At 69.8% G+C, this 55953-nt stretch carries 54 protein-coding genes and 1 pseudogene (1 of these 55 running past the window's edge); 26 read left to right on the top strand and 29 right to left on the bottom strand.

What is annotated here, in order from left to right; translation table 11 throughout:
- The 5 genes from ACZ4WS_RS02825 to ACZ4WS_RS02805 all read left to right on the top strand — a co-directional run.
- Positions 1–775, top strand: the 3' portion of a protein-coding gene (locus ACZ4WS_RS02825; protein ID WP_467976503.1) for an ABC transporter substrate-binding protein. 569 nt of this gene lie to the left of the window's left edge; 775 of the gene's 1344 nt are visible here — the last part of the coding sequence; its start codon lies beyond the left edge, outside the window; the stop codon is at positions 773–775.
- Positions 776–783: 8 nt separating this feature from the next.
- A complete protein-coding gene (locus tag ACZ4WS_RS02820; protein WP_467976501.1) occupies positions 784–1752 on the top strand; it encodes a carbohydrate ABC transporter permease in 969 nt (322 codons plus the stop codon).
- Positions 1749–2624, top strand: a complete 876-nt coding sequence (locus tag ACZ4WS_RS02815; protein ID WP_467976499.1) for a carbohydrate ABC transporter permease — start codon at positions 1749–1751, stop codon at positions 2622–2624. Before ACZ4WS_RS02820 ends, ACZ4WS_RS02815 begins: the two co-directional genes overlap by 4 nt.
- Positions 2625–2654: 30 nt before the next feature.
- A complete protein-coding gene (locus ACZ4WS_RS02810) occupies positions 2655–4256 on the top strand; it encodes a glycoside hydrolase family 13 protein (RefSeq protein WP_467976497.1) in 1602 nt (533 codons plus the stop codon).
- A gap of 82 nt (positions 4257–4338) precedes the next feature.
- Positions 4339–6489 (top strand): discoidin domain-containing protein, encoded by a 2151-nt coding sequence (locus ACZ4WS_RS02805; RefSeq protein ID WP_467976495.1) that lies wholly within the window; start codon positions 4339–4341, stop codon positions 6487–6489.
- Here ACZ4WS_RS02805 and ACZ4WS_RS02800 read toward each other — a convergent pair.
- Genes ACZ4WS_RS02800 through ACZ4WS_RS02785 form a run of 4 tightly spaced genes read right to left on the bottom strand, consistent with a single transcriptional unit; the run spans position 6458 to position 9817 of the window.
- On the bottom strand, positions 6458–7279 hold the full coding sequence (locus ACZ4WS_RS02800; RefSeq protein WP_467976494.1) for an ABC transporter ATP-binding protein: 822 nt from the start codon (positions 7277–7279) through the stop codon (positions 6458–6460). The two genes, ACZ4WS_RS02805 and ACZ4WS_RS02800, sit on opposite strands and share 32 nt — an antisense overlap.
- A gap of 20 nt (positions 7280–7299) precedes the next feature.
- Positions 7300–8079: an ABC transporter permease gene (locus ACZ4WS_RS02795; protein ID WP_467976492.1), complete on the bottom strand. Its 780-nt coding sequence runs from the start codon at positions 8077–8079 to the stop codon at positions 7300–7302.
- Positions 8076–8849, bottom strand: coding sequence for an ABC transporter permease (locus tag ACZ4WS_RS02790; RefSeq protein ID WP_467976491.1), 774 nt, complete (start codon positions 8847–8849; stop codon positions 8076–8078). Before ACZ4WS_RS02790 ends, ACZ4WS_RS02795 begins: the two co-directional genes overlap by 4 nt.
- A complete protein-coding gene (locus tag ACZ4WS_RS02785; RefSeq protein ID WP_467976490.1) occupies positions 8846–9817 on the bottom strand; it encodes an ABC transporter substrate-binding protein in 972 nt (323 codons plus the stop codon). The genes ACZ4WS_RS02790 and ACZ4WS_RS02785 overlap by 4 nt, the downstream gene beginning before the upstream one ends.
- 195 nt (positions 9818–10012) lie before the next feature.
- Here ACZ4WS_RS02785 and ACZ4WS_RS02780 point away from each other — a divergent pair.
- A pseudogene (locus ACZ4WS_RS02780) lies at positions 10013–10838 on the top strand (IclR family transcriptional regulator domain-containing protein).
- On the opposite strand, the gene ACZ4WS_RS02775 reads toward ACZ4WS_RS02780, so the two are convergent.
- Genes ACZ4WS_RS02775 through ACZ4WS_RS02765 form a run of 3 tightly spaced genes read right to left on the bottom strand, consistent with a single transcriptional unit; the run spans position 10789 to position 12952 of the window.
- Positions 10789–11724, bottom strand: a complete 936-nt coding sequence (locus ACZ4WS_RS02775; protein WP_467976489.1) for a PDR/VanB family oxidoreductase — start codon at positions 11722–11724, stop codon at positions 10789–10791. The pseudogene ACZ4WS_RS02780 and the gene ACZ4WS_RS02775 sit on opposite strands and share 50 nt — an antisense overlap.
- Positions 11721–11891: a hypothetical protein gene (locus ACZ4WS_RS02770; RefSeq protein WP_467976487.1), complete on the bottom strand. Its 171-nt coding sequence runs from the start codon at positions 11889–11891 to the stop codon at positions 11721–11723. Before ACZ4WS_RS02770 ends, ACZ4WS_RS02775 begins: the two co-directional genes overlap by 4 nt.
- Positions 11888–12952 carry an aromatic ring-hydroxylating dioxygenase subunit alpha gene (locus ACZ4WS_RS02765; protein WP_467976486.1) on the bottom strand — a complete coding sequence of 355 codons (1065 nt, stop codon included), beginning with the start codon at positions 12950–12952 and terminating at the stop codon, positions 11888–11890. Before ACZ4WS_RS02765 ends, ACZ4WS_RS02770 begins: the two co-directional genes overlap by 4 nt.
- 304 nt (positions 12953–13256) lie before the next feature.
- On the opposite strand from ACZ4WS_RS02765, the gene ACZ4WS_RS02760 reads away from it, so the two are divergent.
- The 3 genes from ACZ4WS_RS02760 to ACZ4WS_RS02750 all read left to right on the top strand — a co-directional run bounded on the left by ACZ4WS_RS02760 (position 13257) and on the right by ACZ4WS_RS02750 (position 18828).
- Entirely contained in the window at positions 13257–15308 is a 2052-nt protein-coding gene (locus tag ACZ4WS_RS02760; protein WP_467976485.1) for a phosphocholine-specific phospholipase C, read from the top strand.
- 52 nt (positions 15309–15360) lie between these two features.
- Entirely contained in the window at positions 15361–16218 is an 858-nt protein-coding gene (locus ACZ4WS_RS02755) for an LURP-one-related family protein (RefSeq protein ID WP_467976483.1), read from the top strand.
- A gap of 423 nt (positions 16219–16641) precedes the next feature.
- Positions 16642–18828, top strand: a complete 2187-nt coding sequence (locus ACZ4WS_RS02750; RefSeq protein ID WP_467976481.1) for a zinc ribbon domain-containing protein — start codon at positions 16642–16644, stop codon at positions 18826–18828.
- 5 nt (positions 18829–18833) lie between these two features.
- Here ACZ4WS_RS02750 and ACZ4WS_RS02745 read toward each other — a convergent pair whose 3' ends face one another.
- Complete coding sequence (locus tag ACZ4WS_RS02745) at positions 18834–19790, bottom strand: DMT family transporter (RefSeq protein ID WP_467976480.1); 957 nt, start codon at positions 19788–19790, stop codon at positions 18834–18836.
- A complete protein-coding gene (locus ACZ4WS_RS02740; protein WP_467976479.1) occupies positions 19787–20707 on the bottom strand; it encodes a phosphatase PAP2 family protein in 921 nt (306 codons plus the stop codon). The genes ACZ4WS_RS02745 and ACZ4WS_RS02740 overlap by 4 nt, the downstream gene beginning before the upstream one ends.
- Positions 20708–20912: 205 nt before the next feature.
- On the opposite strand from ACZ4WS_RS02740, the gene ACZ4WS_RS02735 reads away from it, so the two are divergent.
- Positions 20913–21527, top strand: coding sequence for a TetR-like C-terminal domain-containing protein (locus tag ACZ4WS_RS02735; protein ID WP_467976477.1), 615 nt, complete (start codon positions 20913–20915; stop codon positions 21525–21527).
- 143 nt (positions 21528–21670) lie between these two features.
- On the opposite strand, the gene ACZ4WS_RS02730 is transcribed toward ACZ4WS_RS02735, so the two are convergent.
- From ACZ4WS_RS02730 to ACZ4WS_RS02720, 3 genes are read right to left on the bottom strand one after another with little or no spacing between them, the layout of a single operon-like run.
- Positions 21671–22690 carry a DUF2510 domain-containing protein gene (locus ACZ4WS_RS02730; protein WP_467976476.1) on the bottom strand — a complete coding sequence of 340 codons (1020 nt, stop codon included), beginning with the start codon at positions 22688–22690 and terminating at the stop codon, positions 21671–21673.
- Between the two features lie 54 nt (positions 22691–22744).
- Positions 22745–23899: an anhydro-N-acetylmuramic acid kinase gene (locus ACZ4WS_RS02725; protein WP_467976474.1), complete on the bottom strand. Its 1155-nt coding sequence runs from the start codon at positions 23897–23899 to the stop codon at positions 22745–22747.
- A 13-nt stretch (positions 23900–23912) separates the two neighbouring features.
- Positions 23913–25199, bottom strand: coding sequence for an MFS transporter (locus ACZ4WS_RS02720; RefSeq protein ID WP_467976473.1), 1287 nt, complete (start codon positions 25197–25199; stop codon positions 23913–23915).
- 257 nt (positions 25200–25456) lie between these two features.
- Between ACZ4WS_RS02720 and ACZ4WS_RS02715 the strand changes: the two genes are divergently transcribed.
- Complete coding sequence (locus ACZ4WS_RS02715; RefSeq protein ID WP_467976472.1) at positions 25457–28126, top strand: ATP-binding protein; 2670 nt, start codon at positions 25457–25459, stop codon at positions 28124–28126.
- Positions 28127–28186: 60 nt separating this feature from the next.
- Here the strand turns inward: ACZ4WS_RS02715 and ACZ4WS_RS02710 are convergent, their stop codons facing one another.
- The 8 genes from ACZ4WS_RS02710 to ACZ4WS_RS02675 form a co-directional block, all read right to left on the bottom strand.
- On the bottom strand, positions 28187–28990 hold the full coding sequence (locus tag ACZ4WS_RS02710) for an SDR family NAD(P)-dependent oxidoreductase (RefSeq protein WP_467976470.1): 804 nt from the start codon (positions 28988–28990) through the stop codon (positions 28187–28189).
- Between the two features lie 99 nt (positions 28991–29089).
- On the bottom strand, positions 29090–30238 hold the full coding sequence (pcaDC, locus tag ACZ4WS_RS02705) for a bifunctional 3-oxoadipate enol-lactonase/4-carboxymuconolactone decarboxylase PcaDC (RefSeq protein ID WP_467976468.1): 1149 nt from the start codon (positions 30236–30238) through the stop codon (positions 29090–29092).
- Positions 30235–31554, bottom strand: a complete 1320-nt coding sequence (gene pcaB / locus ACZ4WS_RS02700; protein WP_467977148.1) for a 3-carboxy-cis,cis-muconate cycloisomerase — start codon at positions 31552–31554, stop codon at positions 30235–30237. The genes pcaDC and pcaB overlap by 4 nt, the downstream gene beginning before the upstream one ends.
- 23 nt (positions 31555–31577) lie before the next feature.
- A complete protein-coding gene (gene pcaG / locus ACZ4WS_RS02695; RefSeq protein ID WP_467976466.1) occupies positions 31578–32141 on the bottom strand; it encodes a protocatechuate 3,4-dioxygenase subunit alpha in 564 nt (187 codons plus the stop codon).
- A 2-nt stretch (positions 32142–32143) separates the two neighbouring features.
- Entirely contained in the window at positions 32144–32914 is a 771-nt protein-coding gene (gene pcaH, locus ACZ4WS_RS02690) for a protocatechuate 3,4-dioxygenase subunit beta (protein ID WP_467976464.1), read from the bottom strand.
- 10 nt (positions 32915–32924) lie between these two features.
- Positions 32925–34133, bottom strand: a complete 1209-nt coding sequence (locus ACZ4WS_RS02685; protein ID WP_467976463.1) for a thiolase family protein — start codon at positions 34131–34133, stop codon at positions 32925–32927.
- Positions 34130–34789 carry a CoA transferase subunit B gene (locus ACZ4WS_RS02680; protein ID WP_467976461.1) on the bottom strand — a complete coding sequence of 220 codons (660 nt, stop codon included), beginning with the start codon at positions 34787–34789 and terminating at the stop codon, positions 34130–34132. The genes ACZ4WS_RS02685 and ACZ4WS_RS02680 overlap by 4 nt, the downstream gene beginning before the upstream one ends.
- A complete protein-coding gene (locus ACZ4WS_RS02675) occupies positions 34789–35544 on the bottom strand; it encodes a CoA transferase subunit A (RefSeq protein ID WP_467976459.1) in 756 nt (251 codons plus the stop codon). Before ACZ4WS_RS02675 ends, ACZ4WS_RS02680 begins: the two co-directional genes overlap by 1 nt.
- 205 nt (positions 35545–35749) lie before the next feature.
- Here ACZ4WS_RS02675 and ACZ4WS_RS02670 point away from each other — a divergent pair, with 205 nt between their 5' ends.
- Positions 35750–36214, top strand: coding sequence for a MarR family winged helix-turn-helix transcriptional regulator (locus ACZ4WS_RS02670; RefSeq protein WP_467976457.1), 465 nt, complete (start codon positions 35750–35752; stop codon positions 36212–36214).
- Between the two features lie 2 nt (positions 36215–36216).
- Here ACZ4WS_RS02670 and ACZ4WS_RS02665 read toward each other — a convergent pair whose 3' ends face one another.
- Positions 36217–37542 carry an MFS transporter gene (locus ACZ4WS_RS02665; RefSeq protein WP_467976456.1) on the bottom strand — a complete coding sequence of 442 codons (1326 nt, stop codon included), beginning with the start codon at positions 37540–37542 and terminating at the stop codon, positions 36217–36219.
- Positions 37543–37771: 229 nt separating this feature from the next.
- Here ACZ4WS_RS02665 and ACZ4WS_RS02660 point away from each other — a divergent pair, with 229 nt between their 5' ends.
- Positions 37772–38530, top strand: coding sequence for an IclR family transcriptional regulator (locus tag ACZ4WS_RS02660; RefSeq protein ID WP_467976454.1), 759 nt, complete (start codon positions 37772–37774; stop codon positions 38528–38530).
- 152 nt (positions 38531–38682) lie between these two features.
- On the top strand, positions 38683–39015 hold the full coding sequence (locus tag ACZ4WS_RS02655) for a hypothetical protein (RefSeq protein WP_467976452.1): 333 nt from the start codon (positions 38683–38685) through the stop codon (positions 39013–39015).
- Between the two features lie 13 nt (positions 39016–39028).
- Here ACZ4WS_RS02655 and ACZ4WS_RS02650 read toward each other — a convergent pair whose 3' ends face one another.
- Both ACZ4WS_RS02650 and ACZ4WS_RS02645 read right to left on the bottom strand, forming a co-directional pair.
- Positions 39029–40033 carry a DUF3048 domain-containing protein gene (locus tag ACZ4WS_RS02650; protein WP_467976450.1) on the bottom strand — a complete coding sequence of 335 codons (1005 nt, stop codon included), beginning with the start codon at positions 40031–40033 and terminating at the stop codon, positions 39029–39031.
- Positions 40034–40206: 173 nt separating this feature from the next.
- Complete coding sequence (locus ACZ4WS_RS02645; protein ID WP_467976448.1) at positions 40207–41277, bottom strand: ATP-dependent DNA ligase; 1071 nt, start codon at positions 41275–41277, stop codon at positions 40207–40209.
- 116 nt (positions 41278–41393) lie between these two features.
- Between ACZ4WS_RS02645 and ACZ4WS_RS02640 the strand changes: the two genes are divergently transcribed.
- Entirely contained in the window at positions 41394–42776 is a 1383-nt protein-coding gene (locus ACZ4WS_RS02640) for a hypothetical protein (RefSeq protein WP_467976446.1), read from the top strand.
- A 188-nt stretch (positions 42777–42964) separates the two neighbouring features.
- Positions 42965–43195: a hypothetical protein gene (locus ACZ4WS_RS02635; RefSeq protein ID WP_467976445.1), complete on the top strand. Its 231-nt coding sequence runs from the start codon at positions 42965–42967 to the stop codon at positions 43193–43195.
- On the opposite strand, the gene ACZ4WS_RS02630 is transcribed toward ACZ4WS_RS02635, so the two are convergent.
- Both ACZ4WS_RS02630 and ACZ4WS_RS02625 read right to left on the bottom strand, forming a co-directional pair.
- Complete coding sequence (locus ACZ4WS_RS02630; RefSeq protein ID WP_467976443.1) at positions 43177–43626, bottom strand: hypothetical protein; 450 nt, start codon at positions 43624–43626, stop codon at positions 43177–43179. The two genes, ACZ4WS_RS02635 and ACZ4WS_RS02630, sit on opposite strands and share 19 nt — an antisense overlap.
- Positions 43627–43727: 101 nt before the next feature.
- Positions 43728–43871 (bottom strand): hypothetical protein, encoded by a 144-nt coding sequence (locus ACZ4WS_RS02625; protein WP_467976441.1) that lies wholly within the window; start codon positions 43869–43871, stop codon positions 43728–43730.
- A gap of 389 nt (positions 43872–44260) precedes the next feature.
- On the opposite strand from ACZ4WS_RS02625, the gene ACZ4WS_RS02620 reads away from it, so the two are divergent.
- Complete coding sequence (locus tag ACZ4WS_RS02620) at positions 44261–44605, top strand: hypothetical protein (RefSeq protein ID WP_467976440.1); 345 nt, start codon at positions 44261–44263, stop codon at positions 44603–44605.
- 57 nt (positions 44606–44662) lie between these two features.
- On the opposite strand, the gene ACZ4WS_RS02615 is transcribed toward ACZ4WS_RS02620, so the two are convergent.
- Entirely contained in the window at positions 44663–44875 is a 213-nt protein-coding gene (locus ACZ4WS_RS02615) for a hypothetical protein (protein WP_467976439.1), read from the bottom strand.
- 250 nt (positions 44876–45125) lie between these two features.
- On the opposite strand from ACZ4WS_RS02615, the gene ACZ4WS_RS02610 reads away from it, so the two are divergent.
- From ACZ4WS_RS02610 to ligD, 8 genes are all read left to right on the top strand, one after another.
- Positions 45126–45401 carry a hypothetical protein gene (locus tag ACZ4WS_RS02610; RefSeq protein ID WP_467976437.1) on the top strand — a complete coding sequence of 92 codons (276 nt, stop codon included), beginning with the start codon at positions 45126–45128 and terminating at the stop codon, positions 45399–45401.
- Between the two features lie 217 nt (positions 45402–45618).
- On the top strand, positions 45619–45855 hold the full coding sequence (locus tag ACZ4WS_RS02605) for a hypothetical protein (protein WP_467976435.1): 237 nt from the start codon (positions 45619–45621) through the stop codon (positions 45853–45855).
- Between the two features lie 5 nt (positions 45856–45860).
- Positions 45861–46397 (top strand): DUF6879 family protein, encoded by a 537-nt coding sequence (locus tag ACZ4WS_RS02600; RefSeq protein ID WP_467976434.1) that lies wholly within the window; start codon positions 45861–45863, stop codon positions 46395–46397.
- Positions 46394–47236 (top strand): helix-turn-helix domain-containing protein, encoded by an 843-nt coding sequence (locus ACZ4WS_RS02595; protein WP_467976432.1) that lies wholly within the window; start codon positions 46394–46396, stop codon positions 47234–47236. The genes ACZ4WS_RS02600 and ACZ4WS_RS02595 overlap by 4 nt, the downstream gene beginning before the upstream one ends.
- 86 nt (positions 47237–47322) lie before the next feature.
- Positions 47323–47787: a hypothetical protein gene (locus tag ACZ4WS_RS02590; protein WP_467976430.1), complete on the top strand. Its 465-nt coding sequence runs from the start codon at positions 47323–47325 to the stop codon at positions 47785–47787.
- Positions 47784–48194: a hypothetical protein gene (locus tag ACZ4WS_RS02585; protein WP_467976428.1), complete on the top strand. Its 411-nt coding sequence runs from the start codon at positions 47784–47786 to the stop codon at positions 48192–48194. The genes ACZ4WS_RS02590 and ACZ4WS_RS02585 overlap by 4 nt, the downstream gene beginning before the upstream one ends.
- 162 nt (positions 48195–48356) lie before the next feature.
- Complete coding sequence (locus ACZ4WS_RS02580) at positions 48357–48500, top strand: hypothetical protein (protein WP_467976427.1); 144 nt, start codon at positions 48357–48359, stop codon at positions 48498–48500.
- 153 nt (positions 48501–48653) lie between these two features.
- Complete coding sequence (gene ligD / locus ACZ4WS_RS02575; RefSeq protein WP_467976425.1) at positions 48654–49670, top strand: non-homologous end-joining DNA ligase; 1017 nt, start codon at positions 48654–48656, stop codon at positions 49668–49670.
- A gap of 131 nt (positions 49671–49801) precedes the next feature.
- On the opposite strand, the gene ACZ4WS_RS02570 is transcribed toward ligD, so the two are convergent.
- Both ACZ4WS_RS02570 and ACZ4WS_RS02565 read right to left on the bottom strand, forming a co-directional pair.
- Positions 49802–52009 (bottom strand): OmpL47-type beta-barrel domain-containing protein, encoded by a 2208-nt coding sequence (locus ACZ4WS_RS02570; protein WP_467976424.1) that lies wholly within the window; start codon positions 52007–52009, stop codon positions 49802–49804.
- Positions 52009–54528 carry a ThuA domain-containing protein gene (locus ACZ4WS_RS02565; protein ID WP_467976422.1) on the bottom strand — a complete coding sequence of 840 codons (2520 nt, stop codon included), beginning with the start codon at positions 54526–54528 and terminating at the stop codon, positions 52009–52011. Before ACZ4WS_RS02565 ends, ACZ4WS_RS02570 begins: the two co-directional genes overlap by 1 nt.
- 186 nt (positions 54529–54714) lie before the next feature.
- Here ACZ4WS_RS02565 and ACZ4WS_RS02560 point away from each other — a divergent pair, with 186 nt between their 5' ends.
- Complete coding sequence (locus tag ACZ4WS_RS02560) at positions 54715–55668, top strand: multicopper oxidase domain-containing protein (protein ID WP_467976421.1); 954 nt, start codon at positions 54715–54717, stop codon at positions 55666–55668.
- On the opposite strand, the gene ACZ4WS_RS02555 is transcribed toward ACZ4WS_RS02560, so the two are convergent.
- On the bottom strand, positions 55665–55877 hold the full coding sequence (locus ACZ4WS_RS02555; RefSeq protein WP_467976420.1) for a hypothetical protein: 213 nt from the start codon (positions 55875–55877) through the stop codon (positions 55665–55667). The two genes, ACZ4WS_RS02560 and ACZ4WS_RS02555, sit on opposite strands and share 4 nt — an antisense overlap.
- Positions 55878–55953: the final 76 nt, after the last annotated feature.

The following is a 55953-nucleotide window of genomic DNA, read 5'->3' as shown; positions in this document are numbered from 1 at the left end:
CGACGGCACCGTCGGCTATGCCGACTACAGCGCCCAGAACCAGGGCGGCTGGCACTTCACGGCCGAGCTCTACTCGCAGGGCGGCAACGTGGTCAGCGAGGACGGCAAGAAGGCCACCGTCGACACCCCCGAGGGCAAGGCCGTCCTGCAGAACCTCAAGGACATGCGGTGGACCGACAACTCGATGGGCAGCAAGCAGCTCCTCGTCATCAACGACGTCCAGCAGATGATGGGCTCCGGGAAGCTCGGCATGTACCTCTCCGCGCCCGACAACATCCCGATCCTCGTCAAGGAGAAGGGCGGCAACTACAAGGACCTCGCCCTCGCGCCCATGCCCGGCGGCAAGGGCACGCTCATCGGCGGCGACGGCTACATGTTCAACAAGAAGGACAGCCCGGAGCAGATCAAGGCCGGCCTGAAGTGGCTCGACCACATGTTCCTGACGCCCGGCAAGGGCTTCCTCGGTGACTACGCCCGCGCCAAGCAGCACGACGCACCCGTGGGTCTGCCCGAGCCGCGCCTGTTCACCGGCGCCGCGGACGCCAAGGACCAGCAGGTCAAGAACGCCAACGCCAATGTGCCCGTGGAGAACTACCAGGCCTTCCTCGACGGCAACCACAGCCTGCAGATGAAGATCGAGCCGCCGCAGGCCCAGCAGATCTACTCGGTCCTCGACAGCGCCGTCTCCGCGGTGCTCACCAAGAAGGACACCGACATCGACAAGCTGCTGGGGGACGCCTCCGGCAAGATCGACTCGATCCTGGCGCGGGCCTGACACCGCGTATGAAGACCGCATCGAAGCCCGCAGCACTCCCTCCGGCCGCCGTCGGCGCGCCGGAGGTGCCGCGGTCGGCCGGGCGCCGGACCGGGGGCCCGTGGCGCCGGCGCCTGGCCGACCAGTCCCGCGCGTACGCCTTCCTGATCGGCGGCCTGCTCTGCTTCGCGCTGTTCTCCTGGTATCCGGCGATCCGCGCGGTCGTGATCGCCTTCCAGAAGTACACGCCCGGCTCCGGCGCCGAGTGGGTCGGCACCGCCAACTTCACCCGCGTCTTCCACGACCCGGAGTTCACCGCCGCCTGGCGCAACACGCTCACCTTCACCATCCTCGCCCTGCTCATCGGCTTCGCGGTGCCCTTCGTGATGGCGCTGGTGCTCAATGAACTCCGGCACGCGAAGGCCTTCTTCAGGGTCGTCGTGTATCTGCCGGTGATGATCCCGCCGGTGGTCAGCGCCCTGCTGTGGAAGTGGTTCTACGATCCCGGAGCGGGCCTCGCCAACGAGGCGCTGCGCTTCCTGCACCTGCCCACCTCGAACTGGTCCAATGGCGCCGACACCGCGCTCATCTCCCTGGTCATCGTGGCGACATGGGCCAACATGGGCGGCACGGTCCTGATCTATCTGGCCGCGCTCCAGGGAATCCCGGGGGAGCTGTACGAGGCCGCCGAGCTGGACGGTGCCAACATCCTCCAGCGGATTCGGCATGTGACGATCCCTCAGACCCGGTTCATCGTCCTGATGCTGATGCTTCTTCAGATCATCGCCACGATGCAGGTCTTCACCGAGCCGTTCGTCATCACCGGCGGCGGCCCCGAGAACGCGACCGTGACCATCCTCTACCTCATCTACAAATACGCCTTCCTCTACAACGACTTCGGCGGAGCGTGCGCGCTGAGCGTCATGCTCCTCGTGCTGCTCGGCGCCTTCTCAGCGGCCTATCTGCGCCTGACCCGCTCGGCAGGGGAGGACTCATGAGCACCCGCACCCTGATCTCACCGCTCGCCCTCGCCCGCCCCCGCGGCAAGGCCCTCTACTGGACCGTCTTCACCGGCGTCGTCCTGCTCTTCGCGCTCGCCTTCCTCTTCCCCGTCTACTGGATGGTGACCGGCGCCATGAAGTCGCCGGACGAGGTGGTGCGCACACCCCCGACGCTCGTGCCCGGCCACTGGAGCGTCAGCGGCTACACGGATGCCTGGGAGCTGATGGACCTGCCCACCCACCTGTGGAACACGTTGGTGCAGGCCACGGGTGCGTGGCTGCTGCAACTCGTGTTCTGCACGGCGGCGGCGTACGCCCTCTCCAAGCTGAGGCCCGCCTTCGGCAAGCTGATCCTCGGCGGCATCCTCGCCACCCTGATGGTCCCCGCGCAGGCGCTGGTGGTACCGAAGTACCTGACGGTCGCCGACCTCCCGCTGATCCACACCAGCCTGCTCAACGACCCGCTCGGCATCTGGCTGCCCGCCGTCGCCAACGCCTTCAACCTCTATCTGCTCAAGCGCTTCTTCGACCAGATCCCGCGCGACGTCATGGAGGCCGCCGAGATCGACGGCGCCGGACGGCTGCGCACCCTGTGGTCGATCGTGCTGCCCATGTCCCGGCCCGTGCTCGGTGTCGTGTCGATCTTCGCCCTGGTCGCCGTCTGGCAGGACTTCCTCTGGCCGTTGATGGTCTTCTCCGACACCGACCAGCAGCCCATCAGCGTGGCACTCGTCCAGCTGTCCCAGAACATCCCGCTGACCGTGCTCATCGCCGCGATGGTCATCGCGAGCATCCCCATGGTCGTGATGTTCCTGGTGTTCCAGCGGCACATCATCGCCGGGATCAGCGCGGGCAGCACGAAGGGCTGACGCCAACCCCGCTACAGAAAGGCAGTCACCGTGGGACAGCTCCGCCCTGCCCGAAACCAGTCCGAGTGGTGGCGCTCCGCCGTCATCTACCAGGTGTACGTCCGCAGCTTCGCGGACGGCGACGGAGACGGCACCGGCGACCTCGCGGGCGTGCGCGCCAAACTCCCGTACCTCGCCGAACTCGGTGTGGACGCCCTGTGGTTCAACCCCTGGTACCTCTCGCCCATGGCCGACGGCGGGTACGACGTCGCCGACTACCGTGCCATCGACCCGGCCTTCGGGACGCTCGCCGAGGCGGAGAAACTCATCGCCGAGGCAAGGGAGCTGGGCATCCGCACGCTCGTCGACATCGTGCCGAACCATGTGTCCGACCGGCACGCGTGGTTCCGGGCCGCCCTGGCCGGAGGCCCCGAGCGCGAGCTGTTCCACTTCCGCCCGGGGCGCGGCGAGCACGGCGAACTCCCGCCCAACGACTGGCCGTCCCAGTTCGCGGGCTCCGCTGAGCCCGTCTGGACCCGGCTGCCCGACGGCGACTGGTACCTCCACCTGTTCACCCCCGAGCAGCCCGACCTCAACTGGGCCCACCCGGCCGTCCGCCAGGAGCACGAGGACGTCCTGCGCTTCTGGTTCGAGCGGGGTGTGGCGGGCGTCCGCATCGATTCGGCCGCGCTGCTCGTCAAGGACCCGGACCTGCCGGACTTCGTCGAGGGCCGCGACCCGCACCCGTACGTCGACCGCGACGAACTGCATGACATCTACCGCTCCTGGCGCGCGGTCGCCGACGCCTACGACGGCATCTTCGTCGGCGAGGTCTGGCTCCCCGATACCGAGCGTTTCGCCCGCTATCTGCGCCCCGACGAACTGCACACCGCCTTCAACTTCTCCTTCCTGTCCTGCCCTTGGGACGCCACGCGGCTGCGTACGTCCATCGACGAGACCCTCGCCGAGCACGCCCCGGTCGGCGCGCCCGCCACCTGGGTGCTCTGCAACCACGACGTGACCCGGACGGTCACCCGCTACGGCCGGACGGACACCGGCTTCGACTTCGCCACGAAGGCCTTCGGTATCCCCACCGACCTCGCCCTGGGCACCCGCCGGGCGGGCGCCGCCGCCCTGCTCTCGCTCGCCCTGCCCGGCTCGGTCTACCTCTACCAGGGGGAGGAACTCGGCCTGCCCGAGGTGGAGTTGCCGCAAGCGAGCATCCAGGACCCGATGCACTTCCGCTCCGGCGGCACGGACCCGGGCCGCGACGGCTGCCGTGTCCCGCTGCCGTGGGCGGCCGAGGCGCCGTACGCGGGATTCGGCGGCGAGCCATGGCTGCCCCAGCCCGCCGACTGGCCCGCCTACGCCGCCGACCGCCAGGCCGAGGACCCCGGCTCCATCCTCAGCCTCTACCGTGCGGCGCTCCGCATCCGCCGCACCGAACCGGGCTTCGGCGACGGACCGCTCAGCTGGCTGCCCGCACCCGACGGCGTCCTCGCCTTCGCCCGTACGGACGGGCTGCTCTGCGCCGTCAATCTCGCCGCACACGCCGTCGAGCTCCCGGAACACACCCGACTTCTGCTCAGCAGTGGCCCCTTGGACGCCGAAGGGCTGCTCCCGCAGGACACGGCGGTCTGGCTGCGCGCCTGAGACCGCCGAACCGCACACCGCTATCCCCGCACCCCCACCACGAAGGGATCAGCACATGTACAGGTCCAGATCTGTCAGGCACATGCCACTGACGTGCACCGCGGCCGTCGCCCTCGCCGCCGGCATGCTCAGCGCCACCACGGCCCACTCCGCCGTGACGGCCGCGGGCGCCGACCTGCCCTTCACCTCGGTCGAGGCCGAGTCCGCCACCTCCACCGGCACGAAGATCGGCCCCGACTACACCCAGGGCACCCTCGCCTCGGAGGCCTCCGGGCGCCAGGCCGTACGGCTGAGCGCGGGCCAGCGCGTCGAGTTCACCGTGCCCCGGGCGGCCAACGCCGTGAACGTCTCGTACAACGTGCCCGACGGACAGTCGGGCTCGCTCGACGTCTACGTCAACGGCACGAAGCTCGCCAAGACGCTCGCCGTCACCTCCAAGTACTCCTACGTCGACACCTCCTGGATCGCCGGCGCCAAAACGCACCACCTCTTCGACAACGCCCGGCTGATGCTCGGCCAGAACGTGCAGGCGGGCGACAAGGTCGCCTTCCAGGCCACGTTCACCCAAGTCACCGTGGACGTCGCCGACTTCGAGCAGGTCGCCGCGGCCGCCGCCAGACCCGCGGGATCGGTGTCCGTCACCGACAAGGGCGCGGACCCCAGTGGTCAGGGCGACTCGACGCAGGCCTTCCGGGACGCGATCTCCGCCGCGCAAGGGGGAGTGGTGTGGATCCCGCCGGGCGACTACAAGGTGACGTCCTCGCTCAGCGGGGTCCAGAACGTGACGCTCCAGGGCGCGGGCAGCTGGTACTCCGTCGTGCACACCTCGCGCTTCATCGACCAGACCAGTTCGTCCGGAGGCGTCCACCTCAAGGACTTCGCGGTCATCGGCGAGGTCACCGAACGCGTCGACTCCAACCCGGACAACTTCGTCAACGGCTCGCTGGGGCCGAACTCCAGCGTCTCGGGCATGTGGCTCCAGCACCTCAAGGTCGGCCTCTGGCTGACCGGCAACAACGACAACCTCGTCGTCGAGAACAACCGCATCCTCGACACCACCGCCGACGGCCTCAACCTCAACGGGAACGCGCGCGGTGTGCGCGTCAGGAACAACTTCCTGCGCAACAACGGCGACGACGCGCTCGCCATGTGGTCGCTCTACTCGCCCGACACCAACAGCAGCTTCGAGAACAACACCATCTCGCAGCCGAACCTCGCCAACGGCATCGCGGTCTACGGCGGCACCGACATCGCGGTCAAGAACAACCTGGTCTCCGACACCAACGCCCTCGGCAGCGGTATCGCGATCTCCAACCAGAAGTTCCTCGACCCCTTCTCCCCGCTCGCCGGGACCATCACCGTCTCAGGGAACACCCTCGTCCGCGCGGGCGCGATGAACCCCAACTGGAACCACCCCATGGGCGCGTTGCGCGTCGACTCCTACGACAGCGCCATCGAGGCGACGGTCGACATCACCGGCACGACGATCACCGACAGCCCGTACAGCGCCTTCGAGTTCGTGTCGGGCGGTGGTCACGGGTACGCGACCAAGAACATCACGGTCGACGGAGCGACGGTCAGCAACACCGGCACGGTCGTCGTCCAGGCCGAGTCGCAGGGCGCGGCCAAGTTCAGCAACGTCCAGGCCACCGGGGTCGGCTCGGCCGGCGTCTACAACTGCCCCTACCCGACCGGCTCGGGCACCTTCACCCTCACCGACGGCGGCGGCAACTCCGGCTGGAGCAGCACCTGGTCCGACTGCTCTTCCTGGCCGCAGCCCGGCTCCGGAAACCCGGAACCCGACCCGGCCCGCAACCTCGCCAAGGGCCGCCCCGCCAGCGCCACCGGCTCGCAGGACGTCTACACGCCCGGCAAGGCGGTCGACGGCGACGCGAACACCTACTGGGAGTCCACCAACAACACGTTCCCGCAGGCCTGGACGGTCGACCTGGGCTCGACCCTGGCCGTACGCAGGCTGGTGCTGAAGCTGCCGCCCTCCTCGGCCTGGGGTGCGCGCACGCAGACCCTGTCCGTGCTGGGCAGCACCGACGGCTCGGCGTACTCGACGGTGGTCGCCTCGACGGGCTACCGCTTCGACCCGGCGACCGGGAACACGGTCACCGTGGCCCTTCCGAGCAGCACGAGCCTGCGCTATCTGCGGCTCAACGTCACCGCCAACACGGGCTGGCCCGCAGGCCAGTTCAGTGAGGTGGAGGCGTATCTGACTTCGTGAGCCTGTCCTGGGGAGTCCCGCGCTTCGCCGCCTGGATCTGCTCGTACACATGGGTCCGAAGCTCGGCGAAGCGCGGGGCCACCCGGGTGTGCAACTGGTCCCGCTCGGCGGGCAGATCGACCTTCAGCTGCTCCTGCACGACGGTCGGGGAGGCGGACAGCACGACCACCCGCTCGCCCAGGTACACCGCCTCGTCGATGTCGTGCGTCACGAACAGGATCGTGATCCCGCGCTCCCGCCACAGCCCCCGTACGAGATCCTCCAGATCGGCGCGGGTCTGGGCGTCGACCGCCGCGAACGGCTCGTCCATCAGTAGGACGTCGGGCTCGTACGCCAGCGCGCGGGCGATCGCGACCCGCTGCTGCATACCGCCGGACAGCTGCCACGGATACGCCCCGGCGGCATCCGTGAGCCCGACCGACTCCAGCGCGTCCGCGACCAGCTCGCGCCGCCGCGCCTTGCTCAAGGCCTTCTGCTTCAGGGGAAGTTCGACGTTCTCACCGACCCGCATCCAGGGGAAGAGGCTGCGCCCGTACTCCTGGAACACGAACGCCATCCCGGGCGGCGGACCGCTCACCTTCCGCCCCGCCAGCAGTACTTCGCCCGCCGTCGGTGTGAGCAGTCCGCCCATGCACTTCAGCAGGGTCGTCTTGCCGCAGCCCGACGGGCCGACGAGACAGACGAGTTCGCCGGCGTCGACGGTGAAGGTGAGGTCCCGCACCGCCTCCACCCGGCGTCCGGAACCCTCGTAGACCTTGTGCAGGCCGGATACGTCGAGTAGCGCGTGCATGGACCGCCCTTTCACGATGTTCACGGGGACCGGCGGTTGGCGGCGCGCAGCCCGTGGTACCAGCCGAGCACCCGTCGCTCGACCACCTGGAAGACGACGGAGAGCAGGAATCCCAGCAGCCCGAGGACGAGGATGCCGGTCCACATGTCGGGGATCGCGAAACTGCGCTGGAACTGGACGATGGTGAAGCCCAGTCCGTCGCTGGCCGCGAACATCTCGCTGATCACCATCAGGATGATTCCGATGGACAGCGCCTGGCGCAGACCCGCGAAGATCTGCGGGCTCGCCGAGCGCAGCACCAGGCTCCGCAGCCGGGCGACCCCTGTGATGCCGTACGAGCGGGCCGTCTCCGTCATCACCGGGTCGACCGCGCGCACGCCTTCGACCGTGTTGAGCAGGACGGGCCAGACGCAGCCGCTCGCGATGACCACGATCTTCATCGTGTCGCCGATGCCCGCGAACAGCATGATGACCGGGACCAGCACCGGCGGCGGCACCGCCCGCAGGAACTCCAGGACCGGTTCGCACACCGCCCGCACCCGCCGGTACGAGCCGATCACCGTGCCGAGGGCGACCCCGACGACGGCCGCCGTGGCATAGCCCGCCGTCAGCCGCAGGACGCTGGGCAGTACGTCCGTCTTCAGCCGGTCAGCGGTCCACACGTCCGGGAAGGTCTTCAGGATCGTCCGCAGCGGCGGCCAGAACACATTGGTGCTGCCGTCGGATGCCAGCCACCAGACGGCGACCAGCACCGCCGGCAGCGCGACCACGTACAGCAGCCGGATCAGAGCCCGCCTCACACCGCCACCTCCCCGCGCACCGACTGGTGCCAGGCCAGCGCCCGCCGCTCCACCGTACGCGCGCCCACGTTGATGAGCAGCCCCAGCAGACCGGTCACCACGATCAGGGCGTACATCTCGGGCACGGCCTGCGAGGTCTGCGCGATGGCGATGGTCTTGCCCAACCCCGGTGCCCCGATGACCAGTTCGGCGGTGATGGTGAGGATCAGCGCGACGGCCGCCGCCAGCCGCACGCCCGTCATGACGTACGGCAGCGCGGTCGGCCACAGCACGTGCCGGACCCGGGCCCAGGTGCCGAGGCCGTACGACCGTGCCGTCTCCTCGGCGACCGGGTCGACGTCCTGGACGCCGTACAGGACCTGGATCAGGATCTGCCAGAAGGAGGCGTACACGACGAGGAGGAGGACCGAGCGGAGTTCGGTGCCGTACAGCAGGACCGCCAGCGGGATGAGGGCGACCGACGGGATCGGGCGCAGGAACTCGATCGTCGAGGCCGTCGCCTCGCGCAGATAGGGGACGACGGAGACCAGTACGCCCACGACGATGCCCGCGCCGACGGCGATCGCCAGGCCCAGGGCCCAGCCGGTGAGCGTGTCGCCGAGCGCCGACCAGAACGCGCCGTCCTTGATCTCGTCCCAGAACGCGGACGCGATCCGGCTGGTCGGCGGGAAGTAGGCCTCCTTGACGATGCCGACGCGCGGCACGACCTCGCCGAGGGCGAGGAAGGCCGCGAGTCCGGCCGCACCGAGTGCGGTGTTCAGTCCTTTCACGGGAGCAGCTTGTCCAGGTCGGGGGCCGTCTTGAAGAGGCCGTCCGTCTCGCTCAGCTTCTCCAGTGCCTCGATCGAGGAACGGTTCGCGTCGGCCGGCCACTTCGGCAGGATCACCTTGGCCAGCACCGTGGACGGGACCTGGGTGTAGGTGGAGACGATCTGGCGGACCTCGTCCGGGTGGGCGTCGGCGTAGGCCAGGGACTCCGCGGTGGCCTCCTGGAACTTCTTCACCACGTCCGGGTTCTTCGTCGCGTACGTCGTCGACGTGAAGTACATGGCGACGGTCAGGTTCTGTGCGACGTCGACCAGCGGCCAGGCGATCTGGGTGGCCCCCTGGTCCAGCATCGTGGTGAGCGCGGGTTCGACGGCCATGGCGGCGTCGATCTGGCCCTTGTCGAGGGCGGCGGGCATCTGGTCGAAGGCGAGCTCGACGAACTTCACCTTGTCCGGGTCGCCGCCCGCCTTGCGCACCGACTCGCGCACCGCGGTCTCGTTGATGTTCTTGAGCGTGTTGACCGCGACTTTCTTGCCCTCCAGGTCCTTCGCGGACTTGAGGGTGCTGCCCTTCTTGACCACGACGGCCCCGAAGTCCTTGCCCGAGACGCCGGTTGAGGCGACGCCGTTGGCGATGGCCTGCACCGGGACGTTCTGGGACTGGGCGAGCATTAGCGACGTCATGTTGGAGAAGCCGAACTGGAACTGGCCGCTGACCACACCCGGCACGACGGCCGCGCCGCCCTGTGCGGTCGTCATGGACAGTTTCAGGCCGCGCTTGCTGTAGAAGCCCTCTTTCTGACCGAGATAGAGGGGGGCGACATCGACGATGGGGATGACCCCCACCTTGACAGTAGTGGTACCGCCGGACGACGAGTTCTTGTCCGAGGCGCCACCGCCGCCGGACGAACCGCAGGCCGAGGTGGCGACCAGGAAGGCTCCGACCGCGAGACCGGCGAGCAGACGACGCATGGCTCCTCCTGTGCAGACGACAGTGTTCCGACAGGCTGTGCGCACACCGCGCAATGGTGCTCAGCGGAAGGTAGAACCCCCGTACGGCGGGGGTCAATGCCTTTGGCTAACAATATTGTTGACAGTTATCGAAGTGCGCTCTTGACGTGCGCCGAGAGCGCGTTGTGTCCATCGGGAGCCCATCGGGAGGCGACGATGCCTGCGGCAGTCCGCGCGCCCCACTTCGTCCGGTCCTTCGAACGCGGCCTCGCCGTCATCCGCGCCTTCGGCGCCGACCACCCGGAACTGACGCTCAGTGAGGTCGCGCGCGCCTGCGACCTGACCCGCGCGGCGGCCCGCCGTTTTCTGCTGACGCTCGTCGACCTCGGATACGTCCGCACGGACGGCCGGATGTTCCGGCTCACCCCACGCGTGCTGGAGCTCGGCTACGCCTACCTCTCCGGCTTCACGCTGCCGGACATCGCTCAACCGCACCTGGAGCAACTCGCCGACCAGGTCGAGGAGTCGTCGTCGCTGTGCGACCTCGACGGCGACGACATCGTGTACGTGGCACGCGTGCCCACCCGCCGCATCATGACCGCGACGATCACCGTGGGCACCCGGTTTCCGGCCCATGTGACCTCCGTGGGACGGGTGATCCTCGCCCATCTGCCGGACGAGGAGATCGACGCCCGGCTCGCCCGCGCCGAGCTGCGGCCCCTCACCGGCCGCACGATCGTCTCGGTGGACGCGCTTCGGGCCGAACTCCGGCGCGTACGGCGTCAGGGGTACGCCGTCGTCGACCAGGAACTGGAGGAGGGGCTGCGCTCGGTCGCCGCCCCGGTGCGGGACCGGGACGGCGAGGTGGTGGCGGCGGTGAACATTCCGGTGCACGCGAGCCGCAATTCAGTGAACTCCGTACGCCGCGATCTGCTGCACCCACCTGCTGGCGACCGTGGCCCGCGTCGAGGCGGACCTCCAGGACCTGCGGCTCACAGGTCCAGCACGAGCCGCTTCCCGAGACACCGGGAGACACAGATGAGCATGGTCTCGCCCGCCTCCCGCTCCTCATCCGTGAGCACCGAGTCCCGGTGGTCCGGGGTCCCTTCGAGCACGTCGGTCTCGCAGGTCCCGCAGGTGCCCTCGGTGCAGGAGAAGAGCACCTCGACACCGGCGGCCCGCACGGTGTCGAGGACGGAGACGTCCGGCGGAACGGTCAGCGTGTGCCCCGAGCGGTCCAGGACCACCTCGAACTCTGTCTTCTCGCCCGCTTCCTGGGCCTTCGGCTGGAAACGCTCGACGTGCAGCAGCCCGGCGGGGCAGCGTTCCTCCACCGCGTCGAGGAGTGCCCCGGGGCCGCAGCAGTAGACGAGTGTGCCCTCGGGAACCTCGGCGAGTACGGAAGCCAGGTCCAGCAGCCCCATCTCGTCCTGCGGAGCGATCCGCACCCTGTCCCCGTACCGGCCCAACTCCTTGGTGAACGCCATGGATTCACGCGTTCGCCCGCCGTACAGCAGTGTCCACTCGGCGCCCGCAGCCTCCGCGGCAGCGAGCATCGGCAGGATCGGGGTGATGCCGATACCGCCCGCGACGAACCGGTACCGCGGGGCGGGCTTGAGGGCGAAGTGGTTGCGCGGCCCCCGGACGCGCACCTTGTCGCCGTCACTCAACTGCCCATGGACGTAAGCCGATCCACCGCGCCCGTCGGGCTCCCGGAGCACCGCGATGCGCCACGCCCGACGGTCCGTCGGATCACCGCACAGCGAGTACTGCCGCTCCAGGTCCCGCCCGAGGACGACGTCGATGTGGGCGCCCGGTTCCCAGGAGGGGAGTTCCTCGCCCAGCGGGTGGCGCAGGGTGAGCGCGAGCACGCCGTCGGCCACGGACTCCCGTCGCTCGACGACGAGTTCGGCTTCGTACAAGGTCATCGTTGGTTTCCTCGGGGCGCGTGTCCTTCGGGGTGGGCGAGCATCCACTCCCACATCTCGATCGGGTCCTGGGCGGTGTGCTCGGCGCCGCAGTGGCAGGTGCCGTGCAGGACGTCCGTGCCGGGGAGCCAGTCGACGCGGTAGATCTCGCCGGTAGGACTGGTCACTGGACCTTCTCCATCGGCTTGTCGCCCTCCTCGACCAGCCGGGCGAGGACACGGCGGGCGGCGAGACCGCCGGTGTCGATGTTGATGCTCAGCTCCTGGTACCCGGCCCGCTCCGAACCGAGCGTCTTCTGCAGCAGGTTGAGCGCGTCCACGTCCTGCATCACGACCGTGTGGTTGAAGTCCCGCAGGAACGTGGTGACTTCGTCGTCCTCGCGGGCGAAGTCGCGGGAGACCGCCCAGAAGTCGTACACCTTGCCGTCGGTGGACGGCGTGATGGCGTACGTGATCTCGGTGTGGAAGGCGTTCGGGTCGCTGCCGTCCGCCTCGGGCAGCACGCCGACCGGCGCGATACGGCTGTGCAGCAGATACAGGCACGGGGCGTAGTACTCGATGTCCTGCCAGCGCGTGATGCGGCCCTCGATGCCGGTCGAGCGGGCGTAGAACGGCGGACACTCGGCGTCGTCCATGTGCCGGCTGACCCGCACGATGCCCGCGCCCTCGTCGACCTCGGTGGTGATCGGCGTCTCGGCGACCTCGGGCGTACCGATGTAGCCGCCGTGCAGATACGTCTCGTGGGAGAGGTCGAGCAGGTTGTCGACGAGGAGCCCGTAGTCGGCGTCGATGGGCTCCATGCCGCAGACCGTGGTCCAGTCCGGGGAGTCCATGTGCCGGGCGCGCGGGATGGTGAGCGGGTCGGCGAGCGCCGCGTCGCCTATCCACACCCAGACGAACGAGTCCTGCTCGACGACCGGGTACGAGGCGACCCGGGCCGTGCGCGGAATGCGTTTCTGCCCGGGCACATACACACAGGCACCCGTCGTGTCATACGTGAACCCGTGGTACCCGCACACGATCCTGTCGCCGTCGAGCCGGCTCTCCGAGAGGGGGAACCGGCGGTGCACGCAACGGTCGGACAGGGCGACGGCCTTCCCGTCCTCCTCGGCGCGATAGAAAACGAGCGGCTCACCGAGGATCGTCCGGCCGAGCAGCTCGCGACCTACCTCGTGCGAGTATGCGGCGACGTACCACTGGTTCCTGGCGAAGGCGGTGGTGTGAGGCATGGCGATCCCGTCCCTGAGAGCGGGGCCTCGTTGCCCCGCTGGGGACCAGATTCGTGACGGCCGCCACAGCCGGGCAAGGCGGCTTCCGTCAGGCGGAAGCCTTCGTCGGAGGGAGAACCTGCAGGCTTCGGAACGAAGGGTGGCTGACGATCCGTCCGAAACCGTTCGCCTCACGTACCGCCGAGTTTCACATGGGGTCCACAGGACCCTTCCCTGACGTTTGGTGCTCTTGGAACACTCCAACCGCGCACATTCCATCACCATCCGGCCGACCGGGCCCGTCAGGACAAGAGGTCACCCACCCATGCCTCAAGTGAATCGGCGCCGTTTCCTCCAACTCGCCGGCGGCACCGCGGCCTTCACCGCGCTGTCCAACAGCATCGAGCGGGCCGCGGCGCTGCCCGCGCACCACCGCTCCGGCACGATCGACGATGTCGAGCACATCGTCGTCCTGATGCAGGAGAACCGTTCCTTCGACCACTACTTCGGCTCGCTGAGAGGTGTCCGAGGCTTCGGCGACCCGCGTCCGGCCACGACGTCGGGCAGCAAGTCGGTCTGGTACCAGTCGGACGGCACCAAGGACGTGCTCCCGTTCCGGCCCGAGGCGGACAATCTGGGCCTGCAGTTCATCCAGGACCTCCCGCACGGCTGGAGCGACGGGCACGCCGCCTTCAACAAGGGCAAGTACGATAAATGGGTGCCCGCCAAGTCGTCGACGACGATGGCATACCTGACGCGCGAGGACATCCCGTTCCACTACGCGCTCGCCGACGCGTTCACCATCTGCGACGCCTACCACTGCTCGTTCATCGGCTCCACCGACCCGAACCGCTACTACATGTGGACGGGCTTCACGGGCAACGACGGCAAGGGCGGCGGCCCGGTCCTCGGCAACGACGAGGCCGGGTACGACTGGACGACGTACCCCGAGCGTCTCGAAGCGGCCGGGGTCTCCTGGAAGATCTACCAGGACGTGGGCGACGGTCTGGACGCGAACGGCTCCTGGGGCTGGATCTCCGACGCCTACCGCGGCAACTACGGCGACAACTCGCTGCTGTACTTCAACCAGTACCGCAACGCCAAGCCCGGCGACCCGCTCTACGACAAGGCCCGCACCGGCACCGACGCCCGCAAGGGCGAGGGCTTCTTCGACCAGCTGAAGGCCGACGTCCAGGGCAAGAAGCTGCCCAAGATCTCCTGGGTCGTCGCGCCCGAGGCGTTCACCGAGCACCCCAACTGGCCTGCCAACTACGGCGCTTGGTACATCTCCCAGGTCCTCGACGCGCTCACCTCCGACCCGGAGGTGTGGAGCAGGACGGCCCTGTTCATCACGTACGACGAGAACGACGGCTTCTTCGACCATCTCGTGCCGCCGTTCCCGCCGCAGACCGCCGCGCAGGGCAAGTCCACGGTCGACGTCGGCCCGGACCTCTACCAGGGCGACGCGAGCCGCACGGCAGGACCGTACGGGCTCGGCCAGCGTGTGCCGATGCTCGTCGTCTCGCCCTGGAGCAAGGGCGGTTACGTCTGCTCCGAGACGCTCGACCACACCTCGATCATCCGGTTCATGGAGCGCCGTTTCGGGGTGCACGAGCCCAACATCTCGCCCTGGCGGCGCGCGATCAGCGGCGACCTCACCGCCGCCTTCGACTTCTCCCACAAGGACACGAAGCCGGTCGCGCTGCCGGACACCGACGGCTACCAGCCGCCGGACCACAACCGCCACCCCGACTATGTGCCGACCCCGCCCGCCAACCCGGTCCTGCCCAAGCAGGAGCGCGGCTCGCGCCCGGCGCGCCCGCTCAAGTACGCGCCCCTCGTGGACGGTTCGGCGGACGCGACGGCAGGCACGTTCACGCTCACCTTCGGGTCGGGAGCCAAGGCCGGTGCCGCCTTCCTGGTCACCTCCGGGAACCGCACCGACGGCCCCTGGACGTACACCGCCGAGGCGGGCAAGACGGTCTCGGACACCTGGAACTCGGCGTACTCGAACGGCTCGTACGACCTCACCGTGCACGGACCGAACGGCTTCCTGCGCACCTTCAAGGGCCCCGGCAAGACGGCGGGACCCGAGGTCACCGCGCGGCACGTCGGGAGCAACGTGGAGCTGACCTTCACCAACAAGGGGTCCGGCACGGTCAACCTCAAGCTCACCGACGGCTATGGCGGAAAGCCGCAGTCGTTCAAGGTGCGGGCGGGCGCGACCGTGCGGCACACGGTGGATCTGCGGGCGAGCAAGCGCTGGTACGACCTGACCGTGGTGTCGGACGCGGGCGCGGGCTTCTTGCGCCGGTTCGCCGGACATGTCGAGAACGGTCTGCCGGGTGTGAGCGACCCGGCGATCGTCACCGCCTGATGGTTACCCAACCGCCGGTTGTTTTCCGGCCGTCTCGCGGTAGTGTGCCCCGGTGACCACGCATTCGAACACTCCTGCAGGTTGGTACCCGGATCCGAACGGGGCGCCCCAGACGCTGCGGTACTGGGACGGCTCGCAATGGACCGAGCACACGAATGGGGACCAGCAGGCCCAGGGCGCGCCGCAGGTACCGCAGCAGGCCCAGCAGCCGCAGCAGGCGTACGTTCAGCCGCCCGCCGCGGGTCCCGACCCGCGCGTGCAGAAGCAGGTGCAGCAGCAGGCCGGGGTCGCGCCCAGCGGTGCCGGCGGCGGCACCCTGTTCACCGAGCCGGTCCTGGTGGTGAACCAGAAGGCCAAGCTGATCGAGGTGACCAACGAGTACAAGGTCATGGATCAGCACGGCAACCAGCTCGGGTCGGTCACCGAGGTCGGGCAGGGCGTGATCAAGAAGATCCTGCGCTTCGTCTCCAGCCTCGATCAGTTCATGACCCACAAGCTGGAGATCCGTGACGCGTACGGTCAGCCGCAGTTGCTGCTGACCCGCCCCGCGAAGTTCCTCAAGTCGCGGGTGATCGTGTCGCGTCCGGACGGCTCGCCGGTCGGCGAGATCGTCCAGCAGAACATGATCGGCAAGATCAACTTCGCGATGAACGTCAACGGCCAGCAGGTCGGCGCGATCAAGGCGGAGAACTGGCGCGCCTGGAACTTCGCGATCGTCGACCACGCCGACAACGAGGTCGCCCGGATCACCAAGACCTGGGAAGGCCTCGCCAAGACGATGTTCACCACTGCGGACAACTACGTCCTGCAGATCCACTTCCAGCTCCCCGAGCCGCTGCTGAGCCTCGTGGTGGCGACGGCGCTGACCGTCGACACGGCGCTCAAGCAGGACTCGCGCGGTCTGGGCTGACGGTGACATCGGGCTGACAGCGACATGAGGAAGGGCGGTTGCGGATCTCCGCAACCGCCCTTCTTTCATTGAGGGTCTTCAACTGGTGGGGGTTTGGCTTACGCAGACTGGTTGATGCTGCTTCGCGCCATCGGGACGGTTCCTTTGGCTCTGTCACCCGTTTCCACCTGCCTGGTAACGGTTTCCGCTGTTTTGTGAGTGGGGGCGTTTCTCCTTCTCTGCGTCGTGGGATGGCGATCCGCCCGGGCCACCGCACCCGAAAGACACCGCAACGCACGGGAAACCACGATCATCGCGACGGGACATGGTGAGGCCGTGCCCTTGTGTGATGGTCGTTCGTTAGATCGATCGGAGCGCCGGATGCCGAGGGGCGGCCGCTGCGGGGGACTGACCGGGATCGTGCGAGGAAAAGGGGTGACGGGGATGGCTAAGTTGATGGCGACGGCCACCTGTACCGCCTTTGGTGGTGTCCTGGAGGGCAGTGGTGAGCGGGTCGGGCAGCGGGTCTTGCTGGAACGGGTGGGGTTTCTGGCGGAGTTGAGCCGGGAGCTGACCGGTGCTCTGGTGGCTTCCCGGTGGGATGAGGCCTCGCTGGACGTGCTGGCTGCCGGGGTGGATGAGCGGGGTGATGCGCTGCCGTCCAAGGGATGGATGGCGATGCGCCGCCTCAACTGGCCCCAGACCGTCACTCACGTCACCCCTTTGGCAGGGGTGTATGTGTCGGACCGGGTGCGGCGGGGTGCGGAGGAGTACGCGGCCCGCACCCTGCGGCTGGCCCTGCACCGCCGCAGTATCGTGACCGCGGTCCTGGCCACCTGGCCCGCCGGCCCCCGCCGGCGCAGCGAGGCGGAGTGGACGGCGTTGCGGAAGCTGCTGCCCGCCGGGGTGAGCGGTGCGGAGATCCGCAACCGCACCCGCCAGATCCGTGCCTACGTGGCCGGGCACGGGTGCCTGCCCGCCGGATTGTGCGTCCTGGAGGGGCCGCCACGGGTGGCTGCGCAGGTTGTGCTGGCGGCGATGGACCGTCAGCAGGTCACCCTGGTGCGGGTGGATGAGACCACCGCCCGGCTGCGCATCAAGCTCCCGATGAATGCTGTCCCCGCCACGGGCCGGGACTGGGCCTGGCACGTGATCGACATCCGGCTGCCCGGCACCGTCACCGCGGACGCGGTGCTGCACACCCCGACCCTGCGCCCCACCCCACAGGGCCGGATCGCGGTGGATCTGCCGCACTCCCGGCCCGCCCCGCCCGTCAAGGCGAGCGGGCATATCGTGGCACTCGGCTTCGACTGGGGTGTCACCACCCTGCTCACCGGCATCCTCGGCCGCCTGACCGGCAAAGGACCCACCCGGCGGGTGGTCACCGACGGGCGGCCGCTGGTCTTCGACGCCACCACGGTCAGTGCCGCCCTGCACCGGCTGCGCGGCGTCCGCGAACACCTCGCCGCCAAACGCGATCACCACCGGGCGCTGGCGGACGGGCTCGGCTCCCCGCACCTTCGCTGGGGTGAGCACCTCGATAGGGCCCTGGTGCTGGAGGTCGAGCACGGGCGGGTGTGTGCCCGGATCCGGCACCTGAACAACGCGCTGGCCTGGGCGGCGGCCCGCTGGGCCGTCGACCAGGCGAGAGCGCTCGGCGCCAGCGTCCTCTACCTCGAAGACCTCACCACCCTGGAAGCACGCGGCCACCGGCGCGGTAACGCCCGCCTGTCCGGGCAGGTACGCGGCATCGTGGCCGAGGCGATCCGCCATCTGGGTGCGAGGGCGGGTATCGCAGTGGTCACCGTCCCGGCCCGCGGCACCTCCAGGCTGTGCCCCGGCTGCCTGGCTCCCCTGACCCACCATCCGGCCCCCGACCGGCTGGCCGAGCGCGGCTGGAAGTGGGCGCACTGCACCGGCTGCGGGCTGTCCCTGGACCGCGACCACGCCGCCGCCCGCCGGATCGTCTCCCGCGGCCTGCTCGCCCAAGCCCACACCACCACCGACCGCGCCACCCACACCCGCACCATCCGCACCACCATCGACGCCACCGTGACCCAGGTCCGCCGCCCGAAGAAGACCACCCGCCGCCTGCGCCGCCAACGCCAAACCGAGCAGACCCCGCCCCGCCCGCACGGCCCGAAGACCAAGACCACCCCGGGCAAGGGGCGCCCCACCCCCGGCAGACCCACCCGCCCCCATGGCCGAGACCCCCGGCACCAAGACCCCCCGCACACCGTCCCGCACGCCCCCCAGGGGCAGGTCCCGGGCTCGAAGACTTCCCGCCGTATGCCCGACGTGCGTACGGTCCCCGCCACCACCCCCACCGGGGTGGTCCAGCGTCCGGCGGGGCATGACACCCAGGCACCAGCAGCATCCGGGCCGGTGCCAGGTCATGGAGTACCCGCCCAAGCCCGGGTGGAAGAGGATCTTCTTCCCCCCGGACCCAGGCGGCTCTCACGCAGAACCTGTCGACGACGCACCCGCGCCGCCGAGCGGACCGGCTTCCACCACCTGCACGCCACCCCGGCCCACCCCCTCACCCCGAGGATCGGACCACCGGACAGCGACCGCACACGGCCACGCCGCGCCCGAAAAGCCCGGAAACCCCAGGCACACACAGAGTTCTAGAGACGCTAGAGACTGGTCAGGTGCCCCGAGTTGGGCTGCTTGGGCACCAACGAGGGTTCGTACGTCGCCGACCCGGGCTCCAGCGCCAGCACCGCGGCGACCGGATGGTCGTCGTCCACCACGGGAGGGCCAACGAGTACGGGCTCGGGTGCCGACCGTGACAGCGTCACCACGCCCCAGGCCGCGACCGCACCTCCCACGAGCGCCAGCAGCACGCCCGCCGCGCCGCCCTGAAGGCGTTCGCCGAGCAGGGACAGGCCGATCACCACGGCGGCCACCGGATTGGCGAGCGTCACGACGGCGAGCGGCGCGCCGAGACCGCCCCGGTAAGCGGTCTGCGACAGAAGCAGTCCGCCCGCCGCGAAGGCCGCCACGAGCAGCGCCACCACGACCACTTGGGCGCTCAGCAGCGAGTCCGAGCGGTCCGTCGCGGCCACCGTCACCGTCTGTGTGAGCGCGGAGGCGACACCCGAGGCGAAACCGGACGCGGTCGCGTGCCGCAGCCCCGGCCGCGCGCCCGGCCGCGAGAGTCCGCCGATCAGCACGGCGGTCGTACCGGCGACGGCCAGCGCCTCCGGCACGCTCAGCACGTTGTCGGGCGCGGGCCCGGACGCCGTGACAAGCACCGCGGCAAGGCCGATCAGCGTGAGCGCCGTACCGCGCCACTCGACCGCGCTGACCCGCCGTCCGGCGACCCGCGCCCCCAGCGGCACCGCGGCCACCAGGGTGAGCGCGCCGAGCGGCTGTACCAGCGTGAGCGTCCCGTACTTGAGCGCGGCGACATGCAGCAGCGCGGCCGACGCGTTCAGCACGACCGACCACCACCAGGCACCGCTGGCCAGCAGGCGCAGCACGCCCGCGTCGGCGGTCCGGGAGGCGAGCCGCTCCTGGGACACGGCCGCGGCGGCGTACGCGACGGCGGAGAACAGCGACAGGACGACGGCGGCGAGAGTGGCGTTCATCGTCCGGCTCCCACGAGCTCGGGCATGTCCGGTACGGAGTCGCCGGCGCGTTGCTTGATACGCCCCGCGGTCGTCGTTGTCCGGTGCGGCAACTGGATCACCGCGAGCGCGATGCCGAGTAGCGCGGTCGCCACGATCGCGTCGAGCCAGTAGTGGTTCGCCGTGCCGACGATCACCAGCAGGGTGAGCAGCGGATGCAGCAGCCACAGCCAGCGCCACCGGGACCGGGTGGCCGCGATCAGGCCGATCGCCACCATCAGCGCCCAGCCGAAGTGCAGCGACGGCATCGCCGCGAACTGGTTCGCCATCGCGTCGGTCGCGGGATGCGCCCCGTACACCGTGGGCCCGTACACCTGCCCGGTGTCCACGAGGCCCGCCGCTGCGACCAGGCGCGGCGGGGCGAGCGGGAAGGTGAGGTGCCCCAGCAGGGCGGCGGCGGTGAGCAGGGCCAGGACCCGGCGCGCCCATACGTAGTGGGTCGGGCGCCGCAGATAGAGCCAGATGAGGAAGGCCGCGGTGGCCGGAAAGTGGACGGTCGCGTAATAGGTGTTCGCGATGTGCACGAGGGTGTCGCTGTGCAGCAGCGCGCTCTGCACGGCGCCCTCGCCCGGCAGGTGCACGGCCCGCTCCAGGTCCCACACGCGGTCCGCGTTGCGGACGGCCTCGCCGGTGTGACCGGTGGCCAGCTGCCGGCCGACCTTGTAGACGGCGAAGAGTCCTACGACGAGCAGCAGCTCGCGCAGGAGCGGCGGACGGGCGGCCGTGTCGTGTGAGGACGCCGGACGGGCGGCCGTGTCATGCGACGACGGCCGACGTGCGGCTGTGTCGCGCGACGGCGGCCGCGGTATTGCCGCGTCGGCCTCCGGCTCTGATTCGGACTGGGACTCGGACTCTGCAGGCTCGGTACGGGATTCCATCCCCCGGCCCCCTTGTTGACGGTCTTGCGTGGGGTGGTGCGTGGTGAGCCCAGGACAGGGTCCACTCGACACAGGAGTAGGTCCTGTCCAAGGCTCATCGATACGCCAGTGTACCGATACGCAGCCGTACCGGTACACTGGCGTATCGATTAGACTGTGTGAAGCGGACCACCGATACGAGCCGAATCGAGCGAGGAGAAGAGTCATGACGTCGCAGGCTGCGGACGGACCGGAGACGGTCGTCGCCTCGCGCCGCTCCAAGATCACGCCCGAGCGTGAGCAGGAGTTCTACGACGCCGTGCTCGACCAGCTCCGCGCGTGCGGCTACGAGGCGCTGACCATGGAGGGCGTGGCGGTGAGCACCCGCTGCAGCAAGTCCACGCTCTACCGCCAGTGGAAGACGAAGCCCCAGTTCGTGGCCGCCGCACTGCGCGCCAACCGATGCCCGCGGTTCACGGGCATCGACACCGGCTCGCTCGCCGGTGACCTGCGCGCCGCAGCACAGGCCGCGGGGGAGTGGTCCGGCCACGACACTCAGCTGCTCCAGGCGCTCGGCCATGCCGTGACGCAGGACAAGGAACTCCAGCAGGCGCTGCGCGACGCGCTCGTCGAGCCGGAGGTCGCCCAGCTCAAGGAGATGATCCGGCGCGCGGTCGACCGGGGCGAGGTCGCCGCCGACCACCCGGCGCTGGAGTTCATCCCGGCCCAGATGCTCGGCGTCCTGCGCGTGCGCCCCGTCCTCGAGGGCAAGTACGCGGATGCGGCGTATCTCACACAATTCGTGGAGGCGGTCGTGCTGCCTGCACTGGGCCTGACCTAAGACTCAGGCCGCCGTCCGCGGGATGACCGGACGTCGGCCTGCTCGCGCCGCACCGTGGGGACGGGGGCGGCGCGCACCCCCCGGCCGGGTGGGGCTCCTCTTGAGCGGAGGGGCGCCCCACCCGGCCGAACTGTGTCCGCGGGCTATACGTTCTGCCCGTCGCCGCCGGCCCCGGACGCCACCTTGATGCCCTTCGTGATCTCATCGATCACGGACTGCTTGGGCGCCTTGGAGCTGATGTCGACGCCGAAGCGGACCACGACGAGCGACTTGGAGTCGGCCGGGGAGGGGAACACGAGCGACTCGACGTAACCGTCGTCGCCCTTGCTCGTGACGACCTTCCAGCGGACCAGGTAGCCCTTCTCGCCGGCCACGGTGACCGCCTTGGAGGCGAGCTGCGAGTGCGAGGTGATCTTGCCGTAGCCCTTGCCGTACGACTCCGTGGCGTTGTTGGAGATGTCTTCCTTGGCCGCCGCCTCGGCCGTGGTGGCCTTGATGCCCTGCGCCACCGCGGGGGCCGAGTACGCCCCGCCCCGCTGGCACTTCTGCGAGCTGTCGTCGGGGCAGGTGTAGGTGTCGTCCGTCGACACCTGGGCGCCCACCGTGATGCTCGCGCCGGTCCAGCCGTCGGGCACCGGGATGCTGATGCCGCTGACCGCGTCGGTGGCGTAACCGTCCTCGGTCTGCGGCTGCCCGGACTGACCGGGCGCCGGGGTCTGGCCCCCCGACCCACCGGAGCCGCCGGGAACGCCACCAGGGCCGCCCGATCCGCCCTCGCCGTCTCCGGGAGCACCCGTACCGCTCTGGCCGCCACCGGGCCCGCCCTGGCCGTTCTGCCCGCCGGGGCCCTGGGAGTTGGCACTGTTGCTGCTGTTGCCGTCGTCCTTGGTCAGCGCGTACACACCGCCTCCGATGCCCGCCAGGACCGCGATCGCCGCGGCGACGGCTATGCCCGTACGCAGTCCGCGCCGCGGCGAGCCAGGAGGAAGCGCCGGATACGGTCCGGCGGCCGGCGGGTGCGCCGGGGGACCCCATGTGGCGGCCGACTCGACGGTGCGAGTCTGGTCCGTCCATGCCTTGCCGTCCCACCAGCGCTCGGTGGCGGGACTGTCATCTGTCTGCCCGGGGTCGGGATACCAGCCGGGAGGAGTCACCTGCGTCATGGTGCCCACCGTATGAGTCCTGGGTGAAAGGCGGATGAGAGGGCTTCCCGGGTTTCACTTCAGGACGAGCCGTACGGGCTCCCGGTCCGCCCGCGGCGGCAGTCGCAACCCGTCCCTGCCCGGGGTGATCGACCCGAGCACGCTGGGATGCCGGGCCCCGGTGCTCGCCGGGACGGTGCCCGCGAGTCCGTGCAGCGTCAGAAAACCCAGCACGGCGAAGGCGTACGCCTCCTTGGCGGCCGACGGCAGCCCCCACTCGTCGGAAGTGCGCAGCGCCACCCCGGGAAGCTCCGCGTCCAGCATCGCCATGAGGACGGGATTTCGGGTGCCGCCGCCGGAGGCGATCACCTCTGTGGCCCGCACCGCGCGCACGGCGTCCGCGACCGTCCGGGCGGTGAGCCGGGTGAGCGTCGCGATGACGTCCTCGGCGGTCAGCGTCCCGAAGCCCGCCAACGCGTCCCGCAGATAGCCGAGATGGAACAGCTCCTTGCCGGTCGTCTTGGGCGCGGGCAGCACGTAGTACGGCTCCGCGAGCAGGCGCCGGAGCAGCGGCTCGTGGACGGTGCCGCGGGCCGCGAGGGTTCCGTCCACGTCGTAGTCCAGGCGCCCTCCGCTCAGGCCCCGCGTCGCGGCGTCGATCAGCGCGCACGCGGGTCCCGTGTCGAAGGCGGTGCCGTCCGGCGCAGTGAGGTTGGCGATGCCGCCGAGGTTCAGCGCCACCGGCGTCCCCGGCCTGCCCCGCAGCCACAGCAGGTCCACCAGGCTCACCAGCGGCGCGCCCTGGCCGCCCGCGGCGATGTCACGCGGACGGAAGTCGGCGACCACGGGCAGCCCGGTCGCCTCGGCGATCCAGGCGGGCTGCCCGAGCTGGAGGGTGCCGTGGACCTTCCCGTCCTCGACCCAGTGAAAGACGGTCTGCCCGTGCGAGGCGACCAACTCGGCGCCCCCGTCGCACAGTTCACGGTCGGCCCGGACGGCGGTCGCCGCGAAGACCTGCCCGATCCGGGTGTCCAGGCGGCACACCTCGGCCAGGTCGATGGCGGCAGGCGGCAGCGCCGCCGCGAGCGCGTCGCGCAGCTCGGTGTCGTACGCCGCGCTGACGAGTCCGAGCGGCCGCAGCACGAGGTCGTCCCCGTCGAGGGCCAGCTCGGCCGCCGCCGCGTCGATCGCGTCGTACGACGTCCCGGACATCAGGCCGATCACCCGCACTTGTCCAACTCCCTCACGTCTTGGGGCGCTTGGGGAGCGTGGCCAGCGCGAGGACGCTGACGGCGCAGGTCGCCGCCGCGTAGTACGCCGGGATGTCCACGCTTCCCGTCCGCTTGATCGTCTCCGTGATGATGAGGCCCGCGCACCCCGAGAACACCGCATTGGACAGGGCGTAGGCGAGTCCCAGGCCGGTGCAGCGGACGCTCGTCGGGAACATCTCCGAGAGCATCGCGGGCCCGGGCCCCGCCATCAGCCCGACCACGGCACCGGCCACGAACACGCCGACACCCTTCACGGCGCTCGAAGTCCCGCTGTCCTGAAGGAGATTGAGCAGCGGGATCGCCAGCACGGTGACCAGGACGGCACCCGTGAGCATCACGGGGCGCCGCCCGATCCGGTCGCTGAGCAGTCCTGCCGGGATGATCGTGACCGCGAAGCCGAGGTTGGCGAGGACCGTGGCGAGCAGCGCCTGCTGGAAGGTCGCGTTCAGAGTGCTCTGGAGGTACGAGGGGAGCACGACCAGGAAGGTGTAGCCGGCGGCCGCCCAGCCCATGACGCGCCCGGCGCCGAGCGCGATGGCCTGAGCGACCTCGCGCGTCGGCGGTCTCTCGCGCCGGTGCTCGCGCACGAACGACGGCGTCTCGTCCAGCCGCAGCCGAAGCCACAACGCCCCCAGGCCCAGCGGCAGCGTCAGCAGGAACGGCACCCGCCAGCCCCAGGCCTCCAGATCCCCCGGGCCGAGCACCGTGGCCAGCAACGCGGCCACCCCCGCGCCGCCCAGCAGTCCCAGCGCCACCGTGAACGACTGCCATGCCCCGTACAGGCCACGCCGTCCCGGCGGCGCGAACTCCGTCATCACCGAGACCGCGCCTCCGAACTCCCCGCCCGCGGACAGCCCTTGGAGCAACCGGAGGAAGGTGAGCAGCCACGGGGCCAGGGCGCCCAGGGTGGCGTACGTCGGCAGCGCTCCGATCAGGGTCGTCGCGGCCGTCATCAGGACGATGACCACGATCAGCACCGGACGCCGCCCGATCCGGTCGCCGAGGCGTCCGAACAGCGCGGCGCCCACGGGCCGGAAGAAGAACGCGAGTGCGAAGGAGGCGTACGTCTTCACCAGGCCCTCGACCTCGCTGCCGCCCTCCGGTGTGAAGAACCGCGCCGCGATGACGGTCGCGAAATAGCCGTAGACGCCGAACTCGTACCACTCGATGAAGTTGCCCACGGAGCCCGCGAGCAGGGCTCTGCGGGAGTGCTCGGGCCGGGCGGCGCGCAGGTCCGAGTCGTGCGCGGGAGCGCTCATGCCGGTTCCTCCCGGGGCGTGCCGGGGCCGGGCGGTCCCGGCGGAGGCGGAGACTGATGTTGGAAAGTTAGCTTCAATTCGGGGCTGATGACTGTCAATAACTTTCACAGGGGCTGGTGGGCGCTCCGGAGCGTCGACTCCGGAACCCCGTTGTCACTCGTCTCGGCAACTGGTGCCCGGACCCGCCTCCGCGGCGGCTTCCGGGCGGCTAGGCTCGATGCCAGCACGTCGTTTGGGCGACCTGGGGAGGTAGCGGGATGACGGAGGCACGGCCCGGAGTGGTCGCCTCGGCTTCCCTGTGGGAGCGCGACGCGGAAGTCGCCACACTCGAAGAGGCGATCGCCACGCTGCGCGCGGACGCCTCGTCCTCGGGAAGCCTTCTGGTGTTCAGTGGCGAGGCGGGACTCGGCAAGACCGCGCTGCTCGCCGAGGCACGCCGGATCGCGGAGAGCAGCGGCTGCGCGGTGTGGTCGGCACGCGGCGGCGAGACCGTCACGTCCGTCCCCTTCAATGTCGTACGGCAACTGCTGCAACCCGCCCTCGTCTCGCTGATGCCGGAGGAAGCACGCGAATACCTGGGCGACTGGTACCACATCGCGGGCCCCGCCCTCGGCATAACGGATCCCGGGGACCGTCAGCCCGACCCGCAGGGCGTGTGCGACGGCCTGGTCGCGGCGGTGCGGCGGCTGGCCAAGCGGGAGTGGCCGCTCGTGCTGTTCATCGACGACGCGCACTGGGCGGACCAGGAGACCCTGCGCTGGCTGGCCGCGTTCGCCGAGCGGCTCGACGACCTGTCCGTCCTCGTCGTGGTCGCCCGCCGACCGGGCGGAGTCAGCGGCGAGAGCGCCCGGCTGCTCGACGCGGTCGCCGCCGCGGCCCGCCCGATCACCACCTTGAACGCACTCACACCGGCCGCGGCAGCCGGGCTGACCCGCGCCACCGTAGGCGAGCACGCCGACGCGCCGTTCTGCCGCGAGGTGTGGGCGGTCACCGGCGGCAATCCGTACGAGACCGTCGAGCTGCTCGCCAAGGTGCAGGACAGCGAGCTGGAACCGGTCGAGGGTTCGGCCGCCGAACTGCGCGACCTGAACCGCTCGGCGCGCGGCCGCGGACTCGTCGCCCGGCTCGAAGGACTCGGCATCGACGCCACCCGGTTCGCCTGGGCCGCCGCGATCCTCGGCACCGGCATCTCCCTCGACCTCGCCGCCCAGCTCGCCGGCATGCCGAGCGACGAGGCCCAGCGCTGCGCCGAACTGCTCGGCGCCGCCCGCATCCTGACCGGGACCAAGCCGGCGAACGGCCAAGTGCCCGACGGCGAGCTGGAGTTCGTACACCCGCTCATCGCCACCGCGGTCTACCGCTCGATCCCCGACGCCCTGCGCACCGCGATGCACGGGCAGGCCGCGTGGGCGGTCACCGAGTCCGGGCGCGGCGCCGCCGCCGCGTCCCGCCATCTCCTCGAAGTGCACCCGGACGACGACCCCGAACTCGTCGAGCAGATGCGCGAGGCCGCCCGCGAACACCTCGCTGTCGGCGCGCCCGACGCGGCCAGGCGCTGCCTCGAGCGCGCACTCGCGGAACCCCCGCTTCCCGAGGCCCACGCGCGCGTGCTCTACGAACTGGGCTGTGCCACGCTGCTGACCGCGCCCTCCACCACGATCGGCCATCTGCGCGCCGCCCTCGAAAGGCCCGGCCTCGAAGGCGATCTGCGGGTGGACGCCGTCTTCCGCCTCTCCCAGGCACTGCTCCACAACGACCAGCTCGACGAGGCCGTCCGCACGGTCGACGCGGAGGCCGCCCGGCTCGCACCGGGACCCGCCCGGATGCGGCTGCAGGCCGTGCACTACATGTGGGAGGGCATCCACGCGGGCGAGGAGCAGTCCCCGAGGCGCTCCCGCGGTCTCGCCGAACTCGTCAAGACCTGCACCGGCCGGGACAACTCCGAGCGCGCGCTGCTCATACTGCGCGGCTTCGACGCGATGACGCGCGGCGAGAACGCCGAGGAGGTCGCGGAACTCTGCGCCCGCGCCCTCGTCAACGGCCGCCTCGCACCCGGACTCGGCTGGACCGACACCGAGTGGGGCATCGAACTCCTCCTGATGCTCGGCAGCGCGTACGCCTACGCCGACCGCCTCGACCGGGCCGAGAGTCTGTTCAACGAGGCCCTGCGCGCCTATGGGAAGGCCGGCTGGAGCGGCGGCCATCTCTCCCTGGCCAACGCCTACCTGGGTCTGGCGCACCGCAGACGGGGCCGCCTCGCCGACGCGGAGGGCTACCAGCGCGAGTCGCTGCGCCTCGCCGAACGGGTCGGCCGCGGGCTGCCCCTGTACTGGTCGGCGACCTGCGGACTCATCGACACGCTGCTCGCCCGCGGACACGTCCAGGAGGCCGCGGAGATCGCCGACCGCTACGGCTTCGCACCGCCGTACCCGTCCACGATCGTCCTCCCGGACACCCGCTCCGTGCGCGGCCGACTGCTGCTCGCCGCCGGCCGCACGAAGGAGGGCATCAACGAACTGGAGGCAGCGGAGAAGGCCGCCACCGCCCGCGGTCACCACAACACGGTGCTCGCCCCCTGGGCGGTCGACCTCGCCCGCGCGCTCGCCACGGAGGACCCGCCGCGCGCCGCCGCGCTGGCCGCCGACGCCCGCCGCCAGGCCGAGCTTTTCGGCACCGACACGGCCATCGGCGAAGCGCTCCGCTGCGCCGCGGCCCTGGAAACGGGCCAGCGCGCGGTACGGCTCGCCGCCCAGGCGGTCACCTATCTGGAGGCCTCGCCCTGCCAGTACGAACACGCGGCGGCCCGCGTCGAGTACGGCGTCGCCGCCCGGTCGGTGTCCGAACTCAAGAAGGGGCTGACGCTGGCGCGTTCGTGCGGGGCGGACGGGTTGGCGGCACTGGCGGAGCGGACGCTGGCGGAGTTCTAGCCCATCCGGCCGACCATCGGGCTGGTCCGTCCGGCCAGTCCGTCCGGCCAACCTGTTCGGCTAGCCGCCGAGCAGCTGCTCGGTGGTCGCCTCCAGCCCTTTCTGGACCTCCCGGTCGTACGCCTCGGTGTGCGCCCGCGACGGGCTCGTACCGTCGAAGTACCGGCCCGTGCCCAACTCCTGTGTGACCAGGGTCAGTACACCTGCCGCCCCGTCGGCGACGGTGGACCAGGGGGCGACGCCCGCCTCGCGGACCATCGCCGTGTCCATGTACGTGGCGGGGTGCAGGACGTTCACCGAGACACCGCTGTCCGCCAACTCCTCGGCGAGTGCGAACGTATGCGCCGCCAGGGCGAACTTGCTGCGGCAGTACGCCGATACGCCGCTGTAGCCGCGGGTGAGTTCGGGATCGGCGAAGTCCAGGGGCTCCTGGCCGACCGAGCCGACGTTGACGACGCGGGAGGGGGCGCTCGCGCGGAGCACGGGCAGCAGTGCGCGGGTCAGTGCGACAGGGGCGAGGTAGTTCACCGCGAGGCGGAGTTCATGGCCGTCGACGCTCACCTCACGGCCCGCACCGCGCGAACCGCCGCCCACGCCCGCGTTGTTGACCAGCACATCGAGGCGGGGGTGCGCGGCGGCGACCTCCTCGCCCAGCCGTCGCACCTGTGCGAGCGAGGCCAGATCGGCGACGAACCCGTGTGCCCCGCCGCCCTCCGAGCCCTCCGCCCGCAGCTCCGCGACGAGCTGGTCCGTCCGCGTGCGATCGCGTCCGTGCGCGAGGACGACGTATCCGGAGCGGACCAGCTCCAAGGCGACGTAACGGCCGAGGCCGGAGGTGGCGCCGGTGATCAGGACAGTGGGCACGAGGGCTCCGTTCTCAGGGGATCTCCCTCCACCCTAGGCAGCCGCGACCGCTCTTACGAGGTGCCGTTGTCACTACGCCTGGCAGGGTCACCCTGACCGTCAGGCGCCCTCCGCGTCCTCCTCCGCCAGCACCCGCTGGGCCACCGCGAAGGCCGAGTTGGCCGCCGGAACACCGCAGTACACGGCCGTCTGCAGCAGCACCGCGCCGATCTCCTCGGGCGTGAGCCCGTTGCGCCGCGCCGCGCGGACGTGCATCGCCAGCTCGTCGTAGTGGCCGTGCGCCACCAGCGCGGTCAGCGTGATCATGCTGCGCTCACGGCGCGCCAGCGTCGGATCCGTCCAGATCTCGCCCCACGCGTAGCGGGAGATGAAGTCCTGGAAGCGGGCGGTGAAGGGGGTCTGGCGCGCCTGCGCGCGGTCCACGTGCGCGTCGCCGAGGACCTCACGGCGTACCTCCATGCCGCGCAGCGCGTAGCCGTCGAAGTGCCCGCGGAGCGCCGCCAGCACGGCCTCCGGTCGCTCCGCCGGTGCCAGATGGGAGGCACCCGCGATCTCGGTCAGCGAGGCGCCGGGCACCGCGTCGGCGATCTCCCGCAGATGGGCGGGCGGTGTCGCCGGGTCCTCGCGGCCAGCGATCAGCAGGGTGGGCGAGGTGATCGACGCCAGCCGGTCCCGGATGTCGAACGCGGCGAGGGCGTCGCAGCAGGCGGCGTACGCCTCGGGGTCCGCGTTCCGGTGGTCCGCCACCAGCTGCGGCACGGTGAAACCGGGCGTGAACCAACGGGAGTTCGCGGTCTCGGCGAGCGCGGCAAGGCCCTCGCGGCGGACCAGCTCGGCTCGCTCCCGCCACGGCTTGGAGCCGTTGAAGTGGGCCGAGGAGCAGATGACGGCGAGGGACGACACCCGCTCCGGGTGGTACACGGCCAGGTGCAGACCGACCGCGCCGCCCAGTGAGACGCCCGCGTAGGTGAACCGGTCGATGCCGAGCGAGTCGGCGAGGGCCAGCACCAGCCCGGCGAGGTCGGCGACGCTCGCGCCGGGCCCGATCAGGCCCGCGGGGGAACCGCCGTGGCCCGGCAGGTCCCAGCGGACCACCCGGTGGGTGACGGACAGCTCGGGCGCGACCTTGTCCCACAGCGCGGTCGACGTGCCGAGCGAGGGCCCGAGCAGCAGTGCTGGAGCGGTGTCGGGCCCCTCGGAGCGGTGGTGCAGCAGCTTGCCGTTCGGGAAGGTCGGCTGGGGGGTCAACGTCGCTCCAGAGCACGGTCGGTGAGGGCTCCGGCGGAGCCCGTGTAGCGGGTGGGGTCGGTGAGGTCCGCGAGGTCGAGATCCTTGAGTTCCGGCTCCTCGCCGAGCACGTCCACGAGGGGCCGGTGCTCGGCGACGGCTCGCTCGGCGGCCCGCGTCAGCAGCTCTTTGGCACGGGCCCGGCCGAGCACGGGGGCGAGCTCGCCGGCCAGCCGCTCGGAGACGATCAACCCGTGGGTGAGACCCAGGTGTTCGCGCATGGTGTCCGTGTTCACCCGCAGGCCCTCCGCCAGCTCGGCGGCGTCGCGGGCGGCGCCGCCGGCCAGCCGCAGCAGATCGCGCAGCGGCTCCCACTCGGCATGCCAGGCACCGGCCGGGCGCTCGTCCTCGGCGACCATCGACGCGTACAGCGTGGCGGCGAGCCCCGGCGCACGCCGGGCAGAGGCGGCGATCATCGTGGCCCGCACCGGGTTGGCCTTGTGGGGCATCGCGGACGACCCGCCGCCGCTCCCCTCGGCGACCTCGGCGATCTCCGTACGGGAGAGGGTGAGGACATCGGCCGCCAGCTTGCCGAGGGCTCCGGCCGCGAAGGCCAGGGCACCGGCCAGATCGGCGATCGGTGTACGCAGGGTGTGCCAGGGCAACGCCGGTTCTGCGAGCCCGAGTTCACGGGCGTACGACGTCACGAGGGCCTGTGTGTCATCGGCGCCGTACACGGTGAGGGCGGCCAACGTCCCTGCCGCCCCGCCCAGTTGGGCGGGCAGCCGTACGGCGGCGAGCCGGTCCCGCGCGTCCAGCACCAGCGACCGCCAGCCCGCCGCCTTCAGCCCGAAGGTGGTGGGCACGGCATGCTGCGTCAGCGTCCGGCCGGGCATCACCGTGTCACGGTGGGCGGCGGCCATGCGGCCCAGCGCTCGCGCCGTACGCTCCAGGTCCTCCAGGACCAGGTCCAGCGTGCGGCGGGCGACCAGCATCGTGGCCGTGTCCATGATGTCCTGGCTCGTCGCGCCCCGGTGGACGTACGGCCCGTACTCCTTGCCGACCGCCGCCGTGAGATCCGCGACCAGCGGGATCACCGGGTTGCCGCCGCCCCGGGCGCGCAGCGCGATCGACCGCACGTCGAGGTCCGCGGCGGCGACCGCGGACACCGCCGACGCGGCCTCGGCCGGGGCCAGCCCGAACCCCGCCTGGGCCCGCGTCAGCGCCGCCTCAGCGTCGAGGAGTGCCTGCAGAAACGCACCGTCCGCCGTCGCGGACGACGCGGGGGACCCCGCCCACCCGGGGGCGAGCAGGGCGTCGGATTCCACTGGGGGCACCTCCCGCCCGAAAGGTGGGGGAGTCACAGGAACTCCAGGAAGACCGTTTCGCCTTCGCCCTGAAGGCGGATGTCGAAACGGTACGTCCGGTGCGCGCCCTCGGCCGCGATCAGCGTGGCGCGCCGGTCGGCCGGGAGCGAGTCGAGCAGCGGGTCCGCGCCGTCGGCGAGGTAGGCCCGGGTGAACAGGTGGTGCACCAGACCGCGCGCGAACACGCACACGCTGATGTACGGCAGCCCGGCGTTGCCCGGCGGCAGCGTGTGCAGCGTGTAGTGCCCGTCGGCGTCGGTGCCGACCCGTCCGAAGCCCGTGAAGTCGGTGCCGTTGCGGCCCAGGAAGCCGCCGGTCGCCGGGTCACGGCGCATCGAGCCGGGAGCACCCTTCAGGGAGCCGTCGGGCGCCGCCTGCCAGAAGTCCAGCAGGGCGTCGGGGATCGGCTTGCCCGCGCCGTCGAACACGTACCCGTGCACGGTGATCGTGTCGGGGTGTCCCTGGGGCGCGATCTGCCCGCCGCCGGGGAAGGGGAGTGCGTGGCCGTAGAAGGGGCCGATGGTGTGGGACGGGGTGGGGAGCAACCGCTCGGTCATGCTCAACGGCCTTCCTCGATCCAGGTGGCGGAGGGACCGTCGAGGACGATGTCCCATTCGTAGCCGAGCGAGAACTCGGGCGCGGAGAGGTCGTGGTTGTAGCCGGCGATCAGGCGGCCCCGGGCAGCCTCGTCCTTCACTGACCGCAGGATCGGGTCGTACGCGAACAGCGGGTCGCTCGGGAAGTACATCTGCGTGATGAGCCGCTGGGTGAACGCCGAACCGAAGACCGAGAAGTGGATGTGGGCGGGCCGCCACGCGTTGGTGTGGTTGCCCCACGGGTACGGGCCCGGCTTGATCGTGGTGAAGGTGTACCGGCCCTGATCATCCGTCAGGGTCCGCCCCACACCGGTGAAGTTGGGGTCCAGCGGCGCCGGGTGCTGTTCGCGCAGATGGGCGTAGCGCCCCGCGGCGTTGGCCTGCCAGATCTCGATGAGCTGGCCGCGCACGGGACGGCCGTCGCGGTCGAGCAGCCTGCCGGAGACGGTCATGCGCTCGCCGATCGGCTCGCCCCGGTGCTGGATCGTCAGGTTGTTGTCGTGCTCGGTGATGTCGGTGACGCCGAACACCGGGCCCGCCAGCTCGACCGTCTCCGGGTCACCGCCGTTCACCGCGATCAGCGGCTGCTTGGGGTGGCGCAGCTGGGAGCTGCGGTACGGGGCGTAGTCGCGCAGGGGATGGTGCTGGACAGGGGCGCCGCCGGCGACCGCCTTGTCGTACGCGTCCTGGAGATCCTTGATCTCGATGTCGATGTCCGACTGGGTGAGAGCCATGGTCGAGTTCCTAGCGTTCGAGGACGAGGGCGAGGCCCTGGCCCACGCCGATGCAGAGGGTGGCGACACCAACTCCGGTGCCCTTGCGGGCGAGTTGGTGGGCGACGGTGCCGGCGAGGCGGGCGCCGGACGCGCCGAGCGGGTGGCCGAGCGCGATCGCGCCGCCCTGGGGGTTGAGGAGGGCCGGGTCGAACTCGGGCCACTCCGCGACGCAGCCGAGGACCTGGGCGGCGAAGGCCTCGTTCAGCTCCAGGGTGGACAGGTCGGCGAAGGTCTTGCCCGCCTTGGCGAGTGCGCGGTTGACGGCTTCGACGGGGGCGAGTCCGAAGTAGTGCGGGTCGATCGCGGAGACACCGGACGCGGAGACACGGGCCAGGGGTTCGCGGCCGGTGGCCTTCAGGCCCTCCTCGTCGACCAGGAGCAGTGCGGCCGCGCCGTCGTTCAACGGAGACGCGTTGCCCGGCGTCACCGTGCCGTTCTCCCGGCGGAAGGACGGCTTCAGCTTGGCCATCGCCTGCAGGGACGCGTCGGCGCGGACGCATTCGTCGGCGCCGAAGACGACCGGGTCGCCCTTGCGCTGCGGGATCGACACCGGGGCGATCTCGGCGTCGAACAGGCCGTCCGCCTGGGCCTGGGCGGCCTTGCGGTGGCTGGCGAGGGCGAACTCGTCCTGCTGCTCGCGGCTGATCTTGTGCTTGTCGGCGATGAGCTCGGCCGACTCGCCCAGCGGGATGGTCCACTGCGGGTCCATGGCCGGGTTGACCATGCGCCAGCCCAGCGTGGTCGAGTACAGCTCGGCGTGCCCGGCAGGGAAGGGCCGGTCGCTCTTGGGCAGGACATAGGGGGCGCGGGTCATCGACTCGACGCCGCCGGCCAGGGCAATGGAGGCGTCGCCGAGTGCGATGGCCCGCGCGGCCTGGATGACGGCTTCGAGGCCGGAGGCGCACAGCCGGTTGACCGTCACGCCCGGCACGCTGGTGGGCAGGCCCGCGAGCAGGGCGGCCATGCGGCCGACGTTGCGGTTCTCCTCGCCGGCGCCGTTGGCGTTGCCGAAGTACACGTCCTCGATCCGCGCGGGATCCAAGTCGGGTGTGCGGGCGAGGAGTTCACGGATGGCGTGGGCGGCGAGGTCGTCCGGGCGGACGGCGGCCAGCGAGCCGTTGTACTTGCCGACCGGGGTGCGGACCGCGTCGACGATGTAGACGTCCTTGAGACTCACGGCTGGATCTCCTTGGTGAGTTCGTCCGCGATACGGACCTTGGCGGCGGTCTTGGCGATGATCTCCTCGACGGTGACGCCCGGCGCGGTCTCCACCAGCACCAGGCCTTCCTGGGTGACGTCGAGAACGCCGAGGTCGGTGATGACCCGGTTCACACACGCCTTGCCGGTGAGCGGCAGCGCGCACTCCTGAAGGATCTTCGCCGAGCCGTCCTTGGCGGTGTGCGTCATGACGACGACGACGGTGCGCGCGCCGTGCACAAGGTCCATGGCCCCGCCGATCCCGGTGATCATCTTGCCGGGGATGGCCCAGTTGGCGAGGTCCCCGCCCGCGGACACCTGCATGGCGCCGAGCACGGCGACGTCGATGTGCCCGCCCCGGATCATCGAGAAGGACAGCGCCGAGTCGAAGTAGGAGGCGCCGGGCAGGACCGTGACGGTCTCCTTGCCCGCGTTGATCAGGTCCGCGTCGACCTGGTCCTCGGTGGGATAGGGGCCGGTGCCCAGGATGCCGTTCTCGGACTCCAGGATCACCTCCACGCCCGCCGGGAGGTAGTTGGGGATCAGCGTCGGCAGGCCGATGCCGAGATTGACGTACTGGCCGTCCTGGAGTTCGCGCGCGGCGCGGGCGGCCATCTGTTCACGGGTCCAGGCCATCAGTTGCTCACCGTCCGCTGCTCGATCTTCTTGTCCGCCGCCTGCTCGGGGGTGAGCGCGACAACCCGCTGCACGAAGATCCCCGGCAGATGTACCGCGTCCGGGTCGATGGCGCCCGGCTCCACGAGTTCCTCCACCTCGGCGATCGTCACCCGCCCGGCCATCGCGGCCAGCGGGTTGAAGTTCCGGGTGGACTTGTTGAAGACCAGGTTCCCGTGCCGGTCGCCCTTCGCGGCCCGTACGAGGGCGAAGTCGGTGCGGATCCCGTGCTCCAGCACATACTCCGTGCCGTCGAACTCCCGCACCTCCTTCGGCGGCGACGCCAGCGCGACCCCGCCCTGACCGTCGTAGCGCCACGGCAGCCCGCCGTCCGCGACCTGCGTACCCACCCCGGCGGGGGTGTAGAACGCCGGAATTCCCGCACCGCCCGCGCGCAACCGCTCCGCCAGCGTGCCCTGCGGGATCATCTCCACCTCCAGCTCACCGGCCAGGTACTGCCGGGCGAACTCCTTGTTCGCGCCGATGTAGGAGCCGGTGACGCGGGCGATCCGCCCGGCCGCCAGCAGGATCGCCAGCCCGGACTCCATCGCCCCACAGTTGTTGGACACCACGCCCAGACCCGACACGCCACGCTCGTACAGGGCCTCGATCAGCACGTTCGGCACACCGCTCAGGCCGAACCCGCCGACCGCGAGTGTCGAGTCGTCCGGCACATCAGCCACTGCCTCAGCGGCTGTGGCGACCACCTTGTCCATCCGTGAAGCCCCATCTCTCCCGAGCGCCCAGTGCCTCAATTAGTCAGGGCACTGATTAATTCTTCGAGGTGTCAAACACGCTGCCATCCCGACCATGGTCCGTCAAGACCTCCACAGGAACAGCAGGTCAGAGTCTCGTCGTAAGGCGAGACAAGGGGAGCGGTCGCCGGGTATCGTTCAGTACACCAACGAATAAGGAGCACACATGGCCGCGGTGGACCTCTCCACCCACCCCGGGCACCTTGCCCGGCGGCTGCAGCAGGCGCACTACCTGCTGTGGAACACGATGGTCTCCGAGGAGATCACCTCGCCGCAGTTCGCGGTCCTGAACGCGCTCGTCGCGGAGCCGGGCCTGGACCAGCGCACGGTGGGGGAGCGGGTGGGGCTCGACCGGTCCACCATCGCCGAGGTCATCAGCCGGCTGGGCCGCCGCGGTCTGCTCGACAAGGTGCGCGATCCGCAGGACGGCCGCCGCTTCCTGCTGCGCCTCACGGACGACGGGATGCGGACCCACCGCAAGCTGACCGTCCGCACCGCGCGGATGAACCAGGTCTTCCTCGCGCCGCTCTCCGCCGAGGAGCAGACCGTGTTCTTCGACCTCATCCACCGGGTCTCGGACGCCGCGGAGGGGCTCCGCAACCCGGCGGAACCCCTCATCAACCAGCGCTGACCTCACGCGTCAAGTCGCTCCACCTTGTCGATCAGGAGGGCGTACGCCAGGAATCCGGCCACCGAGAGCGCGGCGACGTAGACCAGACCGCCCGCCATCGAGCCCGTACGGTCGATGATCACGCCGATGACGATCGGGGCGAGCGCGCCGCCCAGGTTGGCCGCGAAGCTGAACGTGCCGCCCGCCAGGCCCATCAGGCGAACCGGCGCGACGTCGGAGAGCGCCGCCCAGCCGAGCTGCATGAAGCCCTGCGCGAAGAACGCCGTCGACATGAAGAAGATGACCAGCGGCACGGAGTCGGTGAAGTTGGCGGCCACGATGATCGGCGCCAGGCACAGGCCCGTCATCACCGGGAGCTTGCGCGCCCAGGTGCGGGAGATGCCGCTGTGCAGCAGCCGGTCCGAGCCCCAGCCCGCGACCAGTACGCCCACCATGGCGGAGATGTAGGGCAGGGAGCCCCAGAAGCCCGCCTTGATGGTGTCCATGTGCTTCTCGTCGACGAGATAGCTGGGGAACCAGGTCAGGAAGAAGAAGAGCACCGAGGTATTGGCGAACTGTGCGATGTACAGGCCCCACATGCGGCGGCTCCTCGCCAGGATCGCAAGTCCCTGCCAGGTCGACTCGGTGCGCTCGGCCGCCTGCTCGTCGGGCGTGCCCTCGCCGTCCTGCCGGATGTGGGCGAGTTCCGTGGCGCTCACCCGCGGGCTCTGCTCCGGGGTGTCGTAGACCCTTTTGAACCAGACGGCGGAGAAGACGAGGCCGACGACGCCGGTCGCCAGGAAGATCGACGGCCAGCCGAAGTGCACGACCAGCAGGGAGAGCAGCGGTACGGCGACGGCGAGGCCGACGTACTCGCCGGCCGTGTACCAGGCGGTGGCCCGGCCCCGCTCCTTGCTCGGGAACCAGCTGCTGACCAGCCGGTTGTTGGCCGGGAACGCGGGCGTCTCGAAGAAGCCGAGGCCGACCCGCAGCCCGATCACCACGCCGAAGGAGCGGGCGAAGAAGAACGCGATGGTGCACAGGGACCAGCCGACCATCGCGTAGCCGAAGGCCAGCTTCGGCCCGATCCTGTCGACGAGCCAGCCGCCGGGCACCTGAAGCGCCGCGTACACCCACGAGAACGCCGAGAGGATCAGGCCCGCTTCGGTGGCGGACAGCTTGAACTCGTCGGTGATGTGGGGGAGGGCGACCGCCATGTTCGTACGGTCGAGGTAGTTGATCGCGGTGATCATGAACAGCGAGACCAGCAGGCCGTAGCGGGCCCTGCTGCTCGCCGGGCGGGCCGTCGGATCCGCCGAAGCGGACGGGGACGTGACGGCAGTGCTCATTGGCTGCTCCTTTGCGGCCAGTTCCAGTATGTGTCATGCCTCAGGTCCGCTGTGCGGACCTCCCGGTCCGAGCCGTGGTGACGATACGACGTGCACTGACGATCGGCAAGGGCTTGCGGGGGATTTCGGGAGCCCAGGTGAGGTCCGCTCAGCGGACCTGTCGGGAGTAGCGTGCTCGTAAAAGGTCAGTGCGGGGGCCGTACGGCGGTCCCGGGGCGAGGAGGAACAGATGGCAGCCGAGTCCGAACCCGCGGGGATGCGGACCGTCCAGCGGGCGATCGACATCCTGGGGCTCTTCGACGAGAGCCGCCCCGCGATGTCCCTCCGCGAGATCGTCGCCGTCTCGGGGCTGCCCAAGACCACGGTCCTGCGGCTGCTGGGAACCCTGCGGATGAACGGCCTCCTGTGGGTCGACGAACACGGCCGCTACATCGCGGGCCCCGCACTGCTGCGCTGGTCCCGCCTCGCCGAACAGGCCTGGCGGCTGCCGCCCGCGGCCGCCGTGCTCCTGCGGGACCTCGCCGCCGAGTACAAGGAGACGGTGCACCTGTACGTACGCCGTGACATCCACCGTGTCTGCATCGCTCAGGAGGAAGGGCCGCAGACGCTCCGGCAGGTGGTCCGCGTGGGGGACGAACTCCCGTTGTGGGCGGGCGGCGTGGCCAAGGCCCTGCTGGTCGACGCGCCGGACGCGCTGCTGCGGAAGGTCGCGGAGGCCTCGCCGTACGGGACCGCCCATCTGGACACCCTGCACTCCTGGATCGCGGAGGCGCGCGAGCACGGGTTCGCCACGAGCCATGGGGAACGCGAGGAGGGGCTGTCGGCGGTGGCCGTTCCGGTGCGGGGACGGGGTGGCGCGGTGGTGGCCGCGCTGTCCTTCGGCGGGCCGAGTACGCGGTTCACGGGGGAGCGCGTGGCGCGGTTCGCGGAGGGGCTGACGGCGGCGGCGGGGGAGCTGGCGAAGGCGGGGCTGCCGTTCGAAGGGTGAGCTCGGAGGGAGGGGCTCGCGGGCGGGCCGCTCCGGGTTTCGACGGCTGGTCCGACAGGTGGACCAGGTGTACCGCTCAACGGATCGAGGGCTACACTGAAGCCCCCGCATCACCCCGCATGCGGCGCCCCGGGAAGGAAGGCGGCCCCAGCGTGAGCCAGACCCTCGTCACCCGTTCCCCGCACACCCCCGCGGACTGGTGGGTCACCGCCGACCAGGCGCGCCACGCGGCGCAGGACGGTCTCACCGCCGCCGCGACGGCGCCCGATCTGCTGCGGACGCTCGCCGAACTCGACCGGGCCCGTCGCGAGTCGGCGGCCGCCGTCGGTGCCGCGGTCGAGGCGCTGCTCACCGCGGGCGCCCGCTGGGAGGACATCGCCGCCGCCGTGGGCGTCGACTCGGCCGACGCTGCGCGTCACGCGCTCGCCGCCGCCCGCCAGGAAGCTGAGGCCGCGATCGAGCGCCGCCTCGGACACCGCTCCTGACCGGCCTTCCCTGTCACGCTCGCGCGAAGACCACCCACACCTGACCCTGCGCGAAGTTCATCGGCGCACCGTCCGCCGTCGTGAAGTCCGTGCCGTCCGTGGCGCTGGGGCGCGTCCAGTTCACAGTGAAGACGCGGCCGTCGCGCAGCACCTTCGCCGTCCCCGAGCCCACGGTCTCCGTGTACGGCGAGTTGTTGCCGAGGACGTCGTGGTACTTGGACTTGTGCACCTTCACGTACTGCACGACGACCGTCGCCGGAGCCACTGTTGTGCCGTCCGTCGTCACCGTCGGCGTCCCGTCCATGGCCACCAGCCAGCGCTGCCGGGTGGTGGACCAGGTGAAGGTGAAGCGGGCCGAAGGGAAGCGCACCGTGCGGGAGGTCTCCGGGCTGCCGCCCGCGGGCGCCGTACCGAAGTGGAACCCCGTGGTGAGGGCGCCGCTGCCCGGGGCGGATCCCGCCAGCCGCTGGGGGCGCAGATACAGGTTGTGCGGTGCGGACTTGCCGGTGCCGCGGAAATAGGCGCCGGAATCCTTCTCGGGCGGTACCGCGCGCAGCGGGGCCGTGTCGATCAGCGGCAGCAGCTTGTGCTGCGCCCCCGAGAAGGCGAGTGTCGGCTCGTCGAACTGACGCAGCAGCTCCAGATCCGACTCACGCGCACTGCGCACCGGGCCGACGACCTTTGGGAACTTGCTCGCGTACACCGCCATCAGCCGGCTCAGCCCGCCCTCGACCTGCTCCGCGTATACGATGTCGGCCGCATCCAGACCTGTCTGCGGGCGGGCCGCGCTCACATTGTCGATCTTCACGGCGAGCACCGATCCCCTACTTGTGCTCGTGCCCTCGTGGCTTTCGGTGGGTCCCTGTGTCGGCCCGCGCCCGTCGTCCGTCGCGCCGCCGCTCGTGCCACCGCCCGCACCGCTTCCGGCGGTGCAGCCCGCCAGCAGGGAGCCCGTCGTCGCGGCGGCCAGTAGCGCCGCCGTCATCGCGCCGCGCCGCATCCACGCCATCTGTCGCATGCCCACCGTGCGCCCCCGTTCCGTGCCATCGATTGTGCGCTTATAGGTTCATCGGTGGCTATGCCCGTTCGATTCTGATTGCGCGCACGGCTCAATCGATCGGTGCGACGGGACGATCAGGGAAGGGGCAACGGGGTCTTGAGAGACAGTCAGCCCTGCGGTCAGCCCTGCCGTCAGCCCTGCGGTCCGAAGATCTCCGCGAGGTCGTACCCCACCGGCTCCTCCAGCTGGCTGTAGGTGCAGCTCTCGGCGGTGCGGTCGGGGCGCCAGCGGCGGAAGCGGGCCGTGTGACGGAACCGCACACCGTTCTCCATGTGGTCGTAGGCCACCTCGGCCACCCGCTCGGGCCGCAGCGGCACCCAGGACAGGTCCTTCTTCGACGACCACCGGCTGGGCGCGCCCGGCAACCGCGCCGTCTCGTGCGCCGACTCGTCCGCCCAGGCCGCCCAGGGATGCTCCGTGACATCCTCCAGCCGCAGCGGTTCCAGCTCCTCCACCAGCTCCGCGCGGCGCTTCATCGGGAACGCGGCGCTCACGCCCACGTGCTGGAGGGTGCCCCTGTCGTCGTACAGGCCCAGCAGCAGGGAACCGACGATCGGCCCGCTCTTGTGGAAGCGGTAACCGGCGACGACGACGTCCGCCGTCCGCTCGTGCTTGATCTTGAACATGGCACGCTCGTCCTGCAGATAGCGCAGCGTGAGCGGCTTGGCGATCACCCCGTCGAGGCCCGCGCCCTCGTACTGCTCGAACCACCGCTCGGCCACTTCGCGGTCCGTGGTCGCCGGCGCCACATGGACCGGGGCCGTCACCCCGGACAGCGCCATCACCAGCAGGGCACGCCGGTCGCCCAACGGGACGTCGAGCAGCGACTCGTCGGCCAGCGCCAGCAGATCGAAGGCCACGAAGGAAGCCGGAGTCTTCTCGGCCAGCATCCGCACCCGCGAGTCCGCCGGGTGGATCCGCTCGGTGAGCGCGTCGAAGTCGAGCCGTCCGCCGCTGGCGATCACGATCTCGCCGTCCATCACACAGCGCTCCGGCAGCCGCTCCCGCAACGCCTCCACCAGCTCGGGAAAGTACCGGGTCAGGGTCTTCCCGGTGCGACTGCCGATCTCGACCTCGGCGCCGTCGCGGAACACGATGGCGCGGAAACCGTCCCACTTCGCCTCGTAGTGCATGTCCGGCGGGATCTTCGCCACGGACTTGGCGAGCATCGGCTTCACGGGCGGCATCACCGGCAGATCCATGCTTCGACTCTACGAGTCGTCCATGGCGTCCGCTCGCTGCGCGATTCGACCGTCAGAGTCCGGCGTTCCTGGGCTTTTGCCGGTGTTTCAGCGCCGGACTGTGAGACGACTGCGTCATGGGCCCGCTCCGCGACGGCAACGGCTGGGCGGTCGTCTTCGACCTGCCCCGCGGCGGCGGCAAGACCGCGGCCGACGTCCTCGCCAAGCGCACCGCGATCGCAGCCGAGTTGGGCGTCGATGAGATCCAGGTCATCATGAGCCGCGTCCGGGCCGCCCACGGCGGCAACGCAGGACGCGTCTCCATGTGGGTCGCCGACGACGACCCCTACCACGCCGCGCCGACCGTCTCGCCGCTGGAGAACCTGGACGCCTTCTCCATCTGGGACGCCGTCCCGTTCGGCCAGGACGCCCGCGGCAACCGCGTCTCCATCCCCATCGTCTGGCAGTCCATGTTCTTCGGCGACCTGCCCCGCCGCGGCAAGACCTTCAGCCAGCGCCTGCTCACCGCGGCCGGGCTACTGGACGCCTACGTGCGGCACTACGTCGCCGACTTCAAGGGCGGCCAGGACTGGATCCAGATGCAGCAGGTTGCCCACCGGCTCGTCCTCGGCGCCGAAGAGGACGCCATCGAAGCCTTCAAGGCGATGCTCAAGGAGCTCCTCGCCGAGATGGAGCGCCGCTTCGCGATCCTCCGCGGCCAGCCTACGTCCATCTGCCCCGAGGGCAAGCTCACGCCCGAGATCGTCAAGCGCTACAACATGCCGTTCATCCTGTTCACCGTCGATGAGCTGCAGGAAGCGTTCCTTGCCGTGGACGACCAGGAGCGCGAAGAGATCATCAACGACATGGCGCGCATCGCCCGCCGCGGCCCCGCAGCCGGGTTCGTCTCCAACTACGCCTCACAGCGCCCCGACGCGAAGTCCGTGCCCACGAAGCTCCGCGAGATCATCACCATCCGCTACTCGACCCAGGTCACCGACCAGACCAGCTCCGACATGGTCCTCGGCAAGGGCAAGGCCGCCCAGGGCGCGGACGCGTCCGTCCTGTCCGAAGACCACCTCGGCGTCGGCGTCCTCGTCACCGGCCCCGCCAGCTTCGTCACCGTCAAGGCCGACAAGCTGGAGACCGCCGCCTTCAACGCCATGTGCGCCAAGGGCCGCACCCTGCGCGAGCAGGCCGGACAGCTCACCGGCGAGGCCGCCAACGACCCCGGAGCCATCGCCAGCGCCGCAGGCATCACCGTCAGCCCCGTCCTGTCCGACTGCCTCGCCGTCATGCGTCACAGCGTCAAGATGCACACCGTCGACATCCTTGACCGCCTGGAGAACCTCGACGAGGACTACGGCGACTGGGACGCCGAACGCCTCGCCAAGGAGCTCGACGACGCCGGCGTGAAGCGCACCACCAAGCAGGTCAACATCGGCGGCAAGAACCTCGCCGGATACCGCCGCGAAGACCTCGAAGCCGCCGTCCCCGCCGAGCTCCTCAACGCCCGGTAGAGGGGGAGGGCTCTACAACCCCCGCTACGAGACCCCCTCTGACCCCGCCCTACCAGGCGAGTGGATCTAGAGGGGGGTCTCTACGGCCATAGACCCCCGGGTAGAGGCCCCTGAGCAGGCAAGTAGTGGGCCTAGAGGGGGTACGGGCCCACCCCCCAACAGGCGCCCCAGGCGGCATCATGGAGGCCATGGAGTCGCAGAACATCCGCCCCGGCCACCTCACCGCCCACCAGGTCGCCAGGCAGCTCGGCATCACCCTCGACGGCGTCCGCCAGCTCGTCCGACGCGGCCAGCTGAAGCGTTCCGGCGGCAGCCCCCGGCAGCCCTGGTACGCAGTCCAGGACGTGGCCGCGCTGGACGCCAAGCGCCGTAGCCCGCAGGTCAGGGGCGTGCCGACGTCCTATTTCGCCAACGCGTAGCCGGAGAGAATGCCTCCCGCCAGCGCAACCCCAGCATGCAGAAGTGCCCAAAGCACATAGAGGCGAACCCTGAAGAGCCTCGGATACCTGGCCAGATGCGTCCCGAAGGCAGCTGGCCAGGCCGATTGGACATTCAGCTCAGGATGCAGGGCAGTCAGCTGGTCCCTCAACTGCCGCGCCACGGTGTTGTGATACTCGAAACGTTCCCGGAACTTGAGGCACGCCAGTACGCCGTACAAGCCCAAGAAGGTCATCGGCACTGAGATCACCAACGTCGACGCGTGGATGCCTCTTTGCGAGACGAGGCCCAACCCCGCAGCGACAACCAGAATGACGATGTTGGAAAGCGTCGCTCGCTGGTTCTCCGACTGGACTGCTGCCTGCCGTTGGTCGCGCCAGATCTCCAGAAGAACATCACTATCGTCAGCCATGTGGCCACTCCCCTAGTGACCTACCCCTGCGCCGCGCTAAACACCACAGACGCACGACGAAGCCTCGGCCACATCCCCCCGGCTGGGGCTTCGTCGTGCAGTCACGAGACGCCGAATAGCGGGGCCAGCCACGCTGTCCAGACGTATTGGCCCGCCATCCACACCACGAAGAACGCGACTACAGCCAACACGAGTCCTCCGACCCCGCCGAAGAGGGCCGCCAGCAGCACTCCCGTGAGCATCACTACTCCGATGATGGCTAGTGCGATCACGCCAATCCACTGACCAATGGACCACGACCCGGCGTCATCAGGTAGGGCAAGTGGGAAAGAAGCGGCCATCAACATACGGTCCCCCCGGATGTAGGCGAATGAGCCATTCAACCGCAAACGGGCATGGCCAGTAAGCCTCTCGACTCGATGCGCCGACGGCGGATCTCACAACGTCCGCCGCCTGGCGAAGGGACCGGGGAGGTCTCCCCGCGACCTAGACACGGGGCTGCTCGAAGACGAACTCGCGTACCAAAAACTGGCCAGACGATCACTCACAGGAATCAATCCCACCGAAACCCGTGACGAGAACGGCCATCGCCACCACACTGCCCTCACGCCACTGACGTAAGAGGAGCACCTGTATGGCCAGCAACCCGTACTTCAACGCGCCGCTCAGCCCAGCCCGGCCGCGCATGTTCAACACGACTGCCGCCAAGGTCATTTGGACGTTGGTGCCCATCGTGACCGTCGGCCTGTGCGCGGCGGTCCCGTTCGTTGTGGCTGCGGTGAAGGGGGTGGTGAAGCCGTGGCTGGCGGTCACCTACGTGGTTGGGGAGATCGCCATCTTTCTGCTCGCATTGGCGATCAGCCCTGACAAGGGCGACGCGGGGAGCCCGTTCGCGGGACTGCTGCTGACGCTGCTGATCATTACGGCGGCGACGCACACCGCTCTTCTCGACAACGACAAGGTCAACATCGGGAAGTGACGACGGGGGTGTCCCGCTTACGCCCGGCCGGTACGCGACTGGCCGGGCGTTCGTGCGTCACGGCGCCGACCACACCTCGGGCCCGCCCCCATGCCACTCGATCAACGCCGAGTTCGCCACGTCGACCTCATCGCATCCCTCCAGCCCAGCGTTCTGGAGGAACACCGTCAGGTCATGCAGTGAGTACGCGGTACCGAGGATCTCTCCATCGACCAGCACCCGGCGACCGCCTGTCGGCGTCGGTGGGTAGACGATCACGGGTACGGGCATGGCCCCATCCTCGCGCCGAGGCGCGCGAGCGCACGTGGGGCTACTCCGCGACGGGCCCGGCGGCAGTAGCGGTTGGTCGTTGATGCTGTGGGACCACCCGGGCGGGTCACAGCTTGGGCACATGCCCCCGAAGCGGACGTGCCCCCGCGGATGATGCTCCTCCAGCACGCATCACCCCGGGGGGAACAACGTGGCCGTACACGGAGACCCTGCATCGAACACCCATCTGACGTACACGCCACGGCCAAGGATGTTCCGCGCACCCTGGCAGCGCTGGGCATGGGCGGCGCTGCCCCTCGCCAGCATCTCCGTTTTCGCGTTCGTACCGTTCGTCGTCGCCTGGCGCCGCAGGATCGTCAGCGCGCGGGTGGCCGGCGCGTACACGTTCGGCAGTGCGGCCTGGTGGACGCTGGCCATCGTGAAGCCGAACTATCACGAGCTGCTCAGGGTGGCGCTGTGGGCGTTCATCATCACGGCGACCGTCCACATCCTGCTACTCGATCCGATCAAGGCGTCATCCAAATAGCGGCCCGCTTGTCAGCGTTGGCCACTACCGAGCGACACGGCCCCCAACGCGGCTGTGACGGTCCGTCTGGGGGCTTCCGTGTGCCCGGCACCGGACACGCGGCGTTGCGCGCAACCGGCCAGCACCTCGGCTGCAATCACAATGTCGCGCAATCTCCCAGCGAGCAGACCCAGGGCGCAGCATGCTGGTCCTCCAACCAGCGCAGATGGAGGGCGACATGACGCTCAGGTTCATCGGCACCACATCGGAGCACGGCAACTGCCCCACCCTGTACGAGGTCGTCGAGACCGGCGAGATCCTCGTCCAGGGCGAGCGCGAGATCGACCCCGAGCACCTCGCCCAACTGCAGGACGTGAAGGACTCGGAGACGTTCGTCCGCATCCCGCGCGAGCTGCTCACCCGCTTCGCCCCACGGGACACTGAGCCGACCGCCGAGCAGCAGACCAAGGAGTAGAACGAGTGCCGGACCTGATCCCGTTCGACGAGATCACCCACCTATTCACGGACTTCGAGCACACCGCGTGGAGGCTGGAGACCCAGCGCGGCTACGCAACCGACCGTGTCAGCCCCAACTGGCCTCGCTTCCAACGAGGCAAGACCTTCGGCTACGACCCGGCCAGTCCCTGGCACGCAGGCGTGCGCAAGCAGACCGAGGCCGGGAAGCGGTACGGCCGTGTGCGCCTCGTCGACGATCCGCCGACCGAGGGCCAGCGGTTCCTCCTCGCGACCGGCCTCGGCAACGTGGCCGCCGGCGAAGACATCCGCAACCTCTACCGGGCAGACGCCGTACGGATCGGACTGCCGGACTACGACTTCTGGCTCTTCGACTCCCGCACGCTGGTGAAGTTCGTCATCGACGACGAGGGCGTAACGCTCGGCGTACAGGTTCTCGAGGACGCTGAGAGCGTCGTACGCGCCTGCCAGGCCCGGGACGCTGCCTTGCATTTCGCGGTACCTACCGGGCAGTTCCAGGCGCAGGTACCGTCTGCCAGGTGAGCACCGATTTCCAGTCCGGGCGTGAGGCCCTCGGTGTGCGGCTGCGCGAGCTGCGCACCGAGGCCGGCCTTCAGGGCAAGGACCTTGCGGAGCGGTTGGGCTGGCAGCGGTCGAAGGTGTCGCGGCTGGAGCTGGGGAAGCAGACCGCGACGGCCGAGGACCTTGACGCGTGGGCGCAGGCGCTCGAGGTCCCGGGCGAAGCCGGGGACCTGAAGAGTCGGTTGCGGGGCCTGGAGTCCCAAGCCCGGTCGTGGCGCCGACAGCTCGCCACCGGACACCGTGGCGTGCAGGAGCGGTACGTCGCCGAGTACCGGCGCACGTCCACCGTGCGCGGCTATGAGGCCACCGTCATCCCCGGGTTGTTCCAGACCCCGGACTACGCCCAACATCTGCTGCTCCACAACGCGGAGTTGATGCAGTCGCCGCGCGATACCGAGGACGCCGTACGCGCGCGCATGAAGCGCCAAGGGGTGCTGTACGAGGCGCACAGAGCCTTCCGTGTCCTGATCTGGGAGGGCGCCCTCCACGCCCTTGTATGCCCACACGAGACGATGGCGGGCCAGCTTGACCGGCTCGTCGGGCTGATCGGCCTGAACACCGTGACGCTCGGCATCGTGCCGTTCGGTGTGCAGCTGAAGCTCACCCCCAAGCACGGCTTTTGGATCTTCGACGAGGAACGCGTCATCGTCGAGACCATCAACACGGAGTTCACTCTCGAGTCCGCCGAGGATGTCGCCCTGTACGGACGGGTGTGGGATCGCCTCGACGAGGGCGCGGTCTACGGGCCCCAGGCGCACAGGCTCATCGGCCGCGCGCGGGCCGCTCTGGACCTAGCGTGAGCAATCCGCCCCAACCCCGGTAGCAGGTCCGCAATCGCGCGCAATCGACACGCGCGTTCGCGTCGCGGGTTCCTACGGTCCTGGTCATGGCCACAAAGCCCGCCCCCTCCACACGGCAGGCAGGACAGGACTGGCTCCTCTCCTGCGCCGATGACCCCGCCGCCATACAGCAGGCCTGGGACGCGGATGAACTCGGCGCAGTCCCTGCCGGAGTGCACTGGATTGCCGTCGAAGCACCCCTCGACGAGTCCATGGAAGCCATCAAGCGGATCGGCCCCGGACACCGCGGCCCGGTCCTCGCGGACGTCACCGCGGGGCGCGCGTGGTGGCTCCTCCCGCTCTGGACCGGAGACGAGTTGGACGACATCCGTCAACTCACGGTCCGCTCCCACGGCTGGTTCCTGCGCTGCCCGCCCGTGCTGTATCCGGCGCGCGGCCGTGTGTGGCTGGAGCCGCCCAACGGCAGCGGGCGACTGACTGACCCCACATTCCTCGGCGCCGCGCTCGGCCCCGGCGGCGGACCACGACTTCCCGCGGAGGCATTCGGATGACCACGACCAGAGAGACCGAGACGCTCACCGACGACGAGGTGGACACACCCGCAACCGGGACGCTGCTCCTGCGATCGGCGCCCACGCCGCGCGATCGGGCGGCTGTGCAGGCCCTCGTCGACGAGGAGCGCATCCTCGCCCGCGACAACATCCGCACTGCACTGGTCGTGAAGACCGACGACGGCGCGATGGGCTGCGCGTGGGAGCGCTTCGGCACCCGCCTCTACACACTCGGCCTCGACGACGCCGAGCGCGCGTTCATGGATCTCGTCCTGTCGATCGCAGGCCCGCACCAGACGAGCCTCGCCCGTGTTTTCGAGCTGGATGACCGGCGCCTGGCCATCATCCTGCGGGCCATGATCCAGCTGTCTGGCTGCGACACGATCGCGGTGGGCACGCGGATCTGAGCTCTCGCCGTCGGCCCCGTGGCCGGCGGCGGGAAGGGGGCGGCCGCCCTTACGCCGATGGGGCGGCCGCTCAAAGCCCCCGCTGCTGCTTCCTGGTCTGGTCAGCAGCAGCGGGATGGGGCGGCTGCCCGGTTGCGAGCCTGCGGCAGCCGCCCGTCAGCCGTGAACGGAGTCGCGGATGTCGTCCTGGCGGCATGGGCTGGGCACACCAACGCGGCCTTCACCAAGGCCAAGTACGTCGCTCCGGACGCCGAGGATCTTCGTTCGGCGGCCGCCGCGCTCGACGGTCTGCACAGGCTGGGGTGAGAGATTGTGAGAGAACAGCGTGAGATGGGCGGCCAATATGGCATCTGACCTGCGCCTATCGGAAACCTCGCAGATCCATGCTTCGATTCTGCGCGGTGACGAAGCCCTTCGCCCGGTGTGCGACGTGTGCGCGGTACGCCTACCGTGGCTCGCATGGGCGATGCGGTGGAACTGGAGGCAGCCGGGAGGACCGTACGGCTGTCCAGCCCGGACAAGGTCTTCTTCCCGGAGCGCGGCTTCACGAAGCTGGACCTCGCCCAGTACTACCTCGCCGTCGGCGACGGCATCCTCCGCGCGCTCCGCAACCGCCCCACCACCCTGGAGCGGTACCCGGACGGCGTGGCGGGCGAGTCCTTCTTCCAGAAGCGGGCGCCCAAGAACATGCCCGACTGGATCCCGACCGCGCACATCACCTTCCCCAGCGGCCGCAGCGCCGACGAGATGTGCCCCACCGAGCCCGCCGCCGTCCTGTGGGCCGCCCAGTTCGGCACGCTCACCTTCCACCCGTGGCCGGTGCGCCGCGACGACGTCGACCGCCCCGACGAACTGCGTATCGACCTCGACCCGCAGCCCGGCACCGATTACGCCGACGCCGTGCGCGCCGCCCATGAACTGCGCGAGGTCCTCCACGAGTACGGCGACCTGCGCGGCTGGCCGAAGACCTCCGGCGGCCGCGGCCTGCACGTCTTCGTGCCGATCCAGCCGCGCTGGACCTTCACGCAGGTACGCCGGGCCGCCATCGCCGTCGGGCGCGAACTGGAACGCCGGATGCCCGACCAGGTCACCACCGCCTGGTGGAAGGAGGAACGGGGCGAAAAGATCTTCGTGGACTACAACCAGACCGCGAGAGACCGCACCATCGCCTCCGCCTACTCGGTCCGCCCCCGCCCGCACGCCCCCGTCTCCGCGCCCCTGCGCTGGGACGAGGTGGACGACGCCCAGCCCCAGGACTTCGACCTGGCCACCATGCCGAGGCGCTTCGCCGAACTCGGCGATGTGCACGCCGACATGGACGACCATGCCTTCTCCCTGGAGGCCCTGCTGGAACTCGCCAGCCGCGACGAACACGACCACGGTCTGGGCGACCTGCCGTACCCGCCCGAGTACCCGAAGATGCCGGGCGAGCCGAAGCGGGTGCAGCCGAGCCGGGCCAAACACGACGACCAATAGTCGCCGTGGGCGGCGAGGATCCTCCGGCAGTCCCAGACCTCCCCGTCGTCAGTGGTGTACGGCTGCCACTGATCACAGCATGCCGCACGCCACTGACAACGGGTCCCGCAGGACCGGCGCCTACCCGACCCCTACAGCTCCTTGATCCGGATGTCCCGGTAGGAGATCACATCCGTCGTGCCGTGCACCTGAAGCCCGACGTAGCCGGAGGCGAACCGCCGCCCGTCCGTGCCCGGGTCGTCCGAGCGCGGCGGGTAGAAGTCCTGGCCGCCGATGTTGTCGAACTCGTTGATCAGCACGCCGTTGCGGTACACCGAGTAGTGCTGGTCGACCACACGGATCTCGTAGTCGTTCCAGGTGCCCTTCTGGGTGACGCCCGCACCGGCGAGGCCCACCCGGTCGAAACCGTAGATCGAGCCCGTCTTGTACATGTCGCCGTCGGGCCGGTCGAGCACCTGCACCTCGTGTCCGTACTTGATGGCGACCCACTCGGGGCGCGACTCCTCGGGGTGGTCGTGGACCCACGGGAACCGTACGAACACACCGGAGTTGGCGTTCCCGGTGCCGGGAGCGTCGTCACACCACTGGAGCTTCAGCGAGAAGTCGCCGTACTTGCGCTCCGGGAACCACAGCATGCCGAGCCCGCCCTGCGACGTGCCGGACGTGATCGATCCGTCCGTGTTCAGCCCGAACGAACCACCGCCCACGTGCTCCCACTTGGCGAAGGAACCCTGCGAGCCGTCGAAGATCTTCCGGTAGCCGTCGGTCTGGCCCGGCTTGCCGATGCCGGACTGCCGGGCCGCCCGGTTGATCTTGTTGTACTCGCGCTGGTCGATGACGCCTTCCTCGAGGAGCTCGTCCAGGACGGTCTTCACGTGCTTGAGGAACAGCGCCTGGGAGGTCCACTCCTTCTCGTCCTCGATCAACTCGTTGACCCTGCACCGGTTGTTGGTCACCCGGTTGGGCACACCCGAGTCGACCGTGCCGACGATCACCGTCAACCGTTCGTCGAACTCGGGGCAGTCGGGCGCGGGCACCCCGCCACCCGACGCGACCGTGAAACTCACCGTCCGCGGCTCGGAGGTGTTGCCCGCCTTGTCGCTCGCCCGGTACGCCACGCTGTGCGCGCCGACACGGTCGACCAACACCGGTGTGGTGTACGCCAGATAGGGCCCGGCATCCAGCGAGTACTCGATCGCGGCGACCCCCGAACCGCCCTCGTCCGTCGCGCTCACGGTCACCTTGGCGCTGTTCACATACGCGCCGTCGGAGTTCTTCGTCCCCTCGACGGTCACCCCGGTGACCGGCGGTGTCGTGTCGGAAGCGGGCGGCGCGACCACGGTGAAGGCGACATTCTTCTCGGCGGCCGTGTTGCCCGCCTTGTCGGTCGCGCGATAGCGCACCTGGTGCGCGCCGAGCGCGTGCACCATCACGGGCGCCGTGTACGGCTGCCAGGCGCCGGAGTCGACCGCGTACTCGATGGTGTTGACGCCGGAACCGGTGTCGGAGGCGGAGACGGTGACCGTCGCCATGTCGATGTAGGCCCCGTCGGCGGTGCGCTCACCGCTCACCGTCGCCGAGGTCTCCGGTGGAGCCGTGTCGTCCGTCGGCGGCGCGACCACGGTGAACGCGACGTTCTTCTCGGCGGCCGTGTTGCCCGCCTTGTCGATCGCCCGATAGCGGAGTGTGTGATCGCCTACCTGGTCGATCACGACGGGCGTGGTGTACGGCTGCCAGGCGCCCGCGTCCCCGATGGCGTACTCGATCCGGTCGACGCCCGAGCCCGCGTCCGTCGCGCTGACCGTGACGGTCGCCGAACCGACGTACGCGCCCTGCGAGTTCCGCGCACCGCTCACCGATGCCGATGTCTCGGGTGCCGTCGTGTCCGAGCCGCCGCCCTCCGTCACCACGAGGGTGCCCTGCATCTGCTCATGGCCCGGCATCGTGCAGTAGAAGCGGTAGCGGCCGGGAGTGAGGGTGACGTCGACCGAGTGCTTGCCGCCCTGGTCGTCGTTCGGGTTGGCCAGGATGTTGAGCGGGACGTCGTTGTTGTACTCCGGGTCGGAGACGTCGAACGTCAACGTGTGCGGCATTCCTGTGGTGTTGCCGGTGGCCGCGCTGTTCTCGAAGACGATCGTGGTCGGCCCCGCGACCGCTGTCTGCGGCACGGACGCGTACTTGGTGATGTCGTCCCCGGCGGTCCAGGTGAGTACCTGAGCAGCCGCTTTCAGCGGGGATTCGGTCCTTCCGAACGCGGACGTCGACGTCAGTCCGAGCATCATCAGCAAGGACGCCAGCACGGCCGTCCCCAGGCGTGCCGTTCTTCGCCGTTCGAACATCACTCCGCCTTCCTGGCCAGCTGATCGGCGGCCGGTGTCGGCCCACCGCCCGTGTAAGTGACCCTCCACAGAGCCGACTTGGAGTCCGAGGTGAAGAAGCCTCGGCCGTAGTCGAGGACGTACAGCGCGCCGTCCGGTCCGAACTTCCAGTCCATGAGGTTCTTGATGCCGTCGTTGCCGATCGGCACGATCTTCTTCAGGGACTCCGAGTGGATCGGCAGTCCGCCGTCTCCGGCCGTCTTCGGGTCGGTGAGTACGGCGTTGCGCGGCTGGTCGGAGTCGTAGAAGTCACCGACGAACCACTTGCCGTCCCAATACGCGGGCCATTTCGTGGTGTTGGTGATCGACGCGTCGTACCGGTAGACCGGCCCGTTCATCGCCGCTTGGCCGCCGCCCTTCAGCCACGGCAGCAGGTACGTGGCCTCCTCCTGCTTGTACGACGGGATGCCGTTCGCGTCGCGCGGATAGTCCGGGGCGCCGCCCTGGGGCGAGTACCAGATGTTGTTGCCGGTGATGGGCGGGAGGTTGACGAGACCGTCGTTGTTCGGCGACTCGTTCTTCGGGTGGTCGCAGTCGTACCAGCCGAGCGGCTTGCTCGGGTCGGGCAGATTGCGGTCCCGGTAGGGCTGCTTGTTGCCCATGCAGTACGGCCAACCCCGGTTGCCTGCCTTGGTGATGACGGCGAAGGTGTCGTACTTGGCCGGGCCCCAGGTCGTCGACGGCGCGCTCGCGTCCGGGCCGACCCATCCGGCGTACAGGGTGTCGGTCTTCTTGTCGACGGAGATCCTGGCGGGGTTCCTGACGCCCATCACATAGATCTCGCCGCGCGTCTTGCCGCCGCCCTCGGCGGTCTCCTCGCCGGTGAACAGGTTGCCTTCCGGCAGCGTGTATGTGCCGTCGGGCTCCGGGTGGATGCGCAGGATCTTGCCGTTGAGGTTGTTGGTGTTGCCCGCGGTGCGGCGCGCGTCCGCGAACGACACGCCCTTGTAGTTGGGTTCGGGGTTGTTGCCCGAGTAACCGTCGCTGAAGCGGCTGGAGTTGTTGTCACCGGTCGCGATGTAGAGGTTGCCCTTGGAGTCCCAGGCCATCCCGCCGCCCGCGTGGCAGCAACTGTGGATCTGCACCGGCCACTTGAGCAGCACCCTCTCGCTGCTCAGGTCCAGCTTGTTCGTGGCGGGATCGAGGGTGAAGCGGGAGACGCGGCGCTCGGCCATCTGGGTGTCGCGGTTGATCTGCGAGTGGGGTGTGTAGTGCAGATACACCCAGCCGTTCTGCTCGAAGTGCGGGTCGATCTCGATGCCGAGCAGCCCCTCCTCGACCTTGATCAGCTCGTCGCCGCCGCCCTTGTTGCCGAACACGGTGAGCGCGCCGGCCAGGGTGACCGTGCCCGTCTTCGGGTCGTAGACGTGGATCTCACCCTTGCCCTTGCCGACGTCCGGGTTGTTCCAGTCGGTGACCACGGGCTGGGAGGAGTCCGCGCCGCCGCGACCGATGTAGAGCACTCGTCCGTCGGGCGCGGTCACCAGGCCGTGCGGCTCACCGATCTGGTCGTTCTGGCCCGGCTGGTTGGGCTGAGTCAGGCGCTTCGCCTGGTAGTTGGCGTTGATCGTGGCCTTGCAGTCGGCCTGTACGAGCCGGGTCGTCCAGAGCAGGGCGCCGCGCAGATGCGTACGGAAGTCGGTCTCGTCGTAGGAGGAGGCCGTGCCGCCCATGCCGGTGTAGAAGGAGCGGCCGCCGTCGTAGTCGCGGCACCAACTCACCGGGTGGTCCCAGCCGTTCTTGCTCGCGCCCGGCTGATATGTCGACTCGCGCACCCTTGCCACGGTGTGCACCTCGCCCGACGGGTTCTTCACCCAGTTGAGCCACTGGTCGGGGCGCTTCCACTGGGTCGGCAGATCCTTGGTGGCGGGGTGCTGTCGGTCTCCCACCTCAACGGTGGCTCGCTGTGCAGCGGTTGGGCTCGACGGAGCCGGACGGGCACCGATCAGCCCGGTGAACCAGTCTGAGTACGGTTCGGCGCGGGCCGCGTCATGAACGCCGACGAAACCGCCGCCCGCCTCCATGTACGCCTCGAGCCCGGCCTCTTGCTCCGGATCGAGGACGTCTCCGCCACCCGTCAGGAAGACGACGGCGTTGAAGCGGCCGAGCCTGGTCTCATTCGTGAAGACCGAGGCGTCGTCCGTCGCCTCGACCTTGAAGCGCTGGGCGGCCGGACCCGACAGACCGATCTTCTCGATCGCCTCGATCCCGGCGTTCACGACCGGCGACTCGTCCCCGGCCGCCGCGGAGCCGTAGAAGATCAGCACCCTTACATTCGCGCCGCCCGGCGGCGACTTGACGGACATCGTTGTCAGAGCAGGGTCCGGAGCCGGGCGCGCGCTCGCGGACGGCGCCGCGAGCGCCCCGGCGGTGACGGCTCCGGCGGCCAGGGCGGCCGCCCAGGCGCGGCGCCTGCTTCTGCGTCTTCTCGCGCTCAACCCTCGTAGGAATGACGGATTTTGATGCGATGTGAGCCGCATGTGGTCATCCACTCCTCGTCGGTCACAGCAACAGCGCCACGGAAGCTAGACCACTTTTCGCGGCTCGCCAATAGGTATGACCGCGATGGAACAAACTTTGTCCTGGGTGTGGATAAACGGGAGTCGTGCCGCTACCGTCTCACCGGTTCATCTCCGTAAATTCCGTACCAGGGTGGGGAGTTCGGCATGGACAGACGTGGCTTCAATCGGCGGATGCTGCTGGGTGGTGCGGCCGTCGCGACCGGTGCGACATCGTTGTCGTCGGCCTCTCAGGCGGTGAGCGCCGACACCCCGGTACGGACCGCCCCGGCCGGCGGCGAGGTCCGGCACATCAAGCTGTACGCGGAGAAGCTCGCCGACGGGCAGATGGGCTATGGCTTCGAGCAGGGCAAGGCGTCGATTCCCGGGCCGCTGATCGAGCTCAACGAGGGCGACACCCTGCACATCGAGTTCGAGAACACGATGGATGTGGCGGCGAGTCTGCATGTCCACGGGCTCGACTACGAAATCTCCAGCGACGGCACGAAGTTGAACAAGGGCGACGTCGAGCCGGGCGGCACCCGCACGTACACCTGGCGCACCCACGCGCCCGGCCGCCGCAAGGACGGCACGTGGCGCGCGGGCAGTGCGGGGTACTGGCACTACCACGACCATGTGGTCGGTACCGAGCACGGAACCGGCGGCATCCGCAAGGGCCTCTACGGCCCGGTGATCGTCCGCCGCAAGGGCGACATCCTCCCCGACCGGACCTTCACCATCGTCTTCAACGACATGACGATCAACAACAGGGCCGCCCACTCCGGCCCCGACTTCGAGGCCACGGTGGGCGATCGCGTCGAGATCGCGATGATCACGCACGGCGAGTACTACCACACGTTCCACCTGCACGGTCACCGCTGGGCCGACAACCGCACGGGCCTGCTGACCGGCCCCGACGACCCGAGCCAGGTCATCGACAACAAGATCGTCGGACCCGCGGACTCCTTCGGCTTCCAGGTGATCGCGGGGGAGGGCGTCGGGGCCGGGGCGTGGATGTACCACTGCCACGTCCAGAGCCACTCCGACATGGGCATGGTGGGGTTGTTCCTGGTGAAGAAGGCGGACGGGACGATTCCGGGGTATGAGCCGCACGAGCACTAGCGGGCACGGTCGCCGTGCAGGGCGACACCGGAACCGCCCTCGACCGGTGTCGTGCGCACCTGCTTCGCTCGGCCGTCCCGCACTTCCAGGAGCGGGAACTCCGTGTACGGGTACACCCGGGCGGCCCCTCGCTCCACGTTGAGGGCTTGGCAGTCCAGGATCGAGTCGGCTCCGGGTGCGGGGTCGTACTCCCACAGTGGCGTTCCCATGCTGCTCCAGCGGCGTACGCCGTGAGGCGGTCAGGAGTCATGTGTCTTTCTCATGGTCATGGGCGGTCTTCGGCTC

The sequence above is a fragment of the Streptomyces sp. NPDC029292 genome (assembly GCF_055569295.1).
The sequence above is the reverse complement of the archived record's forward strand: the minus strand, read 5'-3'. Positions and strand labels throughout refer to the sequence as shown.

Bases quoted from the DNA above. Each gene is read 5' to 3' on its own strand.
- ACZ4WS_RS02670 (WP_467976457.1), top strand. From the start codon at position 35,750: ATGGCCGCGGTGGACCTCTCCACCCACCCCGGGCACCTTGCCCGGCGG.
- ACZ4WS_RS02765 (WP_467976486.1), bottom strand. From the start codon at position 12,952: ATGCCTCACACCACCGCCTTCGCCAGGAACCAGTGGTACGTCGCCGCA.
- ligD (WP_467976425.1), top strand. From the start codon at position 48,654: ATGGGCGATGCGGTGGAACTGGAGGCAGCCGGGAGGACCGTACGGCTG.
- ACZ4WS_RS02815 (WP_467976499.1), top strand. From the start codon at position 1,749: ATGAGCACCCGCACCCTGATCTCACCGCTCGCCCTCGCCCGCCCCCGC.
- ACZ4WS_RS02730 (WP_467976476.1), bottom strand. From the start codon at position 22,690: ATGACGCAGGTGACTCCTCCCGGCTGGTATCCCGACCCCGGGCAGACA.
- ACZ4WS_RS02800 (WP_467976494.1), bottom strand. From the start codon at position 7,279: ATGCACGCGCTACTCGACGTATCCGGCCTGCACAAGGTCTACGAGGGT.
- ACZ4WS_RS02590 (WP_467976430.1), top strand. From the start codon at position 47,323: ATGGCCACAAAGCCCGCCCCCTCCACACGGCAGGCAGGACAGGACTGG.
- ACZ4WS_RS02735 (WP_467976477.1), top strand. From the start codon at position 20,913: ATGACGTCGCAGGCTGCGGACGGACCGGAGACGGTCGTCGCCTCGCGC.
- ACZ4WS_RS02560 (WP_467976421.1), top strand. From the start codon at position 54,715: ATGGACAGACGTGGCTTCAATCGGCGGATGCTGCTGGGTGGTGCGGCC.
- ACZ4WS_RS02640 (WP_467976446.1), top strand. From the start codon at position 41,394: ATGGGCCCGCTCCGCGACGGCAACGGCTGGGCGGTCGTCTTCGACCTG.
- ACZ4WS_RS02665 (WP_467976456.1), bottom strand. From the start codon at position 37,542: ATGAGCACTGCCGTCACGTCCCCGTCCGCTTCGGCGGATCCGACGGCC.
- pcaG (WP_467976466.1), bottom strand. From the start codon at position 32,141: ATGACCGAGCGGTTGCTCCCCACCCCGTCCCACACCATCGGCCCCTTC.
- ACZ4WS_RS02760 (WP_467976485.1), top strand. From the start codon at position 13,257: ATGCCTCAAGTGAATCGGCGCCGTTTCCTCCAACTCGCCGGCGGCACC.
- ACZ4WS_RS02605 (WP_467976435.1), top strand. From the start codon at position 45,619: ATGACGCTCAGGTTCATCGGCACCACATCGGAGCACGGCAACTGCCCC.
- ACZ4WS_RS02680 (WP_467976461.1), bottom strand. From the start codon at position 34,789: ATGGCCTGGACCCGTGAACAGATGGCCGCCCGCGCCGCGCGCGAACTC.
- ACZ4WS_RS02585 (WP_467976428.1), top strand. From the start codon at position 47,784: ATGACCACGACCAGAGAGACCGAGACGCTCACCGACGACGAGGTGGAC.
- ACZ4WS_RS02630 (WP_467976443.1), bottom strand. From the start codon at position 43,626: ATGGCTGACGATAGTGATGTTCTTCTGGAGATCTGGCGCGACCAACGG.
- ACZ4WS_RS02615 (WP_467976439.1), bottom strand. From the start codon at position 44,875: ATGCCCGTACCCGTGATCGTCTACCCACCGACGCCGACAGGCGGTCGC.
- ACZ4WS_RS02635 (WP_467976445.1), top strand. From the start codon at position 42,965: ATGGAGTCGCAGAACATCCGCCCCGGCCACCTCACCGCCCACCAGGTC.
- ACZ4WS_RS02570 (WP_467976424.1), bottom strand. From the start codon at position 52,009: ATGTTCGAACGGCGAAGAACGGCACGCCTGGGGACGGCCGTGCTGGCG.
- ACZ4WS_RS02675 (WP_467976459.1), bottom strand. From the start codon at position 35,544: ATGGACAAGGTGGTCGCCACAGCCGCTGAGGCAGTGGCTGATGTGCCG.
- ACZ4WS_RS02660 (WP_467976454.1), top strand. From the start codon at position 37,772: ATGGCAGCCGAGTCCGAACCCGCGGGGATGCGGACCGTCCAGCGGGCG.
- ACZ4WS_RS02805 (WP_467976495.1), top strand. From the start codon at position 4,339: ATGCCACTGACGTGCACCGCGGCCGTCGCCCTCGCCGCCGGCATGCTC.
- ACZ4WS_RS02750 (WP_467976481.1), top strand. From the start codon at position 16,642: ATGGCTAAGTTGATGGCGACGGCCACCTGTACCGCCTTTGGTGGTGTC.
- ACZ4WS_RS02785 (WP_467976490.1), bottom strand. From the start codon at position 9,817: ATGCGTCGTCTGCTCGCCGGTCTCGCGGTCGGAGCCTTCCTGGTCGCC.
- ACZ4WS_RS02610 (WP_467976437.1), top strand. From the start codon at position 45,126: ATGTTCCGCGCACCCTGGCAGCGCTGGGCATGGGCGGCGCTGCCCCTC.
- pcaH (WP_467976464.1), bottom strand. From the start codon at position 32,914: ATGGCTCTCACCCAGTCGGACATCGACATCGAGATCAAGGATCTCCAG.
- ACZ4WS_RS02745 (WP_467976480.1), bottom strand. From the start codon at position 19,790: ATGAACGCCACTCTCGCCGCCGTCGTCCTGTCGCTGTTCTCCGCCGTC.
- ACZ4WS_RS02620 (WP_467976440.1), top strand. From the start codon at position 44,261: ATGGCCAGCAACCCGTACTTCAACGCGCCGCTCAGCCCAGCCCGGCCG.
- ACZ4WS_RS02820 (WP_467976501.1), top strand. From the start codon at position 784: ATGAAGACCGCATCGAAGCCCGCAGCACTCCCTCCGGCCGCCGTCGGC.
- ACZ4WS_RS02720 (WP_467976473.1), bottom strand. From the start codon at position 25,199: ATGAGCGCTCCCGCGCACGACTCGGACCTGCGCGCCGCCCGGCCCGAG.
- ACZ4WS_RS02715 (WP_467976472.1), top strand. From the start codon at position 25,457: ATGACGGAGGCACGGCCCGGAGTGGTCGCCTCGGCTTCCCTGTGGGAG.
- ACZ4WS_RS02555 (WP_467976420.1), bottom strand. From the start codon at position 55,877: ATGGGAACGCCACTGTGGGAGTACGACCCCGCACCCGGAGCCGACTCG.
- ACZ4WS_RS02775 (WP_467976489.1), bottom strand. From the start codon at position 11,724: ATGACCTTGTACGAAGCCGAACTCGTCGTCGAGCGACGGGAGTCCGTG.
- ACZ4WS_RS02565 (WP_467976422.1), bottom strand. From the start codon at position 54,528: ATGCGGCTCACATCGCATCAAAATCCGTCATTCCTACGAGGGTTGAGC.
- ACZ4WS_RS02740 (WP_467976479.1), bottom strand. From the start codon at position 20,707: ATGGAATCCCGTACCGAGCCTGCAGAGTCCGAGTCCCAGTCCGAATCA.
- ACZ4WS_RS02650 (WP_467976450.1), bottom strand. From the start codon at position 40,033: ATGCGACAGATGGCGTGGATGCGGCGCGGCGCGATGACGGCGGCGCTA.
- ACZ4WS_RS02645 (WP_467976448.1), bottom strand. From the start codon at position 41,277: ATGGATCTGCCGGTGATGCCGCCCGTGAAGCCGATGCTCGCCAAGTCC.